The following is a 54,059-nucleotide window of genomic DNA, read 5'->3' as shown; positions in this document are numbered from 1 at the left end:
CCGAGGCCGGGGCGGCCGACGACGCGGCGCCCGAGGCGGCGATGGAGCCGATCTTCTGGCCCGGCGTCACCGTCGCGCCCTCGTCGGCGGCGATGGTCAGCACGCCGTCGGCGGGGGCCGAGACCTCGACCGCGACCTTGTCGGTCTCGATCTCGACCAGCAGTTCGTCCTTCTTGACCTGATCGCCGGTCTTCTTGAGCCACTTGCCCATGGAGCCCTCGGCGACGCTTTCGCCCATGACCGGCACGGTGATGTCGACGGCCGAGGCTGCGGCGGGCGCGGCGGCGGGGGCCGACTTCGTCTCGGCCTTGGCGGCCGGTGCGGCCTTCGCCTGGGCGGGAGCGCCGGCGGACGCGCCTTCGGTCACCGAACCCAGGATCGTGCCGGGAACGACGTTGTCGCCCTCGGCCGCCTTGATCTCGCCCAGCACGCCGTCGGCCGGGGAGACGACTTCCAGCGAGACCTTGTCGGTCTCCAGCTCGACCAGCAGTTCGTCCTTCTTGACCGGATCGCCGACCTTCTTGGTCCATTTGGCGATGGTGGCTTCGGTGACGGATTCACCGAGGGCGGGGGTCAGGATGTCGGCCATGTCGGGTCCAGCTGTCTTTCGATCGGTCTTGCAGGCTTATCAGGCGAAGGCTTCGTTGGTGAAGGTCTCGAGTTCCTTCAGGTGCCGGCTCATCAGGCCGGCGGCGGTGGAGGCGGAGCCGGGACGCCCCACGTAGCGGGCGCGCTTGGAGGCCACGTCCAGCTTGTCGAGCGTCAGCTCCAGCCACGGATCGACGAAGGTCCAGCCGCCCATGTTCTTGGGCTCTTCCTGGCACCAGACCAGCTCGGCCTTCGGGAAGCGGGCCAGCTCCTTGCGCAGCGACTGGATCGGCCACGGATAGAACTGCTCCAGGCGCAGGATGTAGACGTCGTCCACCGCCTGGCCGTCCTTGGCCTTCTTCTCGCGCGCGTCCAGCAGGTCGTAATAGACCTTGCCCGAGCACAGGATGACGCGGCGGATGTCCTTGTCGGCCTTGATCTTGATCCCGGCGACGTCGGGGCGCGTCTGGGCGTCGTCGTGCAGAACGCGGTGGAAGGACGAGCCTTCGGCCAGATCGGCCAGGGTGGACGTCGCCTTCTTGTGACGCAGCAGCGACTTGGGCGTCATCAGGATCAGCGGCTTCCTGAACGACCGGTGCATCTGGCGGCGCAGGATGTGGAAGTAGTTGGCCGGCGTGGTGCAGTTGGCGACCTGCATGTTGTCTTCGGCGCATTGCTGCAGGAAGCGCTCCAGGCGGGCCGAGGAGTGCTCCGGGCCCTGGCCTTCGTAGCCGTGGGGCAGCAGCATGGTCAGGCCGCTCATCCGCAGCCACTTGCGTTCGCCGGACGAGATGAACTGGTCGATCACCACCTGGGCGCCGTTCACGAAATCGCCGAACTGGGCCTCCCAGAGGACCAGGGTGTTCGGGTCGGCCAGCGAGTATCCGTACTCGAAGCCCAGCACCGCCTCTTCCGACAGGGCCGAGTCGATGACCTCGAAATTGGCCTGGCCTTCGCGCAGGTTGTTCAGCGGGATGTAGCGCTCTTCGGTCGTCTGATCGATGATGCCCGAGTGACGCTGCGAGAAGGTGCCGCGCACCGAATCCTGACCCGACAGGCGAACCGGGAAGCCCTCGTCGACCAGGCTGGCGAAGGCCAAGCTCTCGGCGGTGGCCCAGTCCAGACCCTGGCCTGCGCTGATCGCCTCGCGACGGCCGTCGATGACCCGCTTCAGCGTCTTGTGCATGTCGATGCTGTTGGGGATGGTCGTCAGCCGATGGCCGAGGTCCTGCAGCTTGGCGAGGGGAACCGCGGTCTCGCCGCGCTGCTCTTCCTTGGGCGCGACCAGGCCCTTCCACTGGCCGTCCAGCCAGTCGGCCTTGTCGGCGGACCAGGTCTTGCCGGCCTCGAACTGCTCGTCGAGGAACGCCTCGAACCGTTCAACCTCGGCGTCGACCTCGGCCTGGGTGATCACGCCCTGTTCGACCAGGCGCTTGGAGTAGATCTCGCGCGTCGAGGGCTGAGCCTTGATGCGGGCGTACATGATCGGCTGGGTGAAGGTCGGATCGTCGCCTTCGTTGTGGCCGAACCGGCGGTAGCAGAACATGTCCACCACCACGTCCTTGTGGAACTTCTGGCGGTATTCGGTGGCCACCTTGGCGGCGAAGACGACGGCTTCGGGATCGTCGCCGTTCACGTGGAAGATCGGCGCCTGGACCATCAGCGCCACGTCCGACGGATAGGGCGACGAGCGCGAGTTGCGCGGGCTGGTGGTGAAGCCGATCTGGTTGTTGATGACGAAATGCAGGGTGCCGCCGGTGCGGTAGCCCTTCAGCCCCATCAGGGCGAAGCACTCGGCCACGACGCCCTGGCCGGCGAAGGCGGCGTCGCCGTGGATCAGCAGCGGCACGACCTTGGACCGGTCCAGCGCCCATTCGGCCTCGGGCTTGCCGGCGTTGGCCTCGCGGATGTCGAAAGCCTGCTTGGCGCGCGCCTTGCCCAGGACGACCGGATTGACGATCTCAAGGTGTGACGGGTTGGCGGTCAGCGACAGGTGGACGTGGTTGCCGTCGAACTCGCGGTTCGAGCTGGCGCCCATGTGGTATTTGACGTCGCCCGAGCCCTCAATGTCGCTGGGCACGGCCGAGCCGCCCTGGAACTCGTGGAAGATGACCTTGTAGGGCTTGCCCATCACGGCGGCCAGCACGTTCAGGCGGCCGCGGTGGGCCATGCCCAGCACGACCTCGTCGACGCCCAGGTTGCCGCCGCGCTTGATGACCTGCTCCAGCGCGGGGACCATGGCCTCGCCGCCGTCCAGGCCGAACCGCTTGGTGCCGGGGAAGCGTTTGTGCAGGAAGCGTTCGAAGCCCTCCGCCTCGATCAGCTTGTTCAGGATCGCCAGCTTGCCTTCCTTGGTGAAGGCGTTCTGCTCGAACTTGTCCGGACCCTCGAACCGCTGCTGGAGCCAGGACTTCTCCTCCGGCTCGGCGATGTGCATGTACTGGATGCCGATGTTGCCGCAGTAGGTCCGCTTCAGAATGTCCAGCACCTCGCGGATGCTGCCGGTCTGCAGGCCCAGCACGCCGTCCAGGAAGATCGGGCGGTCCAGATCGGGGCCGGTGAAGCCGTAGAATTCCGGCGTCAGCTCGGGGTTCTCGATCGGCTGTTCGATGCCCAGCGGGTCGAGCTTCGCCTGCAGGTGGCCGCGCACGCGATAGGCGCGGATCAGCATCAGGGCGCGGATGGAGTCATGGGCGGCGGCGCGCACGTCCTCGGCCGAGACCGCGGCGGCCGGCGCCGCTTCCGCCTTGGCGGGCGCCGGGGCGCCGGGCTTCTTCGGATCGGGCTTGGCGGCCGGCCAACGGCCGTCGAACACGGCGGTCTGCTCGCTGGGTTCGGTCGTTGCGCCACGGCCCCAGGCGCCGGCGGAGGCCGAGGCCTTCACGCTGGCGGCGTTGTCGCGAAGCTGGTCGAAGAAGGTCTTCCATTCCGCCGAGACCGAGCCGGGATCGTTGGCCCATTTCTCGTGAAGCTCCTCGATGTAGGCCGCGTTCGACCCGTAGAGGAAGGAGGTCTCGGCAAAGACCTGGTTCAGCCGACCCGCATCGTCCGCCATCGTTCTCGTCAGTCCCTTGGTGCCCGTCCGGACACATCTCCGTGAGGGCGCGCCCGTCATATAGGCGTCGTTTCCTTATGGGTCATGACCGAAACGGGGCAATTGGGTGAGAAATTGGTCGCATACGCAAAGAAAAACGCCCCCGGCGCGAACCGGGGGCGTCGATCGATGCCGAAACCGGCATTTTGATGCGCAGGGCGCTCGGGGCGCCCCGGCGTCTTAGCCCTTCAGGACCTCGACCAGCGTCTTGCCCAGGCGCGCCGGCGAAGGCGACACCTTGATGCCCGCGGCTTCCATCGCCGCGATCTTGGACTCCGCATCGCCCTTGCCGCCCGAGACGACGGCGCCGGCGTGGCCCATGGTGCGGCCCTTGGGCGCGGTGCGTCCGGCGATGAAGCCGGCCATCGGCTTCTTGCGGCCCTTCTTGGCCTCGTCGATCAGGAACTGCGCCGCGTCTTCTTCGGCGCCGCCGCCGATCTCGCCGATCATGATGATCGAGGTGGTCTCGGGATCGGCCAGGAACATCTCCAGCACGTCGATGAACTCGGTGCCCTTGACCGGGTCGCCGCCGATGCCGACCGCCGTGGTCTGACCCAGGCCTTCGTTGGTGGTCTGGAACACCGCCTCATAGGTCAGGGTGCCGGAGCGCGAGACGATGCCGACGTTGCCCTTCTTGAAGATGTTGCCCGGCATGATGCCGATCTTGCACTCGTCCGGGGTCAGGATGCCGGGGCAGTTCGGGCCCAGCAGGCGGGACTTGGAGCCCTCGAGGCGACGCTTGACCTTGACCATGTCCATCACCGGGATGCCTTCGGTGATGCAGGTGATGAAGGGGATTTCGGCGTCGATGGCCTCGATGATGGCGGCCGCGGCGCCCGACGGCGGGACATAGATCACCGAGGCGTCGGCGCCGGTGGCGTCCTTGGCTTCGGCGACCGAGGCGTAGATCGGCAGGGTTTCGCCGTGCGAGCCCGTCCAGTTCGTGCCGCCCTTGGTCGGGTGCACGCCCGCGACCATCTGGGTGCCGTGATAGGCCAGCGCCTGTTCGGTGTGGAAGCCGCCGGTCTTGCCGGTCAGGCCCTGGACGATGATCTTGGTGTTCTTGTCGACGAGAATGGACATGTTCTAGCTCTGAATAGGTCTGTCAGCAGGGCGGTGGCGGATAAGGCGTGACGCCTCAGCCCACCGCCGCGACGATCTTCTGGGCGGCGTCGTCGAGGTCGTCGGCGGCCTGGATGGTCAGGCCCGACTCGTTCAGGATTTTCTTGCCCAGTTCGGCGTTGGTGCCCTCGAGGCGGACGACCAGCGGCACCTTCAGGCCCACTTCCTTCACCGCCGCGACCACGCCCTCGGCGATGACGTCGCACTTCATGATGCCGCCGAAGATGTTGACCAGGATGCCCTGGACGTTCGGGTCAGCGGTGATGATCTTGAAGGCCGCCGCGACCTTGTCCTTGCCGGCGCCGCCGCCGACGTCGCAGAAGTTGGCCGGCTCCTTGCCGTACAGCTTGATGATGTCCATCGTCGCCATGGCCAGGCCCGCGCCGTTCACCATGCAGCCGATGTTGCCGTCCAGCGCCACATAGGCCAGGTCCCATTCCGACGCCTCGATCTCCTTGGCGTCTTCCTCGGTCTCGTCGCGCAGGGCCTTGATGTCGTCGTGGCGGAACAGGGCGTTGCCGTCGAACGAGACCTTGGCGTCCAGCACGCGCAGGCGCCCGTCGGTCATGACGATCAGCGGGTTCACCTCCAGCATCGCCATGTCCTTCTCGACGAAGGCCTTGTACAGCGCCGGGAACAGCGACTTGCCGTCCTCCGCCGCCGCGCCCGTCAGGCCGTAGGCCGCGTTGATCTTGGCGACGTCGGCCTCGGTCACGCCCGTGGACGGGTCGATGACGATGGTCTGGATCTTCTCGGGCGTGTCATGGGCGACGGCCTCGATGTCCATGCCGCCCTCGGTCGAGACGACATAGGCCACGCGGCCGTACTGACGGTCGACCAGCAGCGAGCAGTACAGTTCGCGGTCGATGTCAGCGCCGTCCTCGATGTACAGGCGGTTGACCTGCTTGCCGGCCTCGCCCGTCTGGGCGGTGACCAGGGTGTTGCCCAGCATTTCCTTGGCGTTGGCCACGACCTCTTCGATCGAGCGGGCCAGGCGCACGCCGCCCTTGGCGTCCGGGCCCAGCTCCTTGAACTTGCCCTTGCCGCGCCCGCCGGCGTGGATCTGCGACTTCACGACATAGAGCGGGCCAGGCAGTTGGCGGGCGGCGGCTTCCGCCTCATCCGCCGAGGTGATGGCCACGCCCGCGGCGACGGGCGCGCCGAAGCCCTTGAGGACCTGCTTGGCCTGATATTCGTGAATGTTCATGGGGGACCACCGCAACCGCTGCTGGGAAAGTTGCGGGGCTTATAGGCCCCCCGCGTTCGCACGTGCAACAGGCGGTGGTCCGACTTTTGGTCGGTCCCTAGTCGACCCAGTCCCTCTTCAGCGTGCGCGACGCCCCGATCAGCAGCACGGCCGCCAGCAGATAGAAACCCATGCCGGTGTAGATCGCCCAGCGCAGGCTCTCTTCGCCGAAGCGGGGGGCCAGCAGGTCCGACATCCAGCCGAAGTAGTAGAAGCCGACCGCCAGCCCGAGCAGGTTGTTGATCAGCAGGAACAGGGCCGAGGCCGTCGACCGCATCGCCGCCGGGACCAGATGCTGCACCGCCGCCGTGATCGGCCCCAGCCAGGCCAGATTCAGTCCGGTCGGCAGCAGGAAGATCAGGAAGGCCAGGGTCAACTGCTGCGCGTTCGTGCCGCCGCCCGGCAGGACCAGGCCGATCAGCCAGGGCGAGTTCATCGCCAGGATGAAACAGGGCGCCGAAATCAGGAAGGCGATGGCGGGCGTCAGGGGATAGGCGCCCTTGCCGCGCGTCGATAGCCGGTCCGCGATCGCCCCGCCCAGCCAGATGCCGAGGACGCCGCCGATCATGGCGATGCCGGAATAGTACCAGCTGGTCTGCGCCAGGGTCAGGTCGAAGCTGCGCATGAAGAACAGCGGCAGCCAGCCCGCCACGCCATAGCCGCACACCGACGACGAGGCGGCGCCCAGCGCCAGCAGCCAGAAGCTGGGCTTGGGAATGACGAAGGACGCGGTGCGACGCGCGATCATCAGCGACACGCCGATCACGACAGCCAGAAGACCGCCGAAAGCGAAAACCAGCGGATTGCCCAGCGCCAGGCCCGCGAAATGGATCAGCGCCGCCAGCAACAGCGCACCGGCGCCCACGCCCAGCATGATCTGGGCCGCGATCCTGCCGACCCGGTCGCTGCCGACCGGCGCCGCCGCGATGGCCGCGATCTGGGCCTCGGTCTTGACCGCATCGGTCCCGCCGCGCTTCGGGTCGCGCACCGTAAGCCGCAGCAGGGGGGCGACCAGAAGACCGATCAGGCCGACGACGATGAAGCTGGTCCGCCAGCCATAGGTCGCCGCCAGCAGGCCGCCGACCAGCGTGCCCGCCGCCGTGCCCAGCGGAATGCCGAAGGCGAAGGCGGCCAGCGCCCGCGCCCGCTGACGCGGCGGGAAATAGTCGGCGATCAGGGAATAGGCCGGGGCCACCCCGCCGGCCTCGCCCACGCCCACGCCCATACGGCACAGGAACAACTGGCCGAACGATCCGGCCATGCCGCACAGGGCGGTGAAGCCCGACCAGACCGCCAATGCGCCGGTCATGATCCATACCCGGCTGAACCGGTCCGCCAGCCACGCCAGCGGAATGGCCAGGGTCGAATAGACGCTGGCGAACGCGATGCCGCCCAACAGGCCGAACTGGCTGTCCGACAGGCCGAACTCCGCCTTCAGCGGCGCGGCCAGAATGCCGATGATCTGCCGATCCAGGAAGTTCAGCATGTAGACGAAGACCAGGATCGCCAGGACATAGAAGCGATATCCCGGACGTTGGACGGCGGGCGTCGATGCTGCGTCTGTCATGGCGTTTCCCTGGATCGTCTTGTTCTGTTTGGCTTGACCGTAATCACGGCGTCGGGCGCGTCAAAGAAAAAGGGCGGCGACACCGAAGCCGCCGCCCTGCATGGTCTGTTCCGTTCGGTCAGAACTTGACCGTCAGCCGCGCGGAATAGGTCGTCGGCGGGCCGTAGAAGGCGCTGATCGAGTTGTTGTAGGTCGCGCCGGGGAAGCTGTAGGCGCCGACGCGATAGCGCACGTCGGTCAGGTTCCGGCCGAACAGGCCCACTTCCCAACGCTCGCTTGGGGCGGTCCAGACCACGCTGGCGTCGGCGAGGACATAGCCGTCCTGGTCCAGGATGGGATCCGGAATGTCGAACAGGTGATAGTCGGAGCGATAGGACAGCGACGGCGTCACCCGAAGCTCGCCGCCCAGGATGTCGCCGCGCCAGGTCATGCCGTAGTAGGCCGACCATTCCGGCGAGTTCTGCGGCTCTCGCGTGTCCGAGATGTCGACCGGAGACCCCGTCACCAGGGTGATGAACTCGTCGAACTCGTTCTTCAGATAGCCGACCGCGAAGTTGGCGGTGATGTCGTCGGTCAGGAAGGCGGAGCCCTCCAGCTCGAAGCCATAGATGGTCGAGGCGCCGACGTTGTCGACCACCGAGGCGATGCCGACCTGCGGCGGGGTCGCCACCTGCTGGGTCGTGATCTGCTGGTCCTGGTAGTCGGAATAGAAGACGGCCGAGGCGAAGCTCAGGCGCCGGTCGAAGGCCGATCCCTTCAGACCCAGTTCGTAGGCGGTGACCGTCTCGGGCTGGTAGCCGTCGACCGTCTGCGGCACCAGGACGGCGTCGCCGCGCATGTCCCAGCCGCCGGACTTGAAGCCCTGGCTGACCGAGGCGTAGCCGGTGATCTCGTCCGAGAAGTCATACGAGATGCTGGCGCGCGGCGTGAACTTCTCGAAGGTGTCCGAAGCCGTGTAGTTGGTCCGGGTGGCGATCGGCGTGGCGGCAGGCCCGCCTGTGTAGGGCGTGCGGCCGGCGCCAAGGAAGAACAGCCGAAGAACCTCCGCGTCCTTGTCGTCGCGGGTGTAGCGGCCGCCCAGCGACAGGTGCAGGCGATCGGTCAGGTCGTAGCTGAAGTCCGCAAAGGCCGAGAAGGACTTGGTGTCGACCGATCCCGCCGCCGCGATGGAGAGGCCCAGATTGCCGGCGATGGTGTCGAAGGCGCCCGAGGAGGTGCCGTCCAGATAATAGAGGCCGGCCACGCCGGACCAGCGCTCGCCCGTGAACAGGGCCTGGAACTCCTGGCTGAACTGGTCGTCCGAATAGATGGCCGGAATGTCCAGCGTCGGCTGGGGCGTCTCGTCGAAGTCGATGATCGTCTGGGTGTCGCCCGAGCGGTAGGCGGTGATCGACTTCAGCGTCAGCATGTCGTTGGCCCGGTATTCGCCGGTGAAGGACACGCCCTCGGTCACCACGCTCTGCTCGCCGGTGATGCCGGCGTAGGTGTCGTATTCACTGGCCGGCGGGGTCCACAGGCCGTTGGTCGAGACCACCTCGCGGTGGCCGTGACGGGGCGCGGAATCGTCTTCGACACGGTCCCAGGCCAGACGGAAGAACAGGTCGTCGTTCGGCGTCCACTCGGCGCTGGCGCGGTAGGCGGTGACGTCCTTGTCGTACTGGTCCTGGCCGGTGAACAGGTTCTCGCCGTAGCCGTCGTGATCGTAGGTGGCGACGGCGGCGCCGACGGCGAAGGTGTCGCCGACCGGCATCGAGCCCGAGAGCAGGAAGTTCTGTTCGTTATAGCTGCCGAACTCGGCCCGCGCCGTCAGGCTGGGGTCCGCGCCCATGCGCTTGGTGACGTATTTGATCGCGCCGCCGATGGTGTTGCGGCCGTACAGCGTGCCCTGGGGGCCGCGCAGCACTTCGATGCGTGAGATGTCGAAGATGTCCAGCACCGCGCCTTGCGGGCGGGCGACATAGACGTCGTCGATATAGAGGCCCACGCCCGGCTCGAAGCCCCACAGCGGATCCTGCTGGCCGACGCCGCGGATGAAGCTGATCAGGGTGGAGTTGGAGCCGCGCGCGATCTGGACGGTGGCGTTCGGCGTCTGCTGCTGCAGGGCGGTGATGTCGACCGCGCCGGTCTGTTCCAGACGTTCGGCGCTGAGCGCGGAGACGGCGACCGGCACGTCCTTCAGCTGCTCGTCGCGGCGGCGAGCGGTGACGACGATGTCGTCGACCGTGGCCGTGTCCTGATTGGCGTTGGCCGCCTGGGCGGCGGTTTCGGCGTCCTGGGCGGCCGAGGCCCCCGCGAGAACGCTCCAGGCCGCCCCGGCCAGCAGCGCGCACTTCACATGACGGTTCATGATCCTACCCCTTTGTCGTTTCCAGCCGGATTGACGCTTTTATTCAGCGTTCAATGATTTTCCTGAACCTGACCCGGTTTCGCGCGGCTGTCAAACCTTCACGGTTCCCTAGCGTCACGCTGCCGTCGCGGCGTGGCGCCGTTGCACCGGGAGCGGCCCCCGCCTAGCGTGCGCGAATGAGCAAGCTTGACGCTTCGATCGCCGCCCCGCCCGTCGCGGCCGCCCGCCGCAAGGCGTCGACCGGCGCTGCGCCCGCGCGCCGGGGGCGACCGCCCAAGGCCCAGGCCAAGGCGGCCGGCGAGACCCGCGACCTGATCCTGGACGCGGCCGAGGACCTGTTCTCCAAGCACGGCTTCTATGGCGTGACCATCCGCGAAGTGGCGCGCGAGGCCGGCGTCGACACCGCCCTGGTCCACTACTACTTCGGCGCCAAGCGCGACCTGTTCGACGCCGTCTTCCTGCGCCGCGCCGAGGTGTGGAACGACGAGCGGGTCGCGGCGATCGATCGCTACGTCGAACGGGTCGGCGACGCCATGACGCTGGAGGGTCTGCTGGAGGCCTTCCTCAGGCCGCCGTTCGAATGGTCGCTGAAGGGCGGGCCGGGGTGGAAGCATTACGCCGCCCTGGTGGCCCAGACCAACGCCAATCCGACTTTCGGCGGCGAGACGATGGCCCGCTATTTCGACCCGGCCATTCGCCGTCTGATCGAGCTGATCGCCCGGGTGCTGCCGGACGCCAGCGAAGTGGATCTGTACTGGGGCTATCACAACCTCTCGGGCGCCCTGACGCTGACGCTGGGCGAGACGGGGCGACTGGACCGTCTGTCGGGCGGCCTAGCGCGTTCCGGCGACCTGGAGACCGCCGGCGACTACATGGTCCGCTTCGCCGCCGCCGGCTTCCGGGCCGTGGTCGGGATGTCGCCGCGACGCTAGCCGAAGAAGACGGCCCACATCAGCCGACCGGGCAGGAAGGCGAACAGGCCGGCGAGGATCAGGCCGCCCACGAACATGCCGGTCATCGCGCGGCGATGGGCGGCGACCCGATGGCGCCGCGCGGCGTAGACCGCCATCGGCAGGGCCACGATCGTCCAGCCGCTGAGCAGGTGGATCAGGGAAAAGGCGCCCGGATTGATCGCACGAATGAACAGGGAGCTGACGGCGGTGGCGCCCATGGCCACGACCCAGGTCCAGCCGAGCATCCGGTGGAGCCGCGTGCCCTTGACCCCGATCAGCAGCACGGTCCCGATGGCCAGGGCCGCCATCGCGGCGACGACATGAAGCTGAATGACGGGCGGCGCCGTCATGAGCAGCCGCCAGTCCGGCGCATGGGGAAGGAAATCCAGCTTCAGGATGCGATCGCGGTGAACGAACAGATAGCCTGCGAGCCCTAGGCTCAGGATCATCAGCCCCAGGACCGGGGCGAGGAAACGGCGAACGGTGTGCATGAGAACCTCCATGTCGGCGTCCTCGGGCGCGGCGAGCCGATGCGCCATCTCGTATTCGCGGACGCACGCCTGGCGTTCGTGAATGACCGTCGCTCTTCCTCGACGGTGAAAATCGTGGTCAAGGCCGGCCCATGACGCCTTCCCTACGCGACCGTCGCCGGGAGTTTTCACGGGGCCTGATCGTGGCCCTGATCGCGGGGGCCTTCCTGGCGCTGACGGGGGCCTTCGGCAGCGGCGCGGCGCCGTTCGCCGTCCGGCTCGCCTATTGGGTGCTGCTCATGGTGCTGGGCGGGCTCTGCGGACATCTGTGCGCCGCCGGCGTGCGGCGGTTCATCGACTTCGACGAACGGCCCTGGCTGGGGGTGCTGATCATGACCCTGGCGATCACCGGCCCGCTCAGCGTCGTCGTCTGGATCACGACGGGGCTGTTCTTCGACGGCTTGTCCACCATCCAAACCCTGCCGCGGCTGGTGATCCCGGTGATGGTGGTGACCGCCGCCGCCAGCGCCGTGAACATCCTGCTGGGCCGCGCCCAGCCGCGCCAGACCCACGCCGGCCCCTCGTCGCCGGTCCGCGCCGTCTTCCTGGATCGCCTGCCGCCCCGCTTGAGGGGCGCCGTCATCCGCGCGGTGCAGGCCGAGGACCACTATCTACGCATCCACACCGACCGGGGCTCGGACCTGGTGCTGATGCGGCTGTCCGATGCGGTGGAGGAGCTCGAAGGGCTGGAGGGCGCCCGCACCCATCGAAGCTGGTGGGTGGCGCGCGATTCCGTGCGTGGCGTCGAACGTCGTGACGGCCGCGCGACCCTGACGCTGGACGGCGGCCTGGTCGCGCCGGTCAGCCGCCGCTATGCCCGCGCCCTGCGCGAGGCCGGCTGGTGGTGACGGCTCAGCCCGGCTGATCGACCACGAGCCCGCTCTCCGGCGCGGCCGTCAGGGCCGACGCAGAGGCCGCGCAGCCGTTCAGCGTCTGGTCGCCGATCTCCACGCGCGCCGTCAGCGGATAGGTGCGGTCGCTCATGCCGTCGGAACATTCCGTCGCCATCAGGCTGACGTTCAGCGGCTGGTTCAGATTGGTGGTGGTGGTGAAGGTCGCGACGGTGCCCTGGACCGTCACGCCGCGATTGGGGGCGCGCTGCTCCGGCTGATCGACGCGGGTGTAGACCAGGGCGTCGGGCGTGATCTCAACCCCCCAGAAGGGTTCGGCGCCCAGCGCGCGCACGGGCCGGGACAGGTCCACCTCGCCCAGCATGGCCGCGGTCTCGGGCTGCGGCGCGGGCTGGGGCGCATTGTCCTCGCGGTCGTAGCACCCGGCCACGGAAAGACCGGCGGCGATCAGCACGGCCAGCGCCGTCTTCGAGGCGATCGGGGGCATGGGCGGGCTCCTCTCTTCGCTGCGCAGGTGTGGACGAGGGCGGCCTCGGTCAAGGGCGGCGGCTGCGGTATGGTGGGTCATGTCGATTCGTCCGACCGCATATGAGTTCTTCGCCGGCGGCGGACTGGCCGGCATGGGCCTGTCCGGGATGGACGTGACGTTCGCCAACGACATGGATGCGATGAAGGCCGCCGCCTTTCGCGCCAATCATGGGGACGTCCGGCTTCGACAGGGGGACGTCTGGGCCCTGACCCCGGCCGACCTGCCGGGGCGGCCGGACCTGTGCTGGGCGTCGTCGCCGTGCCAGGACGTCAGCCTGGCGGGCGCGCGGGGCGGGCTGGAGGCCGGCCGGTCGGGCGCCTTCTGGGGCTTCTGGCGACTGATGCAGGGTCTGGCGGCCGAGGACCGGGCGCCGCGCGTCATCGTGCTGGAGAACGTCATCGGCCTGCTGACCTCGGGGCAGGGGCGGGATTTCGCCGCCGTCTGCACGGCCATGGTCGAGGCCGGTTATCGCGTCGGCGCGCTGGAGATGGATGCGGCCCTGTGGCTGCCCCAGTCGCGCCCCCGCCTGTTCGTGGTCGCGATCCGCGGCGAGGCGCCGGTCGCCGCCGGCCCCTCGGCGCCGTTTCATTCCGCCCGTCTCGTCGCGGCCCAGGAGCGGCTGCCCCGCGCCGTTCGCGAAGCCTGGGCCTGGTGGTCGCTGCCCGCCCCGCCGCGCCGCAATCTCGATCTTGCCGCCCTGCTGGAGCCGGACGACGCGGTCGAGTGGCTGGCCGACGCGGACGCTGTCCTGGCGCTGGCCGCGCCGCTGCATCGCGCCCGCCTGGACGCGGCCGTCGCCTCGGGCGAGCGCCGGGTGGGCGCCGCCTATCGGCGGGTGCGCACGGAGAACGGGCGAAAGGTCCAGCGGCTGGAAATCCGTTTCGACGGGCTGGCCGGCTGTCTGCGGACGCCGGCCGGAGGATCGTCGCGCCAGTATGTGGTGGTGTGCGACGGCGGCCGGGTTCGGGTGCGCCGCCTGACCGGGCGCGAGGCGGCGCGGCTGATGGGCGTTCCCGAAGACTATCGCCTGCCCGGCGCTCAAAGCGCTGCGCTGAAGCTGATGGGCGACGCCGTGGCCGTGCCGGTGGTGCGTGCACTGACGCAGGGGCTGCTGTCGCCCGCGCTGGAGGGGCGCCGCGCGGCCGCGTGATCCGCGCGGTCAGGCTCTAGTCGTCCTCTCGACCGGGGTCGAAGCGGTTGTCCACCTGGTCGTCCCAGCCCTCGCGGTCGGACTTGAAGGCCAGCGCCATCAGCACCCAGGCCAGCAGGACCGTGCCGACCACGCCCAGGCTCAGGGCGATCCAGCCGTGCAGGGTCAGCTCGGCGCCGCCGATCGCGGCCCATACGACGCCGAGCAGGGCGGTGCAGGCCGCGGCGATGCCGCCGGCCAGCAGCAGGGCCAGTCCGAGACGCACGATCCGGCGACGCATCGGGCGGCCCGTCATCGGTTCAGCCTAGCGCTGGACCCACTGTCCCTGGGCGTTGCGATACCACTGGCCCGACTGGATGCGGGGCAAGAGCTGGCTTTCGAACATACGGGCCCCCGCCACATCCGCGCTGGTGCCGGCTTCGGCGGCGCTGCGGGCGTAGGCGGCGCGGCGGCCGCTGTTGGTCGCCTCCACCGCCGCGCGCAGTCCGGCGTCGGACGAGGCGGTGCGGAAGCCGATGTAGCCGTCGGCCTGTTCGCCGACGACGCCCTGGGCCTTGGCCTGGTCGATCATCGACTTCTGAGCGGCGGTCTGGGCCACGGCGGCGCCGGCCACGCCGAGGGCCGCGACGGCGGCGCCGATCACGAAGAGCTTGCGGAGGGTCATGTCAGCCTGTCCTTTCAAAAGAGCGAGGCGATCAGAAGAGGTTCGGATTTTCCTGGAGAAGCTGCTGCAGCTCCCGATCCAGGCGAACGCGAACGTCGGCGTCCAGCTTTGCGTATATCTGAATGGGCGCGACTTCCAGTCGGACGGTGGGGGCGCAGGCCGAGACGGCGACGACGGCCGCTCCGAGGCCGAGACCGGCCAACTGCCGCTTGGTGATCATGGCGAAGGCTCCGGTTCGGCCAAGGTTGAAGGCTCTACTAGCACGTCGTGGGGTGAACGGCGTCTGAATGGTTCCGATCCCGGTCAAGGCTGGGTCGCCTTCTCGGCCTCGCCCTGCCGGGCGCGGTTCACGGCGAGCAGGTCGCCGATCAACTGGTTCAGGTTCAGCGTCGTGTCCAGCGTCAGGTCGATGCCGGTGTTCGAGGGCAGCGGCAGGTTTCGGTTCAGGAACCGACGGCTGATCAGGTCGCCCAACGTCAGGCGCAGTTCCTGCTTTTGCGGCGGGTCGTGCCGTCCGCGGATGTGGAACAGCACCGCCATGCGGTCGTCGTCGCGGCTGTTCACCTCGGCGGTCAGGACGTCGAAGGCCAGGTTCTCCATCGCCTGATAGGCCAGGTCCTCGACCATGCTCGGCGGCACGTCGCCCCCGCCGCCGGCGTCCACCTCGGCCAGCACCTCGCGCTTGATCGACAGCCGGCCCGGCTCGACCGCGACCAGCGATCCGCCCGTGACCTTGAAGCCCGTCCTGGGATCGGAGGTGAAGGGCAGGCGGCCGGACACCAGGGCGTCCAGCTGGACCTTGTCGCCGAAACCCGAGTCGGACACCACCTGGCCCAGCTGGACCCGGTCCAGCACCACCACGCCGCTGAACGGCTGGGTCGGGTCCAGGGGGATGGCGAACGGCTCGATCGAGACGAAGCCGCCCGCCGCCGCCACCCCCGCGCCGGCCACCTTCAGCGCCGTCGCGTCCAGGGCGAAGGTCAGATCCAGCCCGGTGGCGTCGGTGGCCGTGTCCAGCCGGTCGATGGTCAGGCGCTGGTCCGGCGCGGTGACCAGGGGCGTCAGGCTGGTCAGGACGATGTCGCCCTTCAGCCCCTCCACCGGCCCAGCCGGACTGGTGAAGTCCAGGCCAGGGATGGTCAGCCGGCCGCTGGAGGTCGGTTCGGCGTCCTTGGTCCAGTCGACGCGGCCCTCGAAGCCGGCCGACCCCCTCACGGGCGACTGAACAAAGTCGTCCAGCAGCGGCGTCAGGTCCGACGGCTGCAGCCCGGGCTCGGCGAAGACGATCTGAGGGGTCGTGATGGTCAGGCCGCCCGCGCCGGTCCGGCCGTCGTGGTTCAGCATCAAGCGGCCAAGAGCGGCCTCGGCGCCGGTCAGGTCGAACGCGCCGGTCCAGCGTTCGCCGGCCAGCCGCGCCTGGCCGGTCGCCGCCAGCGGATGGAAGCGGCGCGGGTCTGTCGCGTCGATCACCCGGGCGTCCGTCACGCCCGCGATCAGGCTGACGCCCGCCTGGCCGCCGTCGACCGTCACCCGGCCGGACGCATCGGCGAATCGCATGCCCAGGAACGGCGCCTGGGCCTGAACCTCGTCGAAGCCGCCGATGACGCGCCACGCCCCGTCCCTGGACGCGAACAGAGGTCCGTCCTGCGGGCACAGGCGACCCGCGACCTGATGGACGTCGTTCTCGTCCAGCTCCAGCCGTTCGACGGTCAGGTCGACGCAGTCCTGGGGCGCATAGGTCAGGCGGCCGTCGGCCAAGGCCAGCAGCCCCGCCGTCTTCGCATCGACGCCCCGGGCCAGGTCGAAATCCAGTCGGGCCCGACCGTCCAGACGGGCCTCGAACCCCGTCTCGGTCAGACGCCATTCCGGCACGGCGACGTCCAGTTCGGGCAGGCCGCGGCCGCGCGACGCCGTCAGGGTCAGCGCGCCGCCGCCCAGCCGTCCCGGCTCGGCCTGGTAGACGCCTTCCCCCGCCTGGGTCACGGTCAGGACGCCGCCGTTGCGCGGACGCAGCGTGGCGGGCCGGGCCAGAACGACGCTGGTTCCCGCCGTGCCCGTTGAGAAGCGGAAGGCCGGCGCCTCGAAGGCGAAGGCGCCCAGCGCCCGCTTCATCTCGGCCACGTCCGGAAGGTCGTCGCCGGCGACGGGGCCGAACAGCGGCCAGGCGCCGTCAGCCGACCGCAAGGCGCCGGCCAGATCGATGCGGGTGGCGCCGTCGTGAACCAGGTCCAGCGACGCGCGGCCTTGCGCCTGCTTCAGCACAAGATCCGCAAAGCCCAGCCGTTCGAAGGCCGCCTCCGCCTGGCCGGTCGCCTCGAAGGCGCCGTCCCGGCCGCCCAGGGCCAGGTCGGCCGTCCGGATCGTCGCGCCGCGGGTCTCGACCGCGCCGGCGCGAAGCGATGCGGCCGTCAGGGTCAGCGGGGCCTGCGCGCTCCAGCGGAAATCTTCGCCGCGCGTCAGCACCAGTCGCCCGTCCTCGCTACGAGCCGCGACGTCGGCGGCCTTCAGCTCGGCGCCTTCGATCGCTGCGGCGGTCAGGGACAGGGTCTGGGCCCCCTCGATGCGGAAGGCCTCGATCCACCCCGAGGTCCGGCCGTCGAAGCGCAGCGCCACATCCGCATCGCGCGCCTGCAGCGCGGGCTGGCCCAGGCTGTCGGCGGTCAGGCGGGCGTCGATCAGGGCCAGTCCGTCGCCCCGCCGCGCCTTCAGGTCGGGATAGGGCAGGGCGCCGGTCAGGGTCAGGCGGGCCGCCTGTCCCGCCAGCGCCGGCGTGTCGAACGCCGCCGCCGTCGCCGACAGGCTAAGCGCCACCCGGTCTCCGGTCGTCGTCAGGTCCAGACGCGCGCCCAGGTCGCGGGCCTCGATGTCCCCGCTCTTCAGCGTCGGCGCCGAGACGCCGCCGGTCAGCCGCATCAGCTTGCCGTTGTCGAGGCGGGCGTCGCCGCGCGCCAGGACCTGGCCGTACTCGGTGTCCACCCGCGCCCGCCCGCCCTCGACGATGACCAGCGGCGCGCGCGAATCTGGGCGCGGCGGCCGGCCGGTGAATTCCTCGATCAGCGGGTCCAGGGAGCCCAGCGACAGGCGACCGTCCCGCCAGCTGGCCCTCAGCACGGGGCGGACCAGGCGGATGCGGCTGGGCGTGACGCCCAGGCCGGTGCGCGACCACGGCAGGCCGACGGCGTAGTCGACCTCGACCCGCTCCACCGTCACGTCGGGATCGGCGGGGTCGCCGATGCGGACACGCCCGACGAAGCCGTTCAATTCGATCCGCTCGACCTCGACATCGGCCTGGACGCCCCGCTGGTCCAGCCAGCCCACCAGGGCCTGACGCGCCGCCGCCCTGCGGTTCAGATAAAGCGCGGCCGCCGCCACCGCGATGACCGCCAGGATGACGACCAGGGCGAGACCCGCGCGACGCAAAAGCCGACGCGAGCGGCGGGCGGGAGGCGGGGAAGCGGCCGGGGCGTCGGTCAAGCGCGTGCTGTTCAGGCGAGGGATGAGAAGGGCGACAGCATCGACGATATTTGCGTCAGCACAGCGAGGGAGTCCGGGTTGGCGAACGTCATGATGCGCCGAGGCGTCGCAGCCAAGCTGGGCGACAAGAGGGCGAAATTGTCAACAAGGCCGCGTCGTCCCGCACGTTCTTCTTGCGGCTATGCTTTTCGGCTCGGCGCCGAGAATCGAAGTCTTTACAATGAATGCCGCTCCGTTAACGGTTTGTAACGGACTGTCTTCCCAAACTGGTACAAGCGGGCTATAGGGCTTGCCTTCGTGTTCGGGGCCTTTGGGCGCGAAACTTCGCTGCAGTACGCTTTGGCGCCACAGGCGTCGCAAACAGACGGGGAACGATGGCTCAGTTCGACCCACGCCGCCAGCCGATGCGCATCGCGCCTCACATGCTGACTGCGGTCGCCGCCATATCGGTGGCTCTGTTCGCCGGACGCGCCTATCAACCCGCCCAAGCGGAAGAAGTTCCTCCCCTCACCGCGAGCCAGATCGCCGCTCTGGAAGCCGAGGCGTTCGCCGCCGCCGGCTCGCCGGCCGGTCTGACCGCCCCCGAGGCCGTGCCGGTTCAGATCCGCCGCGGCGAAACCTTCGAGCAGGCCGTGCGCCGCACCGGCGTCGCCGCCGAGGAAGCCAGCGCCGTCGCCGCCACCATCGCCAACGCCTTCGACCTCACCGAGCTGCGGGCCGGCCTGAAGTTCGAGACGGCCATCGCCAAGCCGCGGGACGGCCGGGGCGACGCCCGTCTGATCGGCCTGACCATGCGGACCGGTCCGGCCAGCCAGCTGACGGTTTCGCGCAGCTTCGACGGCGCCCTGCGCCTGCGTTCGCTCGAGGAGAAGGTCACTCACGAGACCGTCGTCCTGAAGGGCGACGTCGAACGGTCGCTGTCCGCCAGCGCCCGCGAGCTGGGGGCCACCGCCTCCATCGTGCGCGCCGCCAGCCGACTGTTCGCGACCAAGTTCGATCTCCAGCGCGACATCCGCGCCTCGGACGAATTCACCCTGGTGTTCGACCGCGACGTCACCGAGGCCGGCCGCACCGTCGACGTCGGCGACCTGATGTACGCCGAGCTCAAGGGCCGGACCTTCTACCGCTTCCAGCCCGCGGGCGCGAAGGAAGCGCAGTTCTTCGACGAGAACGGCAAGAACCTGCGTTCGGCGATGATGCGCACGCCGCTGCAGAGCTTCCGCCGCGTGAGCTCGAACTTCGGCGTCCGCACGCACCCGATCTCGGGCTATCGCAAGATGCACCAGGGCATCGACTTCGCGGCCGGCACCGGCACCCCGGTGGTTGCACCGGCGGACGGCGTGGTGGTCGAGGCCCGTCGCTGGGGCGGCTACGGCAACTGGCTGCGCATCCGTCACGCCAACGGCCTGGAAAGCGGCTACGGCCACCTGTCGCGCTACGGCTCGGGCATCCGCGCGGGCCAGCGCGTCAGCCAGGGCCAGGTCGTCGCCTATGTCGGTTCGACCGGCGCCTCGACCGGCCCGCACCTGCACTACGAAATCTGGCGGCGCGGCCAGCGGATCAATCCGGCGGGCATCCGCACCCAGGAGGGCACGGAGCTGACCGGCGCCGACCTGGCCGCCTTCCGCGCCGAGAAGAGCCGCATCGACCGCATCATCGCTTCGGGCGGCCAGCGCCGTCCGGCCCTGCAACAGGCCTCGGCCGCGGGCCTGCGGTCCGCCGACGCCTAAGGACGCGGCCTCAACCCACAAGTACGGGTCGGCGGTTGTCCTGGTCGGGGCAGGACAGCCCGTGGACGCGAAGGTCGGCCTCTCCGAAGCTCAGGCCCAGTAGGTCGAACACCGGGTTCAAGGCCGCGTCGAGCGCCGGGCCGATGGGCGCCAGAAGCAGCCCCAGCGCCCGGGTCAGGGCGTTCAGGTCCAGCGGCAGGTTCAGGACCTTCGGCGTCAGCTCCAGCCGCTGAAACAGCGAGGCGGTCAGGCCGCTGGCGAAGCTGCGGGACGCCACCGTCTTCACGGTTTTGGCGTCGATCTCGGCGCGATCGAAGCGGACCGTCTTGAAGCGGGCGTCGGCGGCTTCGATGTCGGCCTTGGCGTTCAGCGCCACCAGTCCCAGAAGCGACAGGACCGTGGCGGGCTGGGGATCGAGGGGGCGTTTGAAATCGTCCAGCCGGCTTTCGTCCACCACGCCGATCATGGCCCGCGCCAGCCCCGGCCGCACCCCGATCTGGACCGCCTCTTCAGGGCGGCAGCTCAAGGCGTTCAGCCGCGCCTCTGACGACGCCAGCTCGATCAGGAGGGGCAGTTCCACCTGCGCCAGCCCCGCCAGCTTGGCCGAGGTGCGAAGCCGGATGTAGAGGCGGGCCTGGGCTGTGCGGACGATCGGCGATCCGTCTCCGGTGACGGTGAGCCACGGCGAGCGGTTGGGCCTCTCGCCAATGGCCAGGCTGGTCTTCAGGTCCGCGACGCCTGCGGGCGCGTCCAGCGTCAGTGCGATCTGCCGGTCGCCGCCGCCGATCTCCAGCAGGGCGACGACCAGATCCAGGGCCGAAACCTCCGCGTCCAGCCCGGCGCGCACGCCTTCGGGCGCCTGGGCGTCGACGCCGATCAGCTGGCCGAGCGGCGCCTTCAGGCCGACCGCCGCGCCGGTCAACTCGCCCAGGGCGCCGCCGTCGCTCCCGCCCGCCAGCGTGTTCAGGACGTCCAGGGCGACGCCCGCATCGACCGTCGTCGCCAGAAGGGCGTCATAGTCGCCGGCGGTCACGTCCAGCCGCGTCGCCAGGGCGTCGGTGAAGGTCAGCAGGTTGACGTCCAGATCGGCCAGGGCGCGGTAGTCCATCAGGCTGAGGGATACGTCGCTGCCCGTCAGGCCGGACAGCAGCTGGTTGGCGACGCCGCCGTCCAGACGGGCCAGGCGCGATCCCAGGCTGAACATCGCCTTGGGCGCTTGCGGCGATGCGGCGGTGGCGCGCCGGACCACGACCACCTTCTGGCGTCCCAGCAGCCATTGACTGAAGAACAGCGGCGCGGGGGCGCTGACCGTGACCCGCGCGGCGTTCGCGCCCGCGTCGACGGTGGCGAAGCGCTTGTCGGGCGCCAGGCTCCGGTCGGGCGTATAGCGTCCCACGACCGTCTCCACCTTGAGATCGCGCGCCGGCAGGTTGGCGCCGGCCGTGGCCTGGGCGGCGGACGAGGCGCGGTTCAGGTCGCGCACGGCGGACAGGGCCGACAGGTCCGCGGCGCCCTGCAGCCGCCGGGCGTGAAGCGCCAGCGCGCCCAGGTCGATCGCGACGGCGGCGATGAGGCACAGCAGACAGGCGCCCCCGGCCGCGACGACGCCGACCGCGCCGCGCCGGTCGCGGGCCAGCCGGTCGAGGCGGGCCAAGTCAGCGCTCCCCGAACCGCACGGCTGCGGCGCGCTCGATCGTCTCGGGCGGCCGGGGCAGCATGGCGCCCAGCAGCATGATCGGATGGTCGTGAATATCGTAGGCCGCAACGACCCGCAGGGTGACGCCGTCGTCTTCCACCCGAACCGACAGGCGCGCGGCGTCCAGGGCGCCGATGTCGCGGGCGGCGGCCCTTGCCTCCTCCTCGGCGAGAAGCGCGCGTTCGGCCGCATCCAGCCCGCCGATCGACGCGCGCGCCGCCTCGGACGCGAGCGACTGCACCGACTGCGCCATCAGGAACCATCCGCCATAGACGACCGCGGCCAGCAGCACGGCGATAAGGATCGGACCGATCAGGGCGAATTCGACGGCGGCGGAACCTCCGCGATCGGACTTGCGCGTCGATCTGTCGGGCGGTGCGGACACGGATACATCCTCGCTCGGAGAACTCGCATAGGTTGTAGTGCGTGTCGGGTTAACATGACGTGTATCGTCGGCATCCGGAGCGTGTGTCGTCGTCCGGCGCGCCGCGTTGTAGAATGTTTCGGGGTAAATCTAAGGTTGTTGATACGTTTCAGCGGCTTGGCGGCGCCCGCGAAATCATGCGGCGCGCGGGCGGACCGCACACCTTTGCGATTTCCTCCTGGCGGACTTGACGGGCGCTTCGTTTTCAGGCCTCACGCGGCTTTCGCCGAGCTTCACAGGCCCCAATGACCGACGCAGTAGATCCCGTAGACGTGGCCATCGGAACCCGCATCCGCAGCCGCCGAGAAGAGCTTCGCATCACACAGGCGCAGTTGGCCGCCGGTGCGGGCGTGACCTTCCAGCAGATCCAGAAGTACGAGCGCGGCGTGAACCGCGTGTCGGCCGCTCGCCTCCTGCAGATCGCCGCGGTGCTCAAGACGACCGGCGCCGCCCTCCTCGGCGAGCTGGAAGGCGAGCATGGCGACGAGCTGGCGCTGGCCGCGCCGGGCGTGGCCGACCTGCTCGCGGCCTTCCGCGCCATCGACGACGCTGACAAGCGCGACGCCCTGCTGCTGGTCGCACGCGGCCTGGGTAACTGATTTCCAAAGATACGCCGAATGAAAGGCCCTCTCCGTCGTCGGGCGGAGAGGGCCTTTTCATATTCGGAGACGTCCGAGCGGCGCCCACGCCCGTGTCGAAATCCTTGAACATATAAGCATGTCTTTATATGTGTGTCCGTCAGACACACAGACAGGAGCTTCGGCTTGGCCCGTTCGTCCTTCCTCTTCACCTCAGAAAGCGTCTCCGAGGGCCATCCAGACAAGGTGGCCGACCGCATCTCGGACACGATCGTCGACCTGTTCCTGGCGAAGGATCCCGAGGCGCGCGTCGCCTGCGAGACCCTGACCACGACCAATCGCGTGGTCCTGGCTGGCGAAATCCGCGGCAAGGGCATCTGGGAAGACGGCGGCTGGGCGCCGGGGATCGAGGCCGAGATCGAGGCCGCCGTCCGCGCCGCGGTCAAGGACATCGGCTACGAGCAGGACGGCTTCCACTGGCAGACGTTCGAATTCTCCAACCATCTGCACGGCCAGTCGGCCGACATCGCCGTGGGCGTGGACGCCACCGACACCAAGGACGAGGGCGCCGGCGACCAGGGCATCATGTTCGGCTACGCCTCGAACGAGACCCCGGAGCTGATGCCGGCCACCCTGGCCTACAGCCACGGCATCCTGAAGAAGCTGGCCGCGCTGCGTCACGAGGGCGACACGCGGCTGGAGCCGGACGCCAAGAGCCAGGTCACCCTGTACTACGAGAACGGCAAGCCCGTCCGCGCGGCCTCCATCGTGGTGTCGACCCAGCACGCCAAGGGCCTGACCCAGGCCCAGGTGGCCGAGGTGGTCAAGCCGGTGGTGGCCGAGGTGCTGCCCGACGGCTTCATCACCAACGAGACCGTGTGGCACATCAATCCGACCGGCATCTTCGAGATCGGCGGGCCGGACGGCGACGCGGGCCTGACGGGCCGCAAGATCATCGTCGACACCTACGGCGGCGCGGCCCCGCACGGCGGCGGCGCCTTTTCGGGCAAGGACCCGACCAAGGTCGACCGTTCGGCGGCGTACGCGGCGCGCTATCTGGCCAAGAACGTGGTCGCCGCCGGACTGGCGGACCGCTGCACCATCCAGCTCAGCTACGCCATCGGCGTGGCCCAGCCGCAATCGGTCCACGTCGATCTGCACGGCACGGGCAAGATCGACGAGGCGGTGCTGGAGCGTGAACTGCCCCGGATGATCGGCGGGGCGACGCCGCGCGCGATCCGCGAGCATCTGAAGCTGAACAGGCCGATCTATGCGCGCACGACGGCCTATGGCCACTTCGGCCGCGAGCCGGACGCGGAAGGCGGGTTCAGCTGGGAGAAGACCGATCTGGTCGAGACGCTGAAGGCGCTGGCCTAGTCCATTCGGACAGGGCGGGTCAGGCGGCCTGGTCGACGATCAGGCCGCGCACGCCCGTCAGCACGGCGTCGGTGAAGTCCGTCTGGCGGGTCTGGGCGCCGTGCAGGGTCGCACGACCCAGATCCGCGCCCGCCAGGATCGCCCGGCGCAGGTCCGCGCCCGTCATGTCCGCGCCGCGCAGGCTGGCGCCGGTCAGGTCGGCCGGCAGCAGCCGCTCGGCCGTGATCATCAAGGGTCCCAGCTGCGCCTGGCGCAGGTCCGCGCCCGTCAGCTTCGCGCCCCTGAGCCTGGCGCCCCGCAAGTCCGCCCGCTGCAGCTTGGCGGAGCGCAGATCGGCGTTCTCCAGGTGCGCGCCCTGAAGCTGCACGCCCTCCATGTCCAAGCCGTAGAAGACCGCGCCCTTGGCCGACAGCGCCGTCAGGTTAAGGCCGACGATCGACTTCAGCGGCCGCAGATCGACGCCGTCGAAGACGGAGGGCTGGCCCTCGACGCCGCCGCTCTCGCACCAGCGGGCGTGTTCGCGCAGCATTTCCGCCGCCGGCATCTCGGAAACGGGGGCGCCGGCGCAGCGGTTGTCGGTCAGGGCGCCTTCCATGTCGGCCCCATCGGCGCGCCACATGGTCGTCTTCACACCCACCAAGATGGCGTCGCGCAGGTCCGCGCCGGACAGGTCGGCGCCGGACAGGTCCGCGCCCGCCAAATTCGCCCCGCGGAAGTCGGCCTGTTTCAGATTGGCCCGGACCAGCTTGCAGTCCTTCATCACCGCGCCGGAGAAGTCGGCCTTGATGGCGATGACTCCCGCCATCTTCGAGCGTTGAAGGTTGGCGCCCGCCAGGCAGGCGCCGGCGACCTGGGTCTGGTCGCGCGGCCGAGGTTCGATGATCTTGAACCCCAGCTTGGCGTCGGCGGCGGCGATGGTGCCTTCGCGCAGGTCGGCCTCGAACAGGTCGGCGCCGGACAGGTCGGCGCCGCGCAGGCAGGCCCCGCGAAGATCGGCGCGGCGCAGGGAGGCGTCGGCCAGGATCGCGTCCTGCATGTCGGCGCCGAAGAAGTTGGCGTTGTCGAGCTTGGCCCCGCTGAGGTCGCAGGTCTCGAGACAGGCGCCGGCGAAGTCGGCGTCAGAGAGGTTGCGGCCCTTCAGGCTGAGGCCCGAGAGATCCAGCCAGGCGAAGACCGCGCGGGCGCCGCCAGGGCGCGCCTGGAAAAGTCGGTCGTGCCGGGCGCAGATCGCGTCCAGCTCGGCCTGGGACAGGCGTTTCCTGACGATCGGTTCGGCGACGGCGACCATCCGGCCACCCTACAGCGCCAGACTTAAGAAAGCTTATCGATGCGGGCCTATTCGGTCAGCAGGCCCTGGTCGCGCAGGGCGTCGGCCAGTTCGCCGGGCGCGGTCCATAGGCGGGTGTAGCCGGCCTCGCCCAGTCGCTTCAGCTCGGTGACCAGATCGGCCTTTGAAGAGGCGGCGAAACGGCCGTCGAAGCCGGCCCCGTCCTTCGACACCCGCACCATCGGCCGGCCGGTCTCCAGCCGGTGCAGGAAGCCTTCGCACAGGGCCGCGCCCTCTTCGCACATCAGGCCGGTCTCGACCGTCAGGCCGGCGGCGCGCAGCCGCTCGGTGCCGCGACCGGCGGCGAAGGGGGACGGGTCCAGGCAGGCGATGACCACGCGCGACACCCCGGCGTCGGCCAGGAAATGGGCGCAGGACTTGCGGCCGGAAGACCGCGCGCCGCACGGCTCCAGCGTGACATAGGCGGTCGCGCCCCGGGCCTGGTCGCCGGCGGCGGGCACGGCCTGTTCCTCGGCGTGGGGGCGGCCGCCGGGCGCGGTGGCGGCCTGGCCGACGACATGGCCGTCCTTGACCAGGACGCAGCCGACCGCCGGATTGGGCCAGGTCTCGCCCATGCGTCCGGTCGCCAGATCGATGGCCTGGGCCATGAAGGCGCGGTCGGCGTCGGTCCAGGTCATGCGACGACTGGCAGGTCTTCGGCGCGCGCCGCATCGAGATAGCGCGCGGCGGTCGGCTTCAGGGCGTCGTCCAGATCGATCTCCAGCGGATTGCCGGTCGGGATCTCGACGCCGACGATCTTGTCGTCCGGCACGGCGAACAGCAGCTTGACGATGGCGCGCAGCGAATTGCCGTGGGCGGCGATCAGCACGTCCTCGCCGTCCTTGAGGCGCGGCGCGATCGCTTCGTCCCAATAGGGCTTCACCCGATCCAGGGTCGTCTTCAGGCTTTCGGTGTCCGGGATGGCCTTGCCGACGTAGCGGGCGTCGGTCGTGAAGTCGAACTCGCCGCCGGGTGCCAGCGGGGGCGGGGGCACGTCATAGCTGCGCCGCCAGACCTTGACCTGGTCCTCGCCGTGCTTCTCGGCCGTCTCGGCCTTGTTGAGGCCCGTCAGGCCGCCGTAGTGGCGCTCGTTCAGCCGCCAGTCCTCGACCACGGGAACGTCCTTCAGCCCGGCGGACTGCAGGGCCAGGGCGCCGGTGCGTTTGGCCCGCGTCAGGACCGAGGTGAACATGACGGCGGGGCGGAAGCCCGCCTGGGCGATCAGTTCGCCGCCATGACGCGCCTGGGCTTCGCCCTCGGGGGTCAGGTCGACGTCGACCCAGCCGGTGAAGCGGTTTTCGAGGTTCCACTGGCTCTGGCCGTGGCGCAGCAGGATCAGGCGGGGCATGGGCGTCTCCGGGAGGCGGTGGTTCGGGCGTAGGACGCTGTCACCAACCGGTCAAGTTTTCGCCGGGGATGTTGTGGGATCGGAGCCATATCGTCGCTCGTGCGTTGTTGCAGCTTCACCGGGGCCGCCGCTATACCTTCGCCATGTCCGACCGCCTGTTCTTCGCGCTGGCCCTGACCGGCGTCGTCCTGATGGTCGCCCTCGCGCTGGTCTGGCCCTGAGCCGGTCGCCCACACCCCTCTTCCCAAGGATTCCCATGCTGAAGCCCCGCCAGGACCTGAAGCCGAACACGGCCGCCTATGAAACCCAGGCGCTGGTCAAGCCGACCGGCTTTCGCGAATACGACGCCCGCTGGATCCTGGAGAAGGAGATCAACCTGCTGGGCATCCAGGCGCTGGGCCTGGGCCTGGCGACCTATGTCCACGAGATCGGCGTCCAGCCGAAGATCGTCACCGGACATGACTTCCGGGGCTACAGCCTCAGCGTCAAGCAGGCGCTGATCCTGGGCCTGCTGGAAGGCGGCATGGAGGTGCTGGACGTGGGCCTGGCCCTGTCGCCTATGGCCTATTTCGGCCAGTTCGAACTGGACGCGCCGTGCGTGGCCATGGTCACCGCCAGCCACAATGAGAACGGCTGGACCGGGGTGAAGATGGGGGCGAACAAGCCGCTGACCTTCGGTCCGGAAGAGATGGGGCGCCTGAAGGAGATCGTGCTGAACGGCCAGGGCGTGGCCCGCGAGGGCGGCAAGCTGGTCCGCGTCGAGGACTTCCGCGAGAAATACATCGCCGACGTCGCGTCGAAGGTTCAGATCAAGCGGCCGCTGAAGGTGGTCTGCGCCTGCGGCAACGGCACCGCCGGCGCCTTCGCCCCCGACGCCCTGCGGCGCATGGGCGTCGAGGTGATCGAGATGGACACCGATCTCGACTTCACCTTCCCCAAGTACAACCCGAACCCCGAGGATCACGCCATGCTGGTGCAGATGGCCCAGCGGGTGAAGGAGACGGGCGCCGACCTGGCGCTGGGCTTCGACGGCGACGGCGACCGCTGCGGCGTGGTCGACGACACGGGCGAGGAGATTTTCGCCGACAAGATCGGCTTGATGCTGGCCCGCGATCTCTCGGCCCTGCATCCGAACGCCACCTTCGTCGTCGATGTGAAGTCGACGGGCCTGTACAAGACCGACGAGGTGCTGAAGGCCAACGGCGCCGAGACCGTCTACTGGAAGACCGGCCACAGCTACATCAAGCGCAAGACCGCCGAGATCGGCGCCCTGGCCGGGTTCGAGAAGTCGGGTCACTTCTTCATGGCCGGCGAACTGGGCCACGGCTACGACGACGGCCTGGTGGCGGCCGGCGCGGTGCTGGCCATGCTGGACCGCAATCCGGGCAAGAAGCTCAGCGAGCTGAAGGCCGCCCTGCCGGACGCCTGGACCAGCCTGACCATGAGCCCGCACTGCGACGACGAGCTGAAGTACGAGGTGCTGGAGCGGATCGTGAAGGAATATTCGGACCTGGCCGACGCCGGGGGCGAGATCCTGGGCCGCAAGATCGTCGAGGCCATCACCGTCAACGGCGTGCGGGTGCACCTGGAAGACGGCTCGTGGGTGCTGGTCCGCGCCTCGTCCAACAAGCCCGAGCTGGTCGTGGTGGTCGAGAGCATGCGCTCCGAAGAGGACATGCGCGACCTGTTCCGCAAGGAGGTCAAGCCGCGCCTGGCCGCCTATCCCGAGATCGGCGCCTTCAACCAGGAAATCTGACCGATCGGGCGTGGCTGCCCGCCTCCGCCGCCCGTCCTCATGAAGGGCGGGCGGAGGGCGCGCGCGGTGGTCGTCAGTGGATGGCTTCGCCGTGCTGGGTGTAGTCCAGGCCCTCGATCTCCTGCTCCTTGGCGACGCGCAGGCCGGTGGTGAAACGGCACAGGGTCAGGACCAGATAGGTGCCCGCGGCGCTCCAGCCGATGGCCCCCAGCAGGCCCACGGCCTGTTTCCACACCGTCGCGCCCTCGGCCAGGGCGTTGACGCTGGTGGTGGCGAACAGGCCGGTCAACAGGGCGCCGACGATCCCGCCCACGCCGTGCACCCCGAAGGCGTCCAGGCTGTCGTCATACTTCAGCGCGTGTTTGAGCCAGACCGCGCCGGCATAGCAGGCCGGGCCCGCGATCAAGCCGATGAAGAAGGCGCCCTTGGGATCGACGAAGCCGGCGGCGGGGGTGATGGCGACCAGGCCGCCGACGATCCCCGACAGCAGGCCCAGAAGGGTGGGGCGCCGACGTTCGATCCATTCCACCGCCATCCATCCGACCGCCGCGCTGGCGGCGGCCAGGATGGTGTTGAAGGCGGCGACAGCGGCCAGGGCGTCGGCGGCGCCGGCCGAACCGGCGTTGAAGCCGATCCACCCGACCAGCAGCAGGCCCGTACCGATGGCGCTATAGGCCAGGTTGGCGGGGGCCATGTTGTCGCGGCCGAAGCCGTGGCGCGGTCCCAGAACCAGGGCGCAGACCAGGCCCGCGACGCCGGCATTGACGTGGACCACCGCCCCGCCGGCGAAATCCAGCACGCCCAGCCCGCCCAGGTATCCGCCGCCCCAGACCTGATGGCAGATCGGCGCATAGACGATCAGGTGCCACAGGATGAAGAACAGGATGCTGGCCGAGAACTTCATCCGCTCGGCGAAGGCGCCGGCGATCAGGGCCGGGGTGATGATGGCGAAGGTCAGCTGGAAGCTGACGAACAGCAATTCCGGCAGGCCCGGCAGCAGGCTGTGCGCCGTCTGCATCGTCACCCCGTTCAGGAAGGCGGCCTGGAGCCCGCCGATCAGCCCGTTGGCCGCCTGCGGGCCCGCGCCGAAGGACAGACTGTAGCCGGCGATGAACCACAGCACGGTGACCACGCCGAAGGCGCCGGCCGACTGGGCGATGACGCTGATGATGTTCTTCTTGCGCACCATGCCGCCGTAGAACAGCGCCAGGCCGGGCAGGGTCATCATCAGGACCAGCGCCGTCGCCGTCAGCACCCAGGCGGTCGCGGCGTTGTCGATGACCAGCGGCGCCTGGTGCGCCAGAAGGGCGGGAACATCGGCGGTCGGGGTCATCAGCGTGGTCTCAGGGAAGAGAGAAACGGCGTCAGGCGATGGTTCAAGCCGAAGTCTTCAGCCTTTCCTGCGTCCTGACAATCTCGGTGAGCGGCGTGATCCGGACGAACTGCGCCAGGGCCGCCGGCCAGTCGGCCAGCAGGCGCCGGGCCAGCGGCGAGGCGGTAGCGGCGTGGTGCGCCTCGACCAGGCCGCGCAGCCGCCCGGCGGCCTCGGCGTCCAGGTCGGCGAAACCCGCCAGGTCGCCGTTCAGCGCCCTGGTCGCCGAAGCGTCGGGATCCCAGACGAACAGCTCGCCGCCGCTCATGCCCGCGGCCAGGTTCCAGCCGACCGCGCCCAACACGACCACGCGGCCGCCGGTCATGTATTCGCAGCCGTGGGCGCCCAGGCCCTCGACCACTGCTTCGGCGCCCGAGTTGCGCACGGCGAATCGTTCACCCGCCGCCCCGGCGACGAACAGCCGGCCCGAGGTCGCCCCGTACAGGGTGGTGTTTCCGCAGATCAGCTGGTTCGGACGCCATTCCGGCGTGCGGATCGAGATTTCGGCGCCGGACAGGCCCTTGCCGACATAGTCGTTGGCCTCGCCGGTCAGGTGCAGCTCCAGGCCCCGTGCCGCGAAGGCGCCGAAGCTCTGGCCGGCGATGCCTTCCAGCTTCAGCCGCAGCCGGCCGGTCGGGCCCTGGGGGCCGAACCGACGGACGATGGCCGAGGAGACGGCGGCCCCCACCGTGCGCTGGGTGTTGTTCAGCGGATAGGACAGCTCCAGCGTCTGGCCGCGGTCGAGGAAGCGCACGGCGTCCTTCAGCACACGCGCGTCCAGGCTGTCCTCGATGGGCTTGCGCGCCGCCTTGTCGGCCCACCGGCCGGCGGCGCCCTCGTCGACCTGGACCAGCAGCGGGTTCAGGTCGAGGTCGTCCAGATGCGACCCGCCGCGCCGCGTCTGACGCAGCAGGTCGGTGCGCCCGATGATCTCGTCCAGCGTCCGGGCGCCGATGGAGGCCAGGATCTCGCGCGTCTCCTCGGCGATGAAGGTGACCAGGTTGACGACCTTGTCCGCTGTGCCGGTGAACTTCTCGCGCAGGCGCTCGTCCTGCGAGCAGACGCCGACGGGGCAGGTGTTGGAATGGCACTGGCGCACCATCAGGCAGCCCATGGCGATCAGGGCCGTGGTGCCGATGCCGAACTCCTCGGCGCCCAGCAGGGCGGCGATGACCACGTCGCGCCCCGTGCGCAGTCCCCCGTCGGTCCTGAGGATCACCGAGCCGCGCAGGTTGTTCAGCGTCAGCACCTGGTGGGCCTCGGCCAGGCCGATCTCCCACGGCAGGCCGGCGTGCTTGATCGAGGTCTGGGGCGAGGCGCCGGTGCCGCCGTTGTGGCCGGCGACCAGGATGGCGTCGGCCTTGGCCTTGGCCACCCCGGACGCGATGGCGCCGATGCCCGAGGCGGAGACCAGCTTCACCGTGACCCGGGCGTCGGGATTGATCGCCTTCAGGTCGTAGATCAGCTGGGCCAGGTCCTCGATCGAATAGATGTCGTGGTGCGGCGGCGGGCTGATCAGCGTCGTGCCCGGCACGGCGTGGCGCATGCGGCCGATGAATTCGGTGACCTTGAAGCCGGGCAACTGGCCGCCTTCGCCGGGCTTGGCGCCCTGGGCGACCTTGATCTCGATCTCGCGGCACTGGTTCAGATATTCGGCCGTGACGCCGAAGCGGCCCGAGGCCACCTGCTTGACCGCCGAATTGGCGTCGTCGCCGTTCGGACGGGGGTGATAGCGCTCGGGATCCTCGCCGCCTTCGCCCGAGACCGAGCGGGCGCCGATGCGGTTCATGGCGATGTTCAGCGTTTCGTGCGCCTCGGGGCTGAGCGCGCCCAGGGACATGGCCTGGGTCAGGAAGCGCTTTCGGATGTCCGAGACGCTCTCGACCTGATCGATGGGAATGGCGGTCCCTTCGCGGAAGTCCAGCAGGTCGCGCAAGGATAGGTCCGGCTGGTTCCGCACCACCTCGGAATACTGCTTGAAGCGGCGGTAGTCGCCGCGATTGCAGGCGTCCTGAAGCAGGTGGATCGTCCGCGCCTCGTGGGCGTGGGCCTCGCCGCCCGAGCGGATCTTGAAGAAGCCGCCCATCGACGGGACCGGCTGGGCCTCGCCCCACGCCAGGCGGTGGCGCTTCATCGCCGCCTGCTCCAGCCCGGCCAGGCCGATGCCGGAAATGCGCGACGGGGCGCCGGGGAAGAACTCGGCGGTCAGGGCGCGCGACAGGCCCAGCACCTCGAACTCGCAGCCGCCGCGGTAGGCGGAGATGACGCTGATGCCCTTCCTCGCCAGGGTCTTCAGCAGGCCCGCCTCGATGCCGGCCTTGTAGTTCAGGCAGGCGTCGCGCAGCGTCAGGCCGGGATACAGGCCCCGGTCCAGACGCTCCTGGAACAGGTCCTGGGCCAGCCAGGCGTTGACCGTGGTGGCGCCGACGCCGACCAAGACGGCGAAGCCGTGCGGGTCCAGCGTCTCGGCGGTGCGCACGACGATCGAGCAAAAGGTGCGCAGGCCGACCTTCGTCAGCCGCCCATGCACGCCGGCGGTGGCCAGGATCATCGGCGCGGCCAGACGCTCGGCCGAGCCGTGCTGGTCGGTCAGGACGATCAGGGCCGCGCCGTCGCGGGCGGCGGCCTCGGCCTCGTCCATGACGCGGTCCAGCGCCGCGCGCAGGCCGGCGCCGGGGCGCGCGTCTTCGGCCGGGACGTCATAGCTGCAGTCGATGACGGCGGCGGCGCCGGCGCCGACGGTGTCCAGCATCCGGTCGTACATGCCGTTGGTCAGGACCGGGCTGTCCAGCACGAAGACGTCGGTCTGGGCCTCTTCCTCGGCCAGGATGTTGCCCAGGTTCTTGAAGCGGGTCTTCAGGCTCATCGCCCCGGCTTCGCGCAAGGGGTCGATCGGCGGATTGGTGACCTGGCTGAAGTTCTGGCGGAAATAGTGCGACAGCGGGCGCGGCAGGGCCGACAGGACGGCGGGCGGGGCGTCGTCGCCCATCGAGCCGACCGCCTCCTTGCCGTCGCGGATCAGCGGATCCAGCGTCAGGTCCAGATCCTCTCGGCTGAAGCCGGCGGCGATCTGGCGGCGCGTCAGGGCCTCGCCCTGGGCCGATCGGGGCTCGGGTCCGGGGCCGATGATCGGCTCCAGGTCGACCATGTTGTCCAGCCAGTCCGTATAGGGATGGGCGGCGGCCAGGGCGTCGACGGCCTCGTGCTCGTCATAGACGCGGCCGTTCTTCAGATCGACGGCGATCAGCTTGCCCGGGCCGATGTGCAGGCGGCGCTTCACGCGGCTCTCGGGGATCGGCACCAGCCCGGCCTCGGAGCCGGCCATCAGCAGGCCGTCGACCGTCTCGACCGCGCGAAGCGGGCGCAGGCCGTTCCGGTCCTTGCCCGCCACGACCCAGCGGCCGTCGACGGCGCAGATGGCGGCCGGGCCGTCCCACGGCTCCATCACCGCATTGCAATAGGCGTAGAAGGCGCGGTGCGCCTCGGGCATCACCACGTCGTCCTTGGCCCAGGCCTCGGGGATCAGCAGGGCCTTGGCCATCGGCGCGGGGCGACCGGCGTGGACCATCACCTCGAAGACATTGTCCAGCGAGGCGGAATCGGAGCCGCCCGGCTGGACCACCGGCTTCACCTCGCCGTCACGATCGCCGAAGGCCCCCGCGGCCATGCGGATCTCGTGCGACTTCATCCAGTTCAGGTTGCCCTTCAGCGTGTTGATCTCGCCGTTGTGGGCCAGCATGCGGAAGGGCTGGGCCAGCTTCCATTCCGGGAAGGTGTTGGTCGAATAGCGCTGGTGGAAGACGGCGTAGGCCGAGATGAAGCGCGGGTCCTCCAGGTCGGGATAGAGGTCGCCCAGCAGTTCGGCGCGGACCATGCCCTTGTAGGCGATGGAGCGGGCGGACAGGGTGCAGATGTAGACGCCGGCTACGCCCTCGGCCTGGACCGTCTTCTCGATGCGACGGCGGCACAGGAACAGCTCGCGCTCCAGCGCCTCGCCGGCCAGGGGCTGGCCGTCCTCGTCCAGCGGCGGGGCCAGCATGATCTGCTCGATCTCGGGCCGCGTGGCGCCGGCCTTGGTCCCCACGACGGACAGGTCGATGGGCGTCTGGCGCCAGCCGTAGATCCAGAAGCCCGCGCGCAGGGCTTCGGTCTCGACGATGGCGCGCGCGCGGTCCTGGGCGCCCAGGTCGGTGCGCGGCAGGAAGATCTGGCCGACGCAGATGGGACCGGGACGTGGCGACTGGCCGATGGAGGCGACCTGGTCGGCGAAGAAGCCCTGCGGCAGCTCGACCATGACGCCGGCGCCGTCGCCGGACAGGCCGTCCGGATCGACCGCGCCGCGGTGGGCCACGGCCTTCAGGCTGCGGATGGCGTATTCGACCACGTCGCGGCGCGGGCTGCCGTCGATGGAGCAGACCAGACCGACGCCGCAGGCGTCGCGCTCGGAGGCGCGGTCATAGGCGTGGCCGGCTTCCAGCCGGGCGCGGGTTTCCTCGTACGTGCTCAGCCAGTCGCTCACGCCGCGACCTCCTCGGTGCGGGTCTTCAGGTAGCGGTCGATCTCGGCGGCGGCGTCCTGACCTTCCCGGACGGCCCAGACGACCAGCGAGGCCCCGCGCACCGCGTCGCCGGCGGCGAAGACGCCGGGCAGGCTGGTGGCGAAGCTGACGGCGCCGACCTTGATCGTGCCGTCGTCGCGCAGGCGCAGGTTCGGCTCGTGCGCGGCGAAGGGATCGGGCTCGAAGCCCAGCGCCTCGATGACGATGTCGGCCGGGATGTCGAAGTCGGAGCCGGGGACCGGCACGATATTGCGGCGTTCGCCCGGCTCGGCCTCGGTCAGCTGCATGCGTTGAGCGCGAACCGCGACGACCCGGTCGCCCTGGGACAGCAGGGCCTTGGGCGCGCCCAGCCATTCGAAGACGACGCCTTCCTCTTCGGCGTTGACCACTTCACGCGCGGAGCCGGGCATGTTCTCCCGATCGCGACGATACAGGCAGGTCACGCTGGCGGCGCCCTGCCGGATGGCGGTGCGGACGCAGTCCATCGCCGTGTCGCCGCCGCCGATGACGACCACCCGCTTGCCGCGCGCCTCGTGCCAGCCGTCCTGTTCGGCGTCGCCCAGGTCGCGGCGGTTCTGGTGCGTCAGATATTGCAGGGCCTCGACGGTCGAGCCCGCCCCCCGCCCTGGGGCCGACAGGATGCGCGGCTGATAGACGCCCATAGCCAGCAGCACCACGTCGTGGCGCGCGCGCAGTTCGCTCAGCGTCACGTCCTTGCCGACCTCGCAGCCCAGCACGAACCGGACCCCGCCCTCGACCAGACGATCGACCCGGCGCTGGACGACGTGCTTCTCCAGCTTGAAGCCGGGGATGCCGTAGATCAGCAGGCCGCCGGCGCGGTCGTGGCGGTCGTAGACGGTGACCTGATAGCCTTCGCTGCGCAGCCGGTCGGCGGCGGCCAGGCCGGCGGGGCCGGCGCCGACGACGCCGACGGTCTCGGCCCGTTCGGCCAGCGGGCGGATCGGTTCGACCCAGCCGTTGGCGAAGGCCTGTTCGCCCAGCCAGGCCTCGACCGAGCCGATGGTGACGGCGTCCCAGCCGGACTGGTTCAGGGTGCAGGCGCCTTCGCACAGCCGGTCCTGCGGGCAGATGCGGCCGCAGATCTCCGGCATGGTCGACGTAAGGGAGGCGACCCGCCACGCTTCTCGCGGTTCGTTCTCGGCCGACAGGCGCAGCCAGTCAGGGATGTTGTTCTGCAGCGGGCAGGCGTTCTGGCAGAATGGCACGCCGCAGTCGGTGCAGCGCGAGGCCTGCTTTTCGGCCGTCTCGGTCGAGGGCGGAATCGTGATCTCTCCGAAACCGCGCGCGCGCAGTTCGGCGGAGGCCTTGGAAAGGCGGCGCGGCTCGACGACGAAAGTCCCGCCTGGCTTTATGGTCTTGTGGGTCACGCGAGGCATATGCCGCAAACGGTCTGTTCAAGGCAAATATTATTGGCGTGAGGGGGTATCGGCAGGCCAAAAAGCAAGAACTTGCCATTAAGGGCGCGTTCTTCGCCAAAAGATGCTGGTTTGCACGGTGTGCGATGCAACACCGTTTTGGTTCCGGGGTGCGACAATCAGGAACCGGCCGGGTCCCCCAGCGTTGCCGGTGATCACCACCACAACAATAGGGGGCTTCCATGCCGCGTTGGACGACGCCGAACGGTCCGGGAGGCTGGCTGACGCTGGTGCTCGGAATCCTGCTGGCCGCGATCGGTCTGATCCTGACCGTGGGCGGCGCCCAGCTCGCGGCCCTTGGCGGCTCTTGGTATTATCTGATCGCCGGCCTGGCGCTGATCGCGTCGGGGCTGCTGCTGGTCTTCCGGGACGTGCGAGGGGCCTGGATCTACGGCGCGACCTTCCTGCTGACCCTGTTGTGGGCGCTGTGGGAGAAGGGGTTGAACGGCTGGGCCCTGGTGCCGCGCTTGGTCGGCCCGCTGGTGCTGATGTTCCTGGTCATCGCCGCCCTTCCGGCGCTGCGTCGGGGCAGCGGCAAGCTGGCCGGCGGAGCGGCCGTCGGGCTGGCGGCGCTGACGCTGGTGTTCGGCGTCGTCGTCGCCCAGGCGAACAAGGCCCATGTCGACAGCCCGGTGCCCGGCGTGCGCGGCGGCTACAATGATCCGGCCGTGCTGAAGACCGGCGCGGACTGGCCGGCCTGGGGCGGGACCGACAGCGCCCAGCGCTATTCGCCGCTGACCCAGATCAACAAGGACAATGTCGGAAGTCTGCAGCGCGCCTGGACCTTCCGCACCGGCGATCTGCCGGAAGAGCGGTGGGGCGCCGAGACCACGCCGCTGAAGATCGGCGCCACCGTCTATCTCTGCTCGGCGCGCAACAAGCTTTTCGCGCTGGACGCGGCCACCGGCCAGCAGAAATGGACCTATGATCCGCAGGTCGCGGACAACCAGATCCCCTATACGGCGGCCTGCCGCGGCGTGACCTATCACGCGCGTGCGAACGCCGATCCCGCTCAGCCCTGCGCGACCAAGATCATCGAGGGCACGCTGGACGGCCGCCTCGTCGCGGTGGACGCCCGCACCGGCCGGCCTTGTCCGGCGTTCGGCCAGAACGGCGCGGTCAGCATCAAGGAAGGCATGGGCGATCCCTATCCCGGCATGGTGTCGATCACCTCGGCGCCCGTCGTGGTGCGCGGCGTGATCGTGACCGGTCACCAGGTGCTGGACGGCCAGAAGCGGTGGAACGCCTCGGGCGTGATCCAGGGCTTCGACGTCGAGACAGGGGAACTGCGCTTCGCCTGGGACATGATGCGGCCGGACCGCAACGGCCTGCCGCCGGAAGGCGAGACCTACACCCCCGGCACGCCCAACATGTGGACGACGGCCTCGGTCGATGAAAACCTGGGCCTGGTCTATCTGCCCATGGGCAACTCGGCCGCCGACTACTGGTCCAGCTCGCGCCGGCCGCTGGAGAAGCAGTATTCGACCGCGATCGTCGCCCTGGACGTGACCACGGGCAAGCCACGCTGGCACTATCAGACCGTCCACAACGACGTCTGGGACTTCGACCTGGGCTCCCAGGCCACGCTGATCGACTTCCCGACCGCGAACGGCGTCGTTCCGGCCCTGCTGGTGCCGACCAAACAAGGCGACATGTACGTCTTCAACCGCGCCACGGGCCAGCTGCTGCACGGGGTAGAGGAACGGCCGGCGCCCACCACGGGCGGCGCCGAACAGGGGCAGCGGTCGCCAACCCAGCCATTTTCGTTGTTCGCGACGCTGAGGAAGCCGAACCTGGTCGAGGCGGACATGTGGGGCATGTCGCCGATCGATCAGATGTTCTGCCGCATCAACTTCAAGAAGGCGAACTATCAAGGCTATTACACCCCGCCTTCGACCAACCACTACATCAACTATCCGGGCTATAACGGCGGCTCGGACTGGGGCGGGGTGGCGGTGGATCCGGCGCGGGGCGTGATTGTCGCCAACTACAACGACATGCCCAACTACAACCGCCTGGTGCCCCGCGAGGAGGCGAACGAGAAGGGCTGGTTCCCGCGCGACGACCCGCGCTACATCGCCCAGCAGCAGGAAGCGGCCGAACGTGGCGGCAGCCTGTCCAAGGGCGAAGGCGCCGGCGATCCGCAGATCGGCGTGCCCTACGCCATCGACGTCAACGCCGGTTGGCGGGTGAAGTGGACGGGCCTGCTGTGCAAGGAGCCTCCGTATGGCGGCATCACCGCCATCGACATGCGCACCGGCCGCACCCTGTGGGACCGTCCGTTCGGCACGGCGCGCAAGAACGGGCCGTGGGGCGTTCCCTCGCACCTGCCGCTGGAGATCGGCACGCCGAACAACGGCGGCTCGGTGGTGACGGCCGGCGGCCTGATCTTCATCGCCGCCGCGACCGACGACCTGATCCGCGCCATCGACATCGAGACGGGCGAGACGGTCTGGTCCGACGTGCTGCCGGCCGGCGGCCAGGCCAATCCGATGATCTATGAGCAGAACGGCCGTCAATATCTGGTCATCATGGCCGGCGGTCATCACTTCATGGAAACGCCGAAGGGCGACTACGTGATCGCCTATGCCCTGCCGCAACGCGGCTGAGGCGGTTTCTCCCTCCCCTGCGGGGAAGGGGGCGCCAGCGACCAGATGGGGGCGGCTCGGAAACGAGCCGCCTCTTTTCTTTCAGGGACGCCTTGCCGGGCCGCGCCCGCCTGGCTTCGCCTGCGGCCGCGAACAGCTAGTGAGAAGGTTCAGGGCCGGGTCTGGCCCTGGCCGCGCACGACGTACTTGTAGGTCGTCAGCTGTTCGGCCCCGACCGGGCCGCGCGCGTGGAGGCGGTTTGTCGAGATGCCGATTTCGCCGCCGAAGCCGAACTCGCCGCCGTCGGCGAACTGGGTCGAGGCGTTGATCAGGACGATGGCGCTGTCGACCCCGGCGGCGAACCGCTCGGCCGCCTCGCGGTCGGCGGTGACGATGGCCTCGGTGTGGCCCGAGCCGTAGCGGGCGATATGGGCGACGGCCGCCTCCAGGTCGTTGACGATGCGGACCGACAGGATCGGCGCCAGATATTCGGTGGTCCAGTCGACCTCTGTCGCGGGCGTCATGGCCGGGACCAGGGCGCAGGCCTCGGCGTCGCCCCGCAGCTCGCATCCGGCGGCGATCAGGTCCGCGGCGACAGGCGGCAGCAGGCGTTCGGCCCCGGCGCGATCCACCAGCAGGGTCTCGGTCGCGCCGCAGACCGACACGCGCCGCATCTTGGCGTTCAGGACAATGGCGCGCGCCTGTTCGAGGTCCGCCGCCTGGTGCAGATAGGTGTGGTTCAGGCCCTCCAGATGGCTGAGCACCGCCGTTCGCGCCTCGGCTTGCACGCGGGCGACCAGGCTCTTGCCGCCCCGCGGGACGATGACGTCGATGGCGCCGTCCAGCCCCGTCAGCATCAGGCCGACGGCCTCGCGGTCGGCCGTGTCGACCAGCTGGATCGCGTCCGCGGGCAGGCCGGCCTGCGCCAGGGCGCGCTCGACCACCGCCGCGATCGCCAGAGAGGACTGCAGGCCGTCCGAACCGCAGCGCAGGATGGCCGCATTGCCCGAGCGAATGCACAGGGCGGCCGCGTCGGCGGTGACGTTGGGACGGCTCTCGTAGATCACGCCCAGCACGCCGATGGGCGTGCGCACCCGGGCGATGTCCAGGCCGTTGGCGGGGGTCCAGCGCTCGGTCTCCACGCCCAGCGGGTCCGGCACGCCGGCGATGGTCGCCACGGCCTGGGCCATGCCGCCGACGCGGACGGGGGTCAGCGACAGGCGGTCGATCAGGGCCTCCGAAAGGCCGTGGGCGCGCGCGGCGACGACATCGCGGGCGTTGGCGGACAGGATGTCGGCTTCGGCCCCTTGCAGTCCTTCGGCCAGCAGGGTCAGGGCGCGCGTACGGGCATCGGCCGGAGCTTCGCGCAGGGCGGCGGCGGCGGCGCGGGCGCGGCGGCCCAGTTCCAGCATACGGGCCTGCAGGTCGGTCATCGCTCGTCCAGCACCAGGTCGTCGCGGTGGATCAGGACCGCCGCGCCGCGATAGCCCAGCAGGCTCTCGATCTCTTCGCTGCGGCGGCCCCGGATGCGGGCGGCCTCGTCGGCCGGATAGGCGACCAGACCCACGCCGACGGCGGCGCCGGAAGCGTCGCTGAGACGCACGCAGTCCCCCTTCTCGAAGGCGCCGGACACCGCCGTGACGCCCGCGGGCAGCAGGCTCTTGCCGGCGCGCAGCGCGGCCACGGCGCCGTCGTCCAGTCGCAGTTCGCCCGCCGGCGCCAGGCTGCCGGCGATCCATTGCTTGTAGGCCGCCATCGGCCCGTTTGGTGCATCGATCAGGGTCGCACGGGCGCCGTCGCGGACGGCGCTCAGGGGCGCGAGGGTCTGGCCCGAGGCGATCAGGGTGGCGCAGCCCGCCGAGCGGGCGATCTGCGCGGCGGCCAGCTTGGTGGCCATGCCGCCCGTGCCGACGCCGGCCTGGGCGTTGGCGCCCCCGCCCATGGCCAGGATGTCCGGGGTCAGGGCCTCGATCAGGGGCAGGTGAGCGGCCGCGGGGTCCCGGCGCGGATCGGCGGTGTAGAGGCCGTCGACATCCGACAGCAGCACCAGCAGGTCCGCGCGCGCCAGCTGGGCCGTGCGGGCCGCGAGGCGGTCGTTGTCGCCGTAACGGATCTCCTCGGTGGCGACGGTGTCGTTCTCGTTGACGACCGGGATCACGCCATGGGCCAGCAAGGCCTCCACGGTGGCGCGGCCGTTCAGCCAGCGCCGCCGCCGCTCGGTGTCGTCGCGGGTCAGCAGCACCTGGCCGACGATCAGGTCGTGCGGCTGGAACGCTGCCTGCCAGGCGGCCATCAGCAGCGACTGGCCGACCGCGGCGGCGGCCTGCTTGTCTTCCAGCCGGGCGCCGATGTCGCCGGCGCCGCTCCGGCCCAAGGCGCCCCGGCCCAGCGCGATGGAGCCGGACGAGACGACGATCACCTCCCGCCCGTTCTGGCGCAGGGCGGCCAGCTCCGCCGCCAGCGCCGCCAGCCAGTCGACGGTCACGCGCCGCGTCGCGGGGTCGATCAGCAGCGACGAGCCGATCTTGACCACGATCCGGCGCGCGGAAGCCAGCGCCGAGGCGGCGTCGGGGCGCGGCGGCAGGGGGGCGGCGTCGGACATGACGGTTTCTGTAACGGCGTCGTTCCGGCTTGTCTCTTGCAACATTGCCGGTCACAGCAGGCGAATGATGGAATCCCTTTCCCCGGACGCCGTCGGCGCCCTGTCTCCCGTCGCGGCGGGCGCCCTGGGCAGTCTGGCCGCCGGCATGATGACGGCGGTCGGCGCCCTGCCGATGCTGTTCTTCCGGCGACCCGGCGAGCAGACCCAGGGAATCCTGCTGGGTTTCGCCGCCGGGGTCATGCTGGCGGCGTCCTTCTTCTCGCTGATCATCCCGGGCGTGGCGGTGCTGCAGGACGGTGGCGCGACCAAGGGGCTGGCCGCCGGGACCATGGCGGCGGCGGTGCTGATCGGGGCGGCGGTGATCGGCCTGCTGAACCGGTTCGCCCCGGTGGACATGCTGGCCATCGGCCCGGCGGGATCGCGCGATCTGGCGCGGCGCATCTGGCTGTTCATCATCGCCATCACCCTGCACAACTTTCCCGAGGGCGCGGCGGTGGGCGTCAGCTTCGGCGGCGGCGACGTCAGCCAGGGCCTGGCCACCGCGCTGGGCATCGGCATCCAGAACATGCCCGAGGGACTGGCGGTCTCGGCGGCGATGGCCAGCCTGGGCTACGGCCGCTGGGCGGCCTTCCTGGGCGCGCTGGCCTCGGGCCTGGTCGAGCCGGTCGGCGGCCTGATCGGCGCCAGCGTGGTCGACCTGCTGCCCGGCGCCCTGCCCTGGGGACTGGGGCTGGCGGCGGGGGCGATGATCTATGTGGTCACCGCCGAGATCATTCCGGAGACGCGCGGGCGGACCAAGGGCGAGGGCTCGATGATCGGTCTGATGATCGGGCTGGTGGGGATGATGTTCCTCGATATCGCCCTGGGATGATCGCGTCCGTCGCGCCGGCGCGCGACACATTCGGGGCTGGACGGCGCGGGGGCGGTCCGGCTAGGGCCTTGGGCGAGGCGAGGGGGAGATCGCCGACGGTTACGGAGCCCCATGAGTTCGATCCGACCCCTCAGGGCCGCGCCCTCCAGACGCGGCGTCCTGACCGGCCTGAGCCTGATCACGATCATGGGCGTTGGAGGCCCGGCCATGTCCGCGTTCGCCCAGAATCGCCCCGCGCCGTCGGCCGTGCAGCGCCATGCCGCCCGGATCGAGGACCTGATCGCGCGCATGACGATCGAGGAGAAGGCCGGTCAGCTGAACCTGCTGGCCGACCCGTTCCGCTGGCGGCCCCAGAACGTCAATCCCATGGACGGCGAAGGCGATCCGGGCCGGGTCACGGCCATGATCCGGGCCGGGCAGGTGGGCTCGCTGTTCAACGGCATCGGCGCGGCCATGGGCCGCACCATCCAGCGGGTCGCGGTTGAGGAAAGCCGGCTGGGCATACCGCTGCTGTTCGCCGCCGACGTAATCCATGGTCTGAAGACGGTCTTCCCGGTCCCGCTGGCCGAGGCGGCGGCCTTCAATCCCGAACTGGCGCGGCGCACCGCCCAGGCGGCGGGGCTGGAGCTGGCGGTCTCGGGCGTTCACCAGACCTATGCGCCGATGGTGGACGTCGCCCGCGACCAGCGATGGGGCCGGGTGGTGGAAGGGGCCGGCGAGGACGTCACCCTGAACAACCTGCTGGCGGCCGCCCGGGTGCGCGGCTTCCAGGGCGAGGCGGGGCTGGACCACCCCGACGCCATCCTGGCCACGGCCAAGCACATGGCCGGCTATTCCGCCGCCATCGGCGGGGTCGAGTACAACACCACCGACATGAGCGAGCAGACCCTGCGCGGGGTCTTCCTGCCGCCGTTCAAGGCGGCTGTGGACGCCGGCTGCCTGGCGATCATGAGCGCCTTCAACGACGTCAACGGCGTGCCCGCCTCGGCCAATCACGAGCTGCTGACCGAGATTCTGAGGGACGACTGGGGTTTCCAGGGCTTCGTCCTGTCCGACTACACATCCGAGCAGGAGCTGGTGGCGCACGGCTTCGCCGAGGACGGCCGCGACGCGACGCGCCTGGCCATCATGGCCGGGGTCGACGTCAGCATGGTCTCCGGCCTGTTCCTGGAGCACATTCCCGATCTGGTCCGGTCCGGCGACGTGCCGATGGCGCGCATCGATCAGGCCGTGCGGCGGGTGTTGCGGACCAAGGCCGCGCTGGGCCTGTTCGACGACCCCTATCGCGGGACCGACGAAGTCCGCGAGCGCGCCATGGTCGGGTCGCAGGCGCACTATGCGCTGGCGCGCGAGGCCGCCCGCGAATCGATCGTCATGCTGAAGAACGACGGCGACGTTCTGCCTCTGAACAAGGCGGGACAGCGCATCGCCCTGATCGGTCCGTTCGCCGACGACGTGGACAATGTCTTCGGGCCCTGGACCATCTGGGGCGACGAAAGCCGGCGGGTGGCGCTGGATGTCGGACTGCGCGCGGCCATGGAAGACCCGTCGCTGCTGACGGTCACGCGCGGCTCGGGCGTGGAGGGGCCGCTGGAGGGCGGCATCGCCGCCGCGGTCGAGGCGGCGCGCGCCGCCGATGTGGTGGTGCTGGCCATCGGCGAGAGCCAGCGCATGTCGGGCGAGGCCCAGTCCCGCACCGACATCGTCGTGCCCGAGGCCCAACAGCAGTTGGTCGAGGCGGTCGCCGCCGTCGGCAAGCCCATGGTGGTGGTGCTGAAGAACGGCCGGGCCCTGGCGCTGAGCGGGGCGGTGCGCAACGCCCAGGCGATCCTGGTGACCTGGTTCCTGGGCAGCGAGTCCGGCCACGCGATCGCCGACATCATGTTCGGGGACTTCGGGCCCTCGGGCCGCCTGCCGGTCAGCTTCCCGCGTCGATCCGGTCAGCAGCCGTTCTACTACGACCGCAAGAACACGGGCCGGCCGGCCGATCCGAACCTGGAGGAAGAAGAGTACAAGGCCCGCTATCGCGAAACGCCGAACACCGCCCTCTACCCATTCGGCCACGGCCTGACCTATGGCCGGATCGAATACGGTCCGATCGAGCTCAGCGCGCAGGAGATGGCGCTGGACGGCGCGATTCAGGTGGCGGTCACCGTCACCAATCGGGGCGCGCGGGCGGCCGAGGAGACGGTGCAGCTCTACATCCACGACCGGGTGGCCAGCCTGACGCAGCCAGGGCGGTTGCTCAAGGATTTCAAGGCGGTGCTTCTGGAGCCCGGACAGTCGGCGCGCGTCGCCTTCGGCCTCAGGCCCTCGCAGCTGACCTTCATCAACGCCGATCTGGAATCGGTGGTGGAGCCGGGGCTGTTCGACGTCTGGATCGCGCCGTCGGCCCAGGGCGGGCCCGTCGCCACCTTCCGCGTCGTGGCCCCCGAGGGCCAGACGCCCGTGGGCGATCAGCGCTGAAACTGGGCGGAGGCGCCGGTGGCAGTCCCTAGGGGAATCGAACCCCTCTTTTCAGGTTGAAAACCTGACGTCCTAACCGATAGACGAAGGGACCGCGGCCGGGGCGGCGCATTTGCCCCGGTTCGCGTCGGATCGCAAGCGAAAATTAGGCCGCGACCTGGGTCCGCTGCACCAGGGCGTCCAGCGCCGGCGCCAGGTCGGCGATCAGGTCCTCGACATGCTCCAGCCCGACCGACAGCCGCACCAGGCCGTCGCCGATGCCCGCCGTGGCGCGCTGTTCCGGCGTCATGGCGGCGTGGGTCATGCTGGCCGGGTGGGCGATTAGGCTTTCGACCCCGCCCAGCGATTCCGCCAGGGTGAAGATCTCCAGGCTTTCGACCAGCTCGCGCACGGCCTCGGTCCCGCCTTCCAGCTCGAAGCTGAGCATGGCGCCGGGGCCGGCCTGCTGGGCGGCGACCAGGGCGTGGGTCGGATGGGACTTCAGGCCGGGATAGTGGACGACCTTCACCGCCGGATGGGCGTCCAGCAGTTCAGCGATGCGGCCGGCCGTGGCCTGCTGCCGCTCGATGCGGGCGAACAGGGTGCGCACCCCGCGCAGGGTCAGATAGGCGTCGAACGGCGAACCGGTCACGCCGGTGCAGTTCGCCCACCAGGCCAGGGTCTGGTGATCCTCTGCGTCGGCCGAGACGACCGCGCCGCCGACCACATCGGAATGGCCGTTGATGAACTTGGTCGTCGAATGAACCACGAAGTCGGCGCCCAGCTTGATCGGGTTCTGAAGCGCCGGCGACAGGAAGGTGTTGTCGCACACGACCTTGGCCCCGGCCGCATGGGCGCGGGTGCAGATGTCGGCCACGTCGACCAGACGCAGCAGGGGGTTGGACGGGGTCTCGACCAGGACCAGCTTGGGCTTCAGCGCCAGGGCCTGTTCCAGCGCGACGGGATCGCCCTGATCGACCAGCAACAGTTCGAAATGCCCCTTCTTGGCCCGGGCGTTCAGCAGGCGGCAGGTGCCGCCGTAGCAATCGTGCGGCGCGATCAGCAGGTCGCCCGGCTCCAGCAGGGCCAGCGGCAGATCGACCGCCGCCATGCCGGTGGCGGTGATGACGGCTCCCGCGCCGCCCTCCAGCTCGGTCAGGGTCTCCGCCAGGACGTCGCGCGTCGGATTGCCCGAACGGCTGTAGTCGTACTTACGCTTCTGCTCGAAGCCGGCGAAGGAATAGTTGGACGACAGATAGAGCGGCGGCATGACCGCGCCGTGGGCCGTGTCCGTGTCCACGCCCGTACGGGCGGCGATGGTGTGCGGATTGGCGATGCGGGCAGTCATGATTTGATGTCCTTGAAGGCGGCGCGGAGGATGTCGCCGACGAAGGCGTCCTCCTTCAGAAAGGCGTCGTGGCCATAGAGGGAGGGCGCCTCGACGAAGCGCCACAGGGTCGGCAGCCGCGCGGCCAGTTCGCGGATGTCGTCGATCGGCACCAGCCGGTCGGAGGTGAAGCCGATCAGGGTGACGGGGGTCGTGATGGCTTCCGGCGTCACGCTGTGGCGATCCAGCGAGTCAGACATCGACACCCAGCGCGCGGGGGTCGTGTGGGTCCGATAGGCCTGGCCACGCGCCGTCAGGTACTCGCAGACAGGATAGGCGCCGCCGACGGCCTGAGGCGCGGTGGTCTCGAACCGGTCGTGGAACTCCTCGGCCGTGCGATAGGTGGTCATGGCCAGTTCGCGGGCCAGGGCGACGCCTTCCTCGGGGCGGCCGGCGTCGACGGCGAACTGCAGGATGCGGCGCTGGATGCCGCGCCAGGCCGTGGCCTGGGGATGGGCGCGGTGGGCGGCCGAGACGACGACCAGCTGGTCGGCGCGATCGGGGAAGAGCTCGGCGAAGGCCAAGGCGACCATGCCGCCGTAGGAGCAGCCGACGAAGGCGGCGACCCGTTCGATCTTCAGGTGATCCAGCACCAGGGCCACCAGCCGGGCCTGGTCCCCTGTGGTGATGGTGACGGGCTTGTCCAGGAATTCGACGCCGGGCGCGAAGTCGACGGCCAGCACCTGCAGGCGCGACAGGTCGATCGGCCCGCGCACCGACACGGCGCCCGACCACCAGCCCAGGCCGTTGGTTTCGGTGCGGTGGACGAAACGACCCGCCGAGATGCCGCCGGCGACGACGACGACCGGCGCGCCGGCGCGGCCGTGGATGCGGCCGACGATGTTGGGCTGGTTCAGCCGCTCGCCCGAGGCCAGGCGGAAGTCGGCGGGAAGGGGGACGATGACGTCACGGGCGCCTCCGCGTTCCCGAGCGGGAGCGCGCACGGAGGGTTCGGTCGGTTGGGGCCGGCAGAAGGGCTCTTCGAGCAGGGATGTTTCAGCCAGGGTCATCGTCGTCGTCCGCATCGTTCTCGCCTCAGCAAGGCTCGATGCGGTGACAGATCGTGGAGCGTCGCCTCGTCGATGCTCCACTCATCTCTCGCGGCCCCGGAAGGGACCCCGCAGGAGTTGGCACCGTTTCGGGCGGAACCCGATGGTTGCCCCGGCGTCAAAGGGCCTAATCCCTCAGCCGGTCTTGATGAGTGCTTTTAGGGATGGTGCAGACGCTCCCTTTCGTCAAGGGAAAAATTCAACCACGCCAAAGGGCAACGCTGCGGCGTTCGGGTGCGAAATGCATCAAAAGCCGCGAAGGATGAAAGAATCGTCCAATCGCCTATTGACGGATTGGTCCGGCTTGGACACCCTCTGCTCATCGTCAACCGGATCTCGCCCTGTGCTTCAGCGCTCGATCATCGCCGAAACCTTCGCCGTCGCCGGCCTCGCCGCGACGCGCTTCGGCATGATTATCGGCACCGGTACCACCACCACCATGCCCTCGCGGGCGGGACGAGTTTAGCGCGCCGGAATCCCGGCCCCGCAGAACCCGAACCCCGCCCGGTCCGCCAGGCGGGGTTTTTCTTTTTCACCCCACGCCCTTCACCGAAAATCCGAGAACCCCGATGTCCGCCTCGCTCGCCCTGGTCGAAAATCCCGACAAGCCGAAACCTGCCGCCCAAACGTCCGGGTCGCCCGCGGCCGAAGTCGTGGTGCTGAAGTTCGGCAGCTCCATCCTGCGCGGCCCGGCCGACGCGCCGCTGGTCGCCTCGGCCTGCTACGGCCACGTCCGCGCCGGCCGCAAGGTGGTGGCGGTCGTGTCCGCCTTCGCCGGGGCGACCGACCGGCTCCTGGCCGAGGCCCGCGCGCTGGGCCTGCCCCACTCCAACGCGTTGCTGCCGGGCTATGTCGCCCTGGGCGAGGAGAAGTCGGCCGCGCTCGTGGCCGTCGCGTGCGACCGCGTGGGCCTGGACGCCTGCGCCCTGTCGGTGCGGGAGCTGGGCATCGTCGCCGAGGGCGAACCCGAACATTCCCGCCCCTGCGGCCTTCGCGCCGACCACCTGAAGCAGGCGCTGGACCGGCACGAGGTGGTGGTGGTGCCGGGCTTCGGCGCGGTGCGCCCCGACGGCCGGGTGGCCCTGCTGGGGCGGGGCGGATCGGACCTGACGGCGGTCTTCCTGGCGGCGGAGCTGGGGCTGAACCGGGTGCGGCTGGTGAAGGACGTGGACGGCCTCTACGACCATGATCCCAACGACAACACCGCCCCGGCGCTGCGCTATCGCCGCGCCTCCTGGGACGTGGCGCGCAAGCTGGGCGGCGCCCTGGTGCAGCATGACGCGATCGACCTGGGCGAGCGCCGGGGCGTGGAGATCGAGGTGGCCGCGCTGGACCGCGCCGACGGCACACTGATCGGCGACCGGTCGGCCCCGCCTGGACCGGCCCCGGCCCTGCCGCCGCTGAAGGTGGCGGTCGCCGGCTGCGGCGTGGTCGGCGGCGGCGTGCTGGGCCGACTGCTGAACGACCCGCGCTACGATGTCGTCGGCGTCCTGGTCCGCAACCCGGAAAAGCCCCGCGACGTGCCCTGTCCGCCCGAACTGTTCACCGCCGACGCCGACGCGCTTTTGTCAAGAAAACCTGACATCGTGCTGGAGGCCCTGTCCGAGGGCGAGGCCGGTCACGCCCTGATCCGCAAGGCGCTGGAGGCCGGCTGCGACGTGGCCAGCGCCAACAAGCAGGCGGTCAGCCGCGACCCCGCCGGCCTCCAGGCCCTGGCCTATCAGAAGGGCCGCCGGGTGTTCTGGTCGGCCTCGGTCGGCGGCGGCTCGCCCATGATCGAGACGGTCCGCGCAGCCCGCGCCGCCGGCGAGGTGGCCGGCTTCGAGGCCGTCCTGAATGGAACGGTCAACTTCATGCTCGAGCGCCTGGGCGACGGGGCCGCCTTCGCCGAGGCCCTGGCCGACGCCCGCGCCGCCGGTTTCGCGGAAGAGGATCCGTCCGCTGACCTGGAAGGGCTGGACGCCGCCGCCAAGGTCCGGCTCTTGGCCTATGAGGCGTTCGGCGTCTCTCCGCCTGTCGACACGGTGCCCCGCGACCACCTTTCGGAACAGACCGTCGCCGCGCCGGGCGTGCGCCAGATCGGCGCCTGCCGCAAGGACGGCGAGGCGCTGAGCCCTTCGGTCAAGCTGACGGCCGACCACAACGACCCGCTGTTCTCGAGCCTGAACGGCGAGGGCAATGCGCTCAAGGTCTGGACGGCCGACGGCCGGGTGTGGCGCTGCCGGGGCCGCGGCGCCGGCCGCTGGGCGACGACCGAGAGCATCATGGCGGACCTGGCCGAAATCGTGCGCGCGCGCCGCGCCGACGCCGGGCTAAACTAGCGCATGGCCGTCTTCACCCCCGTCACCCTCGATCAGGCGCAGACCTGGCTGTCCGGCTACGAGCTGGGCCGGGCGGTCGAGCTGACGCCCATCGCCGAGGGGGTGGAGAACACCAACTATCGGCTGGAGACCGATCGCGGCCGCTTCGTGCTGACCCTGTTCGAGGGGCGTACGGACGAGGCCTCGCTGCCCTTCTGCCTCGGGCTGACGGCGCACTTGGCGGAACGGGGCTTTCCCGCGCCGACGCCGGTGGCGGATCGCTCCGGCGGCTGGCTGGGGCGGCTGAACGGGCGCGCCGCCGCGGTGATCGAATGGAAGACCGGCGCCTGGCTGCGCCACCCGTCCGAAGCTGATCAGGCGGCCGCCGGCGCCGTCCTGGCCCGGCTGCACCAGACCGCCCAGGGCTATGGGGGCCGCAGGATCAATCCGGTGGGGCCCCCGGCTTGGCGCCGGCTGGCCGACCGCTGCGCCGCCGGCGCCTCGGGCGAGGACCGGCGGCTGCTGGACCGGGCCGAAGCCGCCCTGGCTCGGCTGGGCGATCCCTTCGCCGACGACCTGCCGACGGGGGCGATCCACGCCGACTACTTCCCCGACAACGTCCTGTTTGAGGACGGCGCCGTGTCCGGCGTCATCGACTTCTATTTCGGCTGCACCGGGCCCTTCGCCTACGACCTGGCCATCGCCCTGTCGGCCTGGGGCTTCGACGCCGAGGGGCGCGCCCTGCCGGGGGCGCTGGCGGCCTTCCAGCGCGGCTACGAGGCCGTGCGTCCCCTGACCGAGGCCGACCGTCAGGCCCTGCCGCGCCTGGGCGAGGCGGCGGCCCTGCGCTTCACCCTGACGCGCCTGCACGACCGCATCTTCCACGATCCGTCCAAACTGGTGACGCCCAAGGACCCGGCCGTCTTCCTCAACCGCCTCGATCACTGGCGCGCGGTGGAGACGGTCTAGCCTCAGGCCATCCGCGTCAGGCGGTGCGGATCACGCCGCCCGAGGCCTCGACCGGCCAGGGCGTCAGCCGTCCGCCGGCGCAGGGGCCGCCCCGGCATTCCCCGGTCATCGGCTCGAACACCGCCCCGTGCCAGCCGCACAGGATCAGCGAAGCGTCGGGCGTCAGGTAACGGTCCAGCTCGATCGCCAGCGGGAAGCCGGCGTGCGGGCAGCGGTCGACCCAGCCGGCGACCTGGCCGTCCTTGCGCACCACGAAGCCATGGAAGAAGGCCTCGCCGATCTGCAGCACGAAACCGCGCGAGCCCGGGTCGGGGATGGCGTCCTCGGCGCACAGGGCGACGCCAGGCGGCGTCTTCCAGACCCGCTTGCGCTCGGTCGCCGGGGTCTCGGCGTCGGTCAAACCCGCTCGGCCTTCAGCGGCCGCGACAGCAGGGCCTCGATGGCGCCGTCCACGGTCGTCTCGCCGGCCAGCAGGGCGGCGGTGACCTCGGCGATGGGCATTTCAACGCCCAGGCGCGCCGCCAGGTCGCGCACCGCCGGCGCGCTTTCATAGCCTTCGGCCACCGAACGCTTGCCCGCCAGCGCCTGTTCGACGCTCTGGCCCTGGCCCAGCGCCAGCCCCAGGCTCATGTTGCGCGACTGGGGGCTGGAACAGGTCAGCACCAGGTCGCCCAGGCCGCACAGGCCGGCCACTGTCTCGGCCTCGCCGCCCAGGGCCACCGCCAGGCGCGTCATCTCGGCGAAGCCGCGCGTGATCACCGCCGCATGGGCGCTGCGGCCCAGCTGGCGGCCCTCCACGATCCCGCAGGCGATCGCCAGCACGTTCTTCAGCGCGCCGCCCGCCTCGGCGCCGATCAGATCGGTCGCCAGATAGGGCCGGAAGGCCGGCGCCGACAGGGTGTTCAGCAGCGCCTCGCCCAGGGCCGCGTCGGCGCAGGCCAGGGTCACGGCGGACGGCAGGCCGCGCGCCACCTCGGCGGCGAAGCTGGGGCCGGACAGGACGGCGGCGGTCGCGCCCGGCAGAGTCTCGGCCAGGACGTCGGTCATCAGTTTCAGCGAGCCGCGCTCGATGCCCTTGGCGCACAGCACGACCGGGACCTCGGCGCGCGCATGGGGCCGAAAGGCCGCCAGCGTGCCGCGCATATGCTGCGCCGGCGGCACGGCCAGGATCAGGTCGCATCCGGCCAGGTCCGCCATGTCCGGCGTGGCGCGGATCGCGGGGTCCAGCTCCACCCCCGGCAGGAAGGCCTCGTTGACGCGCCGCGCGGCGATGCTGTCGATCACCTCGGGCTCGCGCGCCTGAAGGACGACGTCCAGCCCCGCCCGCGCGCAGACCTGCGCCAGGGCCGTGCCCCAGGCGCCCGCGCCGATCACCCCTGCCGTGCGGAATTCCATGCGCCCTCCCAGGCCTTGTTGCTCGTTACGCCTTGGCGCCCTTGCGGCCCGGCTTGTGCGAAGGATCGGCCAGGGCGCGCGCTTCGTCCAGCGGCCATCGCGGCCGGGCGACGACGTCGATGTCGCTGATCAGCCCCAGCGCCAGCCGCTCGGCCCCGGCCAGGGCGATCATGGCGGCGTTGTCGGTGCAATAGACCATCGGCGGCGCCAGGAAATCGAAGCCGTTTCGCTGCGCCGTCGCCTCCAGCGTGCGCCGGATCGTCTTGTTGGCGGCCACACCGCCGGCGACCACGAACAGCCGATGGCCGTGGGCTTCGGCATAGGCCTGCATCGCCCGCTCCGACCGTTCCGACAGCTGCCGGGCGATGGCGGCCTGGACCGCGTCGGCCAGATCGGCCTTGTCCTGCTCCGTCTCGCAGGCCTGGGCGACGCGGAAGGCGGCGGTCTTCAGGCCCGAGAAGGAAAAGTCGCAATCCTTGCGGCCCAGCAGGGCGCGCGGCAGGTCGATCTTCGATCCGTCGCCCCGCTCCGCCAGCCGCTCCAGCGCCGGCCCGCCCGGATAGCCCAGGCCCAGGGCCTTGGCGATCTTGTCGAACGCCTCGCCCGCCGCGTCGTCGATGGTGGCGCCGACGCGGCTCATGTCGCCGATGCCGCGGACCTCCAGCAGCTGGCAGTGTCCGCCCGACACCAGCAGCAGCAGGAAAGGGTAGGCGACCTCCGCGCCCAGGCGGGCCGAGACCGCATGGCCTTCCAGATGGTTCACCGCCATCAGCGGCAGGCCGCGCGCCAGGCTGACCGCCTTGCCGTAGCTCAGCCCCACCATGACGCCGCCCACCAGGCCCGGCCCCGCCGTCGCCGCCACGCCGTCCAGCGCGCCATAGTCCAGACCCGCCTCGGCCATGGCCCGGCGCGTCACGCCGTCGATCATCTCGACATGGCTGCGGGCCGCGATCTCGGGCACCACGCCGCCATAGGCCGCATGGTCGTCGATCTGGCTGTGGATCACGGACGACAGCACCTCCGCCCGTCCTCCGGTCAGCCGCACCACCGATGCGGCGGTCTCGTCGCAGCTGGTCTCCAGGCCCAGCACCGTAAGGGGGCGGGTATCGGGTCCGGTTGCCGCTGCGGCGTCCCTGCTATAGTCGGCGGACATCTCCATCGGGTCGAGGTAGCGATCCGGCGAGCGGCGCGCAACGACCACATGACATCATGACCTTTCCCCTCCGAATCGGCACCCGCCGTTCAAAGCTGGCGCTGGCGCAGTCCGGCATGATGCAGCGCGCCATCGCCGCGGCGCTGGGCGTGCCCGCCGACCAGGTCGAGACCGCCGTGCCCCTGGTCGAGATCGTCACCACCGGCGACCGCATCCAGGACCGCCGCCTGCTGGAGCTGGGCGGCAAGGCGCTGTTCACCAAGGAGATCGAGGAAGCCCTGCTGAACGGTCGCGTCGACATCGCCGTCCACTCCATGAAGGATGTGCCGGCCGAGCAGCCCGAGGGGCTGTGCATCGCCGCCGTGCCCGAACGCGAGGACGCCCGCGACGCCTTCATCAGCCGCGACTTCGCCGCGTTCGACGACCTGCCGTTCGGCGCGCGCCTGGGCACGGCCAGCCTGCGGCGCCAGGCCCAGGCGCTGGCGCTGCGGCCCGACTTGAAGATCGAGATGCTGCGCGGCAACATCGACACCCGGCTGCGCCGCGCGGCCGAGGGGGATTTCGACGCCATCCTGCTGGCCGTCTCGGGCATGACGCGGCTGGGCGTGACCGAGCACATCCGCGAACATCTGTCGCTGGACGCCTTTCTGCCCGCGCCGGGCCAGGGCGCCCTGGCCATCCAGACCCGCGTCGCCGATCGCGATGCGCCTTGGGTCGCGGCCTTGAACCATGCGGAGACGGCGCTGGCCGTCGCCGCCGAGCGCGGCGCCATGGCCGCGCTGGAAGGTTCGTGCCGCACGGCTGTCGGGGCCCACGCGCGCATCACCGACGGGGTGCTGCATCTGACCACCGAGATGCTCAGTCCGGACGGCTCGGCGCGCTGGCGGCGGGTGGGCGAGCTGGCCCGGCCGACCGAGGCCGACGCCCGCGATCTGGGCCGTCGCCTGGGCGGCGAGGTCCATGCCGCCGCCGGCGATCAGGAAGTCGATCCGGCGACCCTGGACGGATGATCCGGTCACCGTCCGCCCGCGTCTGGATCACCCGCGCGGAGCTGGGCGCCGCCCGCACCGCCGACCGGTTGCGCGAACAGGGGTTCGAACCGCTGATCCGCCCCCTGCTGGCCGTCGAATTCCTGCCGGCCGACCTGCCGGACATTGACGGTTTTGCGGCGCTGGCCTTCACCAGCCGCAACGGCGTCGCGGCGTTCGCGGCACTGTCGTCGCGCCGGGATCGGCCGGTTTTCGCCGTCGGCGACGCCACCGCTCGTGCGGCGCGCGAGATCGGTTTCACCGAGGTCCAGTCCGCCGACGGCGACCTGATCGCGCTGGCGCGTCTGGTCGCCTCGCGCGCCAGCGGGCCGATCCTGGCCCCGGTCGCCGAAACCCCCGCCGGGGACTTGGGCCAGGCGGTGCGGGCCGCCGGGGGCGCTGCGTCCATCCAGTCGGTCGCCGTCTATCGCACGGCCTCCACGGACGCCCCCCCGCCGGACGCCTTCGACGCCGTGCTGGTTCATTCTCCTCGCGCCGCGCAGGTCCTGGCGCAGGCCGGACGCACGCCCGCGCTGGCGCGCGCCGCGGTCGTCT

42 protein-coding genes, 1 tRNA gene and 1 riboswitch are annotated in these 54,059 nt (G+C 70.2%); of the genes, 15 read left to right on the top strand and 28 right to left on the bottom strand.

Annotation, left to right across the window (positions count from 1 at the left end):
• The 6 genes from ACE3PU_RS07560 to ACE3PU_RS07535 all read right to left on the bottom strand — a co-directional run.
• A partial coding sequence (locus ACE3PU_RS07560) for a biotin/lipoyl-containing protein (RefSeq protein ID WP_374388290.1) occupies positions 1-589 on the bottom strand: 589 nt, incomplete at its 3' end.
• A gap of 39 nt (positions 590-628) precedes the next feature.
• Entirely contained in the window at positions 629-3,643 is a 3,015-nt protein-coding gene (locus tag ACE3PU_RS07555) for a 2-oxoglutarate dehydrogenase E1 component (RefSeq protein WP_374388288.1), read from the bottom strand.
• A gap of 219 nt (positions 3,644-3,862) precedes the next feature.
• Entirely contained in the window at positions 3,863-4,765 is a 903-nt protein-coding gene (gene sucD / locus ACE3PU_RS07550; RefSeq protein ID WP_374388285.1) for a succinate--CoA ligase subunit alpha, read from the bottom strand.
• A 55-nt stretch (positions 4,766-4,820) separates the two neighbouring features.
• Positions 4,821-6,011, bottom strand: coding sequence for an ADP-forming succinate--CoA ligase subunit beta (gene sucC / locus ACE3PU_RS07545; RefSeq protein WP_374388283.1), 1,191 nt, complete (start codon positions 6,009-6,011; stop codon positions 4,821-4,823).
• 97 nt (positions 6,012-6,108) lie between these two features.
• Positions 6,109-7,617 carry a spinster family MFS transporter gene (locus ACE3PU_RS07540; protein ID WP_374388281.1) on the bottom strand — a complete coding sequence of 503 codons (1,509 nt, stop codon included), beginning with the start codon at positions 7,615-7,617 and terminating at the stop codon, positions 6,109-6,111.
• A 118-nt stretch (positions 7,618-7,735) separates the two neighbouring features.
• A complete protein-coding gene (locus tag ACE3PU_RS07535) occupies positions 7,736-9,964 on the bottom strand; it encodes a TonB-dependent receptor (RefSeq protein WP_374388279.1) in 2,229 nt (742 codons plus the stop codon).
• A 176-nt stretch (positions 9,965-10,140) separates the two neighbouring features.
• Here ACE3PU_RS07535 and ACE3PU_RS07530 point away from each other — a divergent pair, with 176 nt between their 5' ends.
• Complete coding sequence (locus ACE3PU_RS07530; protein WP_374388277.1) at positions 10,141-10,896, top strand: TetR/AcrR family transcriptional regulator; 756 nt, start codon at positions 10,141-10,143, stop codon at positions 10,894-10,896.
• On the opposite strand, the gene ACE3PU_RS07525 is transcribed toward ACE3PU_RS07530, so the two are convergent.
• Positions 10,893-11,456, bottom strand: coding sequence for a DUF2306 domain-containing protein (locus ACE3PU_RS07525; protein WP_374388275.1), 564 nt, complete (start codon positions 11,454-11,456; stop codon positions 10,893-10,895). The genes ACE3PU_RS07530 and ACE3PU_RS07525 overlap by 4 nt on opposite strands.
• An 83-nt stretch (positions 11,457-11,539) precedes the next feature.
• Here ACE3PU_RS07525 and ACE3PU_RS07520 point away from each other — a divergent pair, with 83 nt between their 5' ends.
• On the top strand, positions 11,540-12,295 hold the full coding sequence (locus ACE3PU_RS07520) for a LytTR family DNA-binding domain-containing protein (RefSeq protein WP_374388272.1): 756 nt from the start codon (positions 11,540-11,542) through the stop codon (positions 12,293-12,295).
• A 4-nt stretch (positions 12,296-12,299) separates the two neighbouring features.
• Here ACE3PU_RS07520 and ACE3PU_RS07515 read toward each other — a convergent pair whose 3' ends face one another.
• The gene (locus tag ACE3PU_RS07515; protein WP_374388270.1) at positions 12,300-12,785 is read right to left on the bottom strand and encodes a COG3650 family protein; all 486 of its coding nucleotides are present in this window, start codon (positions 12,783-12,785) and stop codon (positions 12,300-12,302) included.
• A gap of 79 nt (positions 12,786-12,864) precedes the next feature.
• Here ACE3PU_RS07515 and ACE3PU_RS07510 point away from each other — a divergent pair, with 79 nt between their 5' ends.
• On the top strand, positions 12,865-13,977 hold the full coding sequence (locus ACE3PU_RS07510) for a DNA cytosine methyltransferase (protein ID WP_374388268.1): 1,113 nt from the start codon (positions 12,865-12,867) through the stop codon (positions 13,975-13,977).
• A 16-nt stretch (positions 13,978-13,993) separates the two neighbouring features.
• Here the strand turns inward: ACE3PU_RS07510 and ACE3PU_RS07505 are convergent, their stop codons facing one another.
• The 4 genes from ACE3PU_RS07505 to ACE3PU_RS07490 all read right to left on the bottom strand — a co-directional run bounded on the left by ACE3PU_RS07505 (position 13,994) and on the right by ACE3PU_RS07490 (position 18,115).
• Complete coding sequence (locus tag ACE3PU_RS07505; protein ID WP_374388266.1) at positions 13,994-14,257, bottom strand: hypothetical protein; 264 nt, start codon at positions 14,255-14,257, stop codon at positions 13,994-13,996.
• Positions 14,258-14,281: 24 nt separating this feature from the next.
• Entirely contained in the window at positions 14,282-14,641 is a 360-nt protein-coding gene (locus tag ACE3PU_RS07500; protein WP_374388264.1) for a DUF1318 domain-containing protein, read from the bottom strand.
• A 31-nt stretch (positions 14,642-14,672) separates the two neighbouring features.
• Positions 14,673-14,861 carry a YnbE family lipoprotein gene (locus tag ACE3PU_RS07495; RefSeq protein WP_374388262.1) on the bottom strand — a complete coding sequence of 63 codons (189 nt, stop codon included), beginning with the start codon at positions 14,859-14,861 and terminating at the stop codon, positions 14,673-14,675.
• Positions 14,862-14,944: 83 nt separating this feature from the next.
• Entirely contained in the window at positions 14,945-18,115 is a 3,171-nt protein-coding gene (locus ACE3PU_RS07490; RefSeq protein WP_374388260.1) for a YdbH domain-containing protein, read from the bottom strand.
• Positions 18,116-18,489: 374 nt separating this feature from the next.
• Here ACE3PU_RS07490 and ACE3PU_RS07485 point away from each other — a divergent pair, with 374 nt between their 5' ends.
• Entirely contained in the window at positions 18,490-19,845 is a 1,356-nt protein-coding gene (locus tag ACE3PU_RS07485; protein ID WP_374388258.1) for a M23 family metallopeptidase, read from the top strand.
• A gap of 10 nt (positions 19,846-19,855) precedes the next feature.
• Here the strand turns inward: ACE3PU_RS07485 and ACE3PU_RS07480 are convergent, their stop codons facing one another.
• Positions 19,856-21,499, bottom strand: a complete 1,644-nt coding sequence (locus tag ACE3PU_RS07480) for a TadG family pilus assembly protein (RefSeq protein WP_374388256.1) — start codon at positions 21,497-21,499, stop codon at positions 19,856-19,858.
• A gap of 1 nt (position 21,500) precedes the next feature.
• Positions 21,501-21,926 carry a TadE/TadG family type IV pilus assembly protein gene (locus ACE3PU_RS07475; RefSeq protein WP_374388254.1) on the bottom strand — a complete coding sequence of 142 codons (426 nt, stop codon included), beginning with the start codon at positions 21,924-21,926 and terminating at the stop codon, positions 21,501-21,503.
• 284 nt (positions 21,927-22,210) lie between these two features.
• Between ACE3PU_RS07475 and ACE3PU_RS07470 the strand changes: the two genes are divergently transcribed.
• On the top strand, positions 22,211-22,564 hold the full coding sequence (locus ACE3PU_RS07470) for a helix-turn-helix domain-containing protein (protein ID WP_374388252.1): 354 nt from the start codon (positions 22,211-22,213) through the stop codon (positions 22,562-22,564).
• A 165-nt stretch (positions 22,565-22,729) separates the two neighbouring features.
• Positions 22,730-23,920 (top strand): methionine adenosyltransferase, encoded by a 1,191-nt coding sequence (gene metK / locus ACE3PU_RS07465; protein WP_374388250.1) that lies wholly within the window; start codon positions 22,730-22,732, stop codon positions 23,918-23,920.
• 19 nt (positions 23,921-23,939) lie between these two features.
• Here metK and ACE3PU_RS07460 read toward each other — a convergent pair whose 3' ends face one another.
• From ACE3PU_RS07460 to ACE3PU_RS07450, 3 genes are read right to left on the bottom strand one after another with little or no spacing between them, the layout of a single operon-like run.
• Positions 23,940-25,208, bottom strand: a complete 1,269-nt coding sequence (locus tag ACE3PU_RS07460) for a pentapeptide repeat-containing protein (RefSeq protein ID WP_374388247.1) — start codon at positions 25,206-25,208, stop codon at positions 23,940-23,942.
• Between the two features lie 47 nt (positions 25,209-25,255).
• Positions 25,256-25,885 (bottom strand): bifunctional diaminohydroxyphosphoribosylaminopyrimidine deaminase/5-amino-6-(5-phosphoribosylamino)uracil reductase RibD, encoded by a 630-nt coding sequence (gene ribD / locus ACE3PU_RS07455; RefSeq protein WP_374388245.1) that lies wholly within the window; start codon positions 25,883-25,885, stop codon positions 25,256-25,258.
• On the bottom strand, positions 25,882-26,595 hold the full coding sequence (locus ACE3PU_RS07450) for a 2,3-diphosphoglycerate-dependent phosphoglycerate mutase (RefSeq protein ID WP_374388243.1): 714 nt from the start codon (positions 26,593-26,595) through the stop codon (positions 25,882-25,884). The genes ribD and ACE3PU_RS07450 overlap by 4 nt, the downstream gene beginning before the upstream one ends.
• A gap of 256 nt (positions 26,596-26,851) precedes the next feature.
• Between ACE3PU_RS07450 and ACE3PU_RS07445 the strand changes: the two genes are divergently transcribed.
• The gene (locus tag ACE3PU_RS07445) at positions 26,852-28,351 is read left to right on the top strand and encodes a phosphomannomutase/phosphoglucomutase (RefSeq protein WP_374388241.1); all 1,500 of its coding nucleotides are present in this window, start codon (positions 26,852-26,854) and stop codon (positions 28,349-28,351) included.
• A 73-nt stretch (positions 28,352-28,424) separates the two neighbouring features.
• On the opposite strand, the gene ACE3PU_RS07440 is transcribed toward ACE3PU_RS07445, so the two are convergent.
• From ACE3PU_RS07440 to ACE3PU_RS07430, 3 genes are read right to left on the bottom strand one after another with little or no spacing between them, the layout of a single operon-like run.
• Positions 28,425-29,684, bottom strand: a complete 1,260-nt coding sequence (locus tag ACE3PU_RS07440; RefSeq protein ID WP_374388239.1) for an ammonium transporter — start codon at positions 29,682-29,684, stop codon at positions 28,425-28,427.
• Between the two features lie 43 nt (positions 29,685-29,727).
• Positions 29,728-34,242, bottom strand: coding sequence for a glutamate synthase large subunit (gene gltB, locus ACE3PU_RS07435; protein ID WP_374388237.1), 4,515 nt, complete (start codon positions 34,240-34,242; stop codon positions 29,728-29,730).
• Positions 34,239-35,669 (bottom strand): NAD(P)-dependent oxidoreductase, encoded by a 1,431-nt coding sequence (locus ACE3PU_RS07430; RefSeq protein WP_374388235.1) that lies wholly within the window; start codon positions 35,667-35,669, stop codon positions 34,239-34,241. The genes gltB and ACE3PU_RS07430 overlap by 4 nt, the downstream gene beginning before the upstream one ends.
• A gap of 230 nt (positions 35,670-35,899) precedes the next feature.
• Here ACE3PU_RS07430 and ACE3PU_RS07425 point away from each other — a divergent pair, with 230 nt between their 5' ends.
• Entirely contained in the window at positions 35,900-38,326 is a 2,427-nt protein-coding gene (locus ACE3PU_RS07425; protein WP_374388233.1) for a membrane-bound PQQ-dependent dehydrogenase, glucose/quinate/shikimate family, read from the top strand.
• Between the two features lie 149 nt (positions 38,327-38,475).
• Here the strand turns inward: ACE3PU_RS07425 and ACE3PU_RS07420 are convergent, their stop codons facing one another.
• Both ACE3PU_RS07420 and proB read right to left on the bottom strand, forming a co-directional pair.
• Positions 38,476-39,738, bottom strand: coding sequence for a glutamate-5-semialdehyde dehydrogenase (locus tag ACE3PU_RS07420; RefSeq protein ID WP_374388231.1), 1,263 nt, complete (start codon positions 39,736-39,738; stop codon positions 38,476-38,478).
• On the bottom strand, positions 39,735-40,907 hold the full coding sequence (proB, locus tag ACE3PU_RS07415; RefSeq protein ID WP_374388229.1) for a glutamate 5-kinase: 1,173 nt from the start codon (positions 40,905-40,907) through the stop codon (positions 39,735-39,737). The genes ACE3PU_RS07420 and proB overlap by 4 nt, the downstream gene beginning before the upstream one ends.
• Positions 40,908-40,974: 67 nt before the next feature.
• Here proB and ACE3PU_RS07410 point away from each other — a divergent pair, with 67 nt between their 5' ends.
• Together ACE3PU_RS07410 and ACE3PU_RS07405 are read left to right on the top strand one after the other, a co-directional pair.
• Positions 40,975-41,778, top strand: a complete 804-nt coding sequence (locus tag ACE3PU_RS07410; protein ID WP_374388227.1) for a ZIP family metal transporter — start codon at positions 40,975-40,977, stop codon at positions 41,776-41,778.
• A 207-nt stretch (positions 41,779-41,985) separates the two neighbouring features.
• Positions 41,986-44,244, top strand: a complete 2,259-nt coding sequence (locus ACE3PU_RS07405) for a glycoside hydrolase family 3 N-terminal domain-containing protein (RefSeq protein ID WP_374388225.1) — start codon at positions 41,986-41,988, stop codon at positions 44,242-44,244.
• Between the two features lie 19 nt (positions 44,245-44,263).
• Here the strand turns inward: ACE3PU_RS07405 and ACE3PU_RS07400 are convergent.
• The 3 genes from ACE3PU_RS07400 to ACE3PU_RS07390 all read right to left on the bottom strand — a co-directional run bounded on the left by ACE3PU_RS07400 (position 44,264) and on the right by ACE3PU_RS07390 (position 46,554).
• Positions 44,264-44,338: transfer RNA gene (locus ACE3PU_RS07400), tRNA-Glu, on the bottom strand.
• A gap of 51 nt (positions 44,339-44,389) precedes the next feature.
• Complete coding sequence (gene metB / locus ACE3PU_RS07395) at positions 44,390-45,571, bottom strand: cystathionine gamma-synthase (protein ID WP_374388223.1); 1,182 nt, start codon at positions 45,569-45,571, stop codon at positions 44,390-44,392.
• Positions 45,568-46,554 (bottom strand): homoserine O-succinyltransferase, encoded by a 987-nt coding sequence (locus tag ACE3PU_RS07390; protein WP_374388221.1) that lies wholly within the window; start codon positions 46,552-46,554, stop codon positions 45,568-45,570. The genes metB and ACE3PU_RS07390 overlap by 4 nt, the downstream gene beginning before the upstream one ends.
• Before the next feature lie 144 nt (positions 46,555-46,698).
• A riboswitch (SAM riboswitch) is annotated at positions 46,699-46,814 on the bottom strand.
• A gap of 188 nt (positions 46,815-47,002) precedes the next feature.
• Here ACE3PU_RS07390 and ACE3PU_RS07385 point away from each other — a divergent pair.
• The 3 genes from ACE3PU_RS07385 (at position 47,003) to thrB (ending at position 49,928) form a co-directional block, all read left to right on the top strand.
• Positions 47,003-47,125: a hypothetical protein gene (locus ACE3PU_RS07385; protein WP_374388219.1), complete on the top strand. Its 123-nt coding sequence runs from the start codon at positions 47,003-47,005 to the stop codon at positions 47,123-47,125.
• Between the two features lie 103 nt (positions 47,126-47,228).
• A complete protein-coding gene (locus tag ACE3PU_RS07380) occupies positions 47,229-48,980 on the top strand; it encodes a homoserine dehydrogenase (protein WP_374388217.1) in 1,752 nt (583 codons plus the stop codon).
• 3 nt (positions 48,981-48,983) lie between these two features.
• A complete protein-coding gene (gene thrB, locus ACE3PU_RS07375) occupies positions 48,984-49,928 on the top strand; it encodes a homoserine kinase (RefSeq protein ID WP_374388215.1) in 945 nt (314 codons plus the stop codon).
• Between the two features lie 16 nt (positions 49,929-49,944).
• Here thrB and ACE3PU_RS07370 read toward each other — a convergent pair whose 3' ends face one another.
• The 3 genes from ACE3PU_RS07370 to tsaD are packed head-to-tail and all read right to left on the bottom strand — an operon-like array spanning position 49,945 to position 52,476.
• Complete coding sequence (locus ACE3PU_RS07370; RefSeq protein WP_374388213.1) at positions 49,945-50,328, bottom strand: Rieske (2Fe-2S) protein; 384 nt, start codon at positions 50,326-50,328, stop codon at positions 49,945-49,947.
• Positions 50,325-51,323, bottom strand: coding sequence for an NAD(P)H-dependent glycerol-3-phosphate dehydrogenase (locus ACE3PU_RS07365; protein WP_374388211.1), 999 nt, complete (start codon positions 51,321-51,323; stop codon positions 50,325-50,327). Before ACE3PU_RS07365 ends, ACE3PU_RS07370 begins: the two co-directional genes overlap by 4 nt.
• Positions 51,324-51,348: 25 nt before the next feature.
• Positions 51,349-52,476, bottom strand: coding sequence for a tRNA (adenosine(37)-N6)-threonylcarbamoyltransferase complex transferase subunit TsaD (tsaD, locus tag ACE3PU_RS07360; protein ID WP_374388209.1), 1,128 nt, complete (start codon positions 52,474-52,476; stop codon positions 51,349-51,351).
• 56 nt (positions 52,477-52,532) lie between these two features.
• Between tsaD and hemC the strand changes: the two genes are divergently transcribed.
• Positions 52,533-53,486 (top strand): hydroxymethylbilane synthase, encoded by a 954-nt coding sequence (hemC, locus tag ACE3PU_RS07355; RefSeq protein WP_374388206.1) that lies wholly within the window; start codon positions 52,533-52,535, stop codon positions 53,484-53,486.
• On the top strand, positions 53,483-54,059 hold a 577-nt coding region (locus tag ACE3PU_RS07350; RefSeq protein ID WP_374388204.1), incomplete at its 3' end, for a uroporphyrinogen-III synthase. The genes hemC and ACE3PU_RS07350, both read left to right, overlap by 4 nt.

The sequence above is a fragment of the Brevundimonas sp. genome, assembly GCF_041911375.1.
Lineage (GTDB): Bacteria > Pseudomonadota > Alphaproteobacteria > Caulobacterales > Caulobacteraceae > Brevundimonas.
The sequence above is the reverse complement of the archived record's forward strand: the minus strand, read 5'-3'. Positions and strand labels throughout refer to the sequence as shown.

What these genes read in the sequence shown, in the direction of transcription:
- ACE3PU_RS07555 (WP_374388288.1), bottom strand. Translation starts at nt 3,643, where the DNA reads ATGGCGGACGATGCGGGTCGGCTGAACCAGGTCTTTGCCGAGACCTCC.
- sucD (WP_374388285.1), bottom strand. Translation starts at nt 4,765, where the DNA reads ATGTCCATTCTCGTCGACAAGAACACCAAGATCATCGTCCAGGGCCTG.
- sucC (WP_374388283.1), bottom strand. Translation starts at nt 6,011, where the DNA reads ATGAACATTCACGAATATCAGGCCAAGCAGGTCCTCAAGGGCTTCGGC.
- ACE3PU_RS07540 (WP_374388281.1), bottom strand. Translation starts at nt 7,617, where the DNA reads ATGACAGACGCAGCATCGACGCCCGCCGTCCAACGTCCGGGATATCGC.
- ACE3PU_RS07535 (WP_374388279.1), bottom strand. Translation starts at nt 9,964, where the DNA reads ATGAACCGTCATGTGAAGTGCGCGCTGCTGGCCGGGGCGGCCTGGAGC.
- ACE3PU_RS07530 (WP_374388277.1), top strand. Translation starts at nt 10,141, where the DNA reads ATGAGCAAGCTTGACGCTTCGATCGCCGCCCCGCCCGTCGCGGCCGCC.
- ACE3PU_RS07525 (WP_374388275.1), bottom strand. Translation starts at nt 11,456, where the DNA reads ATGGCGCATCGGCTCGCCGCGCCCGAGGACGCCGACATGGAGGTTCTC.
- ACE3PU_RS07520 (WP_374388272.1), top strand. Translation starts at nt 11,540, where the DNA reads ATGACGCCTTCCCTACGCGACCGTCGCCGGGAGTTTTCACGGGGCCTG.
- ACE3PU_RS07515 (WP_374388270.1), bottom strand. Translation starts at nt 12,785, where the DNA reads ATGCCCCCGATCGCCTCGAAGACGGCGCTGGCCGTGCTGATCGCCGCC.
- ACE3PU_RS07510 (WP_374388268.1), top strand. Translation starts at nt 12,865, where the DNA reads ATGTCGATTCGTCCGACCGCATATGAGTTCTTCGCCGGCGGCGGACTG.
- ACE3PU_RS07505 (WP_374388266.1), bottom strand. Translation starts at nt 14,257, where the DNA reads ATGCGTCGCCGGATCGTGCGTCTCGGACTGGCCCTGCTGCTGGCCGGC.
- ACE3PU_RS07500 (WP_374388264.1), bottom strand. Translation starts at nt 14,641, where the DNA reads ATGACCCTCCGCAAGCTCTTCGTGATCGGCGCCGCCGTCGCGGCCCTC.
- ACE3PU_RS07495 (WP_374388262.1), bottom strand. Translation starts at nt 14,861, where the DNA reads ATGATCACCAAGCGGCAGTTGGCCGGTCTCGGCCTCGGAGCGGCCGTC.
- ACE3PU_RS07485 (WP_374388258.1), top strand. Translation starts at nt 18,490, where the DNA reads ATGGCTCAGTTCGACCCACGCCGCCAGCCGATGCGCATCGCGCCTCAC.
- ACE3PU_RS07470 (WP_374388252.1), top strand. Translation starts at nt 22,211, where the DNA reads ATGACCGACGCAGTAGATCCCGTAGACGTGGCCATCGGAACCCGCATC.
- ACE3PU_RS07460 (WP_374388247.1), bottom strand. Translation starts at nt 25,208, where the DNA reads ATGGTCGCCGTCGCCGAACCGATCGTCAGGAAACGCCTGTCCCAGGCC.
- ribD (WP_374388245.1), bottom strand. Translation starts at nt 25,885, where the DNA reads ATGACCTGGACCGACGCCGACCGCGCCTTCATGGCCCAGGCCATCGAT.
- ACE3PU_RS07450 (WP_374388243.1), bottom strand. Translation starts at nt 26,595, where the DNA reads ATGCCCCGCCTGATCCTGCTGCGCCACGGCCAGAGCCAGTGGAACCTC.
- ACE3PU_RS07445 (WP_374388241.1), top strand. Translation starts at nt 26,852, where the DNA reads ATGCTGAAGCCCCGCCAGGACCTGAAGCCGAACACGGCCGCCTATGAA.
- ACE3PU_RS07440 (WP_374388239.1), bottom strand. Translation starts at nt 29,684, where the DNA reads ATGACCCCGACCGCCGATGTTCCCGCCCTTCTGGCGCACCAGGCGCCG.
- ACE3PU_RS07425 (WP_374388233.1), top strand. Translation starts at nt 35,900, where the DNA reads ATGCCGCGTTGGACGACGCCGAACGGTCCGGGAGGCTGGCTGACGCTG.
- ACE3PU_RS07420 (WP_374388231.1), bottom strand. Translation starts at nt 39,738, where the DNA reads ATGACCGACCTGCAGGCCCGTATGCTGGAACTGGGCCGCCGCGCCCGC.
- proB (WP_374388229.1), bottom strand. Translation starts at nt 40,907, where the DNA reads ATGTCCGACGCCGCCCCCCTGCCGCCGCGCCCCGACGCCGCCTCGGCG.
- ACE3PU_RS07410 (WP_374388227.1), top strand. Translation starts at nt 40,975, where the DNA reads ATGGAATCCCTTTCCCCGGACGCCGTCGGCGCCCTGTCTCCCGTCGCG.
- ACE3PU_RS07405 (WP_374388225.1), top strand. Translation starts at nt 41,986, where the DNA reads ATGTCCGCGTTCGCCCAGAATCGCCCCGCGCCGTCGGCCGTGCAGCGC.
- metB (WP_374388223.1), bottom strand. Translation starts at nt 45,571, where the DNA reads ATGACTGCCCGCATCGCCAATCCGCACACCATCGCCGCCCGTACGGGC.
- ACE3PU_RS07380 (WP_374388217.1), top strand. Translation starts at nt 47,229, where the DNA reads ATGTCCGCCTCGCTCGCCCTGGTCGAAAATCCCGACAAGCCGAAACCT.
- thrB (WP_374388215.1), top strand. Translation starts at nt 48,984, where the DNA reads ATGGCCGTCTTCACCCCCGTCACCCTCGATCAGGCGCAGACCTGGCTG.
- ACE3PU_RS07365 (WP_374388211.1), bottom strand. Translation starts at nt 51,323, where the DNA reads ATGGAATTCCGCACGGCAGGGGTGATCGGCGCGGGCGCCTGGGGCACG.
- tsaD (WP_374388209.1), bottom strand. Translation starts at nt 52,476, where the DNA reads ATGTCCGCCGACTATAGCAGGGACGCCGCAGCGGCAACCGGACCCGAT.
- hemC (WP_374388206.1), top strand. Translation starts at nt 52,533, where the DNA reads ATGACCTTTCCCCTCCGAATCGGCACCCGCCGTTCAAAGCTGGCGCTG.